Here is a 57,671-nt window from a genome sequence, read left to right as displayed (position 1 = left end):
TCTTTTCTCACCAGCCTTTATACATTAAGGAGGCACCCCTTCGAGTGCCTCCTGTAAAAGTTTATCATTTCCGTTTTGCCTTGTTTCTGCTCATTTCCTTCCTGTCCTTCTCCAGCTTGATCTGTATGGCTGCAATAATAAAAGCCCTCTCTTCTCTTGGAAGGCTCAGAAACTGACCGGGCATCATATGAAATTTATGAAGACAATAGTATGCAATATTGGAGTCGCTATCGCCTTCATTTATCAGTTTTTTGCTTCGTCCACCAGTTCTTCCATTGTAACGTCAAAACCGTTCACTTCCTGGATCTTGGCAAGATACTCGGCATATTCGCCGGGTTTGAGCATGGTTTTAAGCAGGGAATCGGCTCCCATGCAGCCGTAGCTGTTCTGAAGCTCGGCATTATTTAAATTTGGATAAACTGTACACCTGGCGGCAAGCTTGCCGAGATATGCGTTATAATCGGTTTCAGGCGTAAACTGACCTTTTTTTCCCGGGACCTGCACCTTTCGTGTGCATGCCTTTCTTATATCCTCATCCTCTTCGGAGGTAATGCCGCAGATTTCCCACTCAACAGGTTTTCCCGACTCATCGACAAATCTTTTTGACGCAACAAATTTAACATTTTCATTTTCCAAAGCATTCTGTTTTAAAAAAGCACTGAGATTGTTCATTGTTTACTCTCCTTAAGCATTATCTTTTCATTCCCGGAAGCACATCAAAGGATTCCTTTATTTCAAAATCTTCAAAGGTAAAATCCATATCCTCATCCAAATACTCTGCGTCTGCATCAAATTTAGTGAGAATTCCTCCATCCATATTGCAGTCTTTCAATATGACCGTCTGTCTTCCCGCACCTGAACCGGGATCTTCATTGGTTACCTGGATATCAAAATATACATCCTGTCCGGTTTTTTTGTAGTTGGCCAACAACTCTCTGAAAATAGAAGTATTGTAGTGGAAGGTGGCCGAGCCGGTTCCTTTCCAGCCTGTTGCCTTGTTGCCCTTTCCCGTTCTTCCGAGAATAGGCACTTCACTCTTGGTTTTTTCAATACTTGCCTCAAGATTTATTGCCTGCATAAAATTGTATCTTTCATCACCGATAGATATAAAGCATTCTGCCAGCGACGCGCTTATGGCGTCTTTTGCATTCATGGTCTGCATAATTTTAATCCTCCTTTAAAAATTATTGTACAATAGTAGTCATATAGAGCTGTTCCATCGCATTTGTTACTGTTACGGCATCCTGGATCACTACCGCCTTTTTATCGTCTCCCTGGGAGATCACAACATCCTCGGGCTTAAAGCTTTCTATGGCCCTGATCTTCTCAAGCTCCTGATGATGCCTGACGATATCATTCCACAGGGATATTCTTCCGGCCGCATCATTAGGCACATTTCCGCAGTATTTCGTATTGAAAAGGACAGCGATATCGTTTGCAATCTGATCCAGAACTCTGACGGTCTGATTGCGGCTGAAGTCACTATTTTTTTCTTCGGTAAACGACGTATAACTGTTAATATCGGTCAGGACACGTACATTGTCACCAACCCTGTGAAGTATGAATTTACCCCCATTAATAGCAGCCTCAAGCTCACTTTGCTTGAAATCCACATTTACTTTGAACTCTCCGTCATATACCTTGTTGGTATTGCTTCTGTTCACCGTACACCCTGCTGTAACTCCGGTTACCCAGTAAACCAGCGAAGCAGGATTTGCATCCTCCTCCACGTCATTATGCAGGTTGATGACACCTTCGAAATCTCCCGCCGTCCTGTATAGAACAGTCTGGAACTTCACTCCCACATCATTTCTCATCCTCTTTGTAAACTGGACAAACAAACCGGTTATTTCGGCTGAGGTTGACAGGCAGCCAAGAGTATTAAAGGAATAGGCTTCGATTTTGTCCAGGAAGGTCTGGTATTCAGCTCCTGTAACAGCTTCTCCGTTGGTGCCGCCTGTTAAAGGTGTACCGCTGGTCAATGAAATGTCAGCTTCAGAAATAAAATCTACAAAGTCATTGGACTTTAATTCCGTCATAGCCGAAACAGTCTGGGAATCCACTTTTGTTGCTCCCACCAGGGTCTGAACATCGTACATACTGTCATTATCCACATTTTTGGCAATAACTATTTTGATGTCATTTCCTCTTATACCTGAATATTTAGCTGTGGCATATGTACAAGCAGCCTTAACTCCGTTATTCAGTCTGTAGAAATATCCCGTTCTGATATTTTTGAACAAATCTCTCAGACCCTTTAATTTTTCATGTGTGTAGCTGTAGCCAAAGATCTTAAGTGATTCCTTTTGAAAATCTGCGGCTTCAACCTTGAATACGCTGCCCTCAACGCCCCAGTCAAGAATCAGCGGCATGGCTGCGTATCCTCTCTCACTCAATGCTGCCGTGGCTTTGGCAGCACTTACAAAATTAATGTAGCTTCCCGGCAGAACCTTGTTCTGCGTTAAAAATGTTCCTCCTCCAAGTGCCATATTATTTCACCTTTCCTTTCATAAATTTATTTATTAAAATGTCAACCTCTTCAAAGCTGTACAGCCTGTCATCAGCAAGCAGTACCTTGACCAAATCCCTCTGGTGCCGGTATTTTTTGCTTGAAACAAGCTGCTCCTTCGAAAAGGTTGTTGTTTTAACCGTTTCGGTTTTCTTGTTACCTATGCTAAAAGTCATCTTAACCTCCATGTGCCCCTTTTATTCATTCTTAATTCCGCTGCTGATTTCGGCACTTCCCATAGTATCTGCAGCTTCATCCTGCCTGTAGACGTAATAATTGTAATTAACATAAAAGCGCAGAATCCCGTCTGCCGCCTCACAGTTCATTTTAGTTCCCCTGTATAGGTCACCGTCTGCCGTCACATACTCCAGAATTTCATTCAGTCTGTCTATCATGTCATTTATTTCAGCTTTCCTTCTGTCTGTTCCGGGATGATATTCAACAGTAAATTGCTGTTCTCTGAAGCATCTTCTTCCAATCATCTTTTTTTGATTGGAGGTACGCAGAAAAATAAAAAAACAAGGAATATCCAATCCTTGCTCCTGCACTTCCTTGTAGATAGTGAAACCTTCACCCAGTTCTTCACCGAGCTTTGATGCAATTGCATCAATTATTGAATTGACCATAAATAAACCTCCCACTGCTAAATAACTTTCTGCCTTTTCTTCCCCCTTTCCGAATACCTCAATGAACTCACCTCCTTAACAGCCCGCAAGTTTTTATACCGGACATAATTCTTTACGGTACAATCTTACATCATATGGACTGGTATTGTTTGGTATACTTTTGAGAATAATAAAAAATTTGAACAGAAATAATTTCCGCTCAAATCTTAAATATTAATCCGTATAAAATAACATAATCTTTTACGATACTATCTTACATCATATATGCTGGTATTGTCTGGTATACTTTTTATAAACTTATCATGTTTCTTTCTGACTGTTTCCCATGAATAACTCATACACTCGCCGGTCTGTTCCCAGGTCAGTCCGTCTATATACCTGTAAGTCAGGATCTGCCTCACATTACTGTCCTGTATGCCTTCAATGTACTTAAACGCACTGTTTACCTTTTCCATAAGATTCTGTGTCTTCGCCCTTATTTTCTGTGCCATCTGATTTCGTTGTTCCAGGCATTCCTCCGACATTTCTTCACGGCCTATGATGGTAAATGTCCGGGGCAGAAACGGAAATTGTGCCATACTTCCCTTTACTTTATCCGTAACAATGGATTCATTGTCACCATAGCTTAATTCCTGCAGTTTTTGCCTTAATAAATTTATCTCTTTTTTTAAATGGTTTATTTCTGTCAGCTCCTGTTTTATCATAATACTCTCCTTTACTATTCTCAAACGGAGTTGGTTTCTCCATTCAGGAACACAAGACGCATAATACTGTAAATACTTTTTTGTTACCATGGGCCCAGGCATCCCTTTATCATATTTATTATTCATATGCAATCAGCTGCGAAAGATCTATCCTCAAACCGAAAACAATATGCATCCACCGGGTAAGCCTGCATTGCCGCATGTTTTATTTTTGAGCCTGCTGCACATTTAATCAGCAGCTCATTTCATCGGGCCTGATCCAACATATTTAATTGTCGCATTTCGGGAACGTTATAATAATATCATGCCATTTATTGGATGTCAATATGATTTTCTCCAAACGGAAACTTTTTATTTACATTTGGAGACATTATATATATAATAAACTTGTTACGACTTATATAGGAGGTTTTTACAAATGGCAACAACCAACGAACGGATAAAGGAGTTGAGGATTTTATCAGGATATTCAGTTGACGAGTTTGCAAAGCTTCTGGGTGTTCATAGAAGCTCGGTGTACAGGTATGAAGGTGAAAATGAAAAAGAGGCCAGAGATTTACCTATCAGCATCGCAGTTCTCATATCAAACAAATTTAATGTCAGCCTGGATTGGCTGGCTGGAATATCAGGCACCATGTATCTGGAGCAATCTACAAATAAGATGACTGAGATTTATGAATCATTAAATGAGGAAAACAAGAAGGAATTATTCAACTATGCAAAATATTTATTGACAAAACAGGAGCAGCTTGTTTAAACCGTTTATCCAGTAAAAATAAAGCTGCTGCTGCAAAATGAGCCAATTAAAAATCATTGATTTTTCTCATGGTGCACAAGTGGTCTGTAGTATTTAAATATATATTGTCCGGCGGGAAAAATTCTCCCATAACCAGGCGGAGGAGGACGGTATAATCCCTTTATTCCAACTGACGAAAACACAGTCCCGGGGAAAATTAATCTTCGGCAATGTATGAATTCAGATGTTACAGACCAATTGTACTCTTTTCACATGTGTTGTGAAGTCTGTTATTTTGCGGCACTCCATTTATTTTTGCAGTCCTCATGGATAAGTCCTGATGACCCTGTATACTTATTTTTTAATGAATTATTTATGAATTTTATAGACGTTTACAATTAAATCGGTATAATTATAATAACTTTTATTTTTTTACGGAGGCATAACATGATTAAAGGCACTTTTAAGAAACTTATATCAGTGTTAACAATTTGCATTCTTCTTGTGGTTTCATCCGGCTGTTCCGGCAAGGAGGCAAAGGATGTCAGCCGGGAAACCCCGGATTTATCCGGCCATCCTCAAGTGCAGATCGAGATGGAAAGCGGAGACAAGATGGTATTTGAGCTCTATCCCGAATACGCTCCCGAAACAGTAAGTAATTTTGTAAACCTTGTAAATGAGAAGTTTTATGATGGGCTTACCTTTCATCGTATTATTAAAGGTTTTATGATTCAGGGAGGTGATCCCAACGGCAACGGAATGGGAAGTTCAGACAAAAAAATCAAAGGAGAATTCAGTGAAAACGGCTTTACGCAAAATACCCTGAGCCATACCCGGGGAGTTATTTCAATGGCCAGAAGCCAGGATCCGGATTCAGCCTCCTGCCAATTCTTTATAATGCATGATGACCAGGCTGCTCCTCAATTGGACGGAAAATATGCCGCTTTCGGTAAACTGATCAGCGGTGAGGAAACTCTTGATAAGCTGGCAGACACTCCGGTAACTATGGATGAAACAACGGGTGAAGTCTCCCAGCCGGAAGAAAAGGTTGTGATAAAATCCATCACACTTTTAAAATAGTAGAGCTTATATAAATGGTATCGCAAAACAGGCAATTATTACAGTTTGGCGATACCATTCATTTTTTGTCACTATGGCTGCAATTAAAAAATGCTACCAAACATTTGTTTGATAGCACTGGTGCCGAAGACCGGAATCGAACCGGTACGGGGGGTTAACCCCGCAGGATTTTAAGTCCTGTGCGTCTGCCAGTTCCGCCACTTCGGCACGGATTAATTTCGGCGACTAGCTTATTATAATACTATAGGTATGTCAGTGTCAACACCTATTTAATTTATAATTATATTTGGATTTAATATTGGGCAGATTTTCTGTACCCGCTGTTTCCGCGTTTTGAATCCATACTTTTCTTGAGATCATGTAGCTTTTCGTCACTATCTTTCATAAACTTCGCCAGGCGGTCTTCAAAGGATACATTATCGGCAGAATTTTTAGAACTGTTCCATTCAACTTCCATAGGGGCTTTTGACGCGAAAACAGGAGGCTTCTGATCGCAGGCCTTCTTTATTGAGAGACTCACTTTGCCATTTTGATCAATAGTTAAAACCTTTACTTTAACTAACTGATTTTCTTTTAGATGGGAACTTATGTCTTTAACATACTCCTGAGCAACTTCAGATATGTGAACTAAACCTGTTTTGCCTTCGGGTAACTGGATAAATGCTCCGAACGCAGTTATTCCGGTAACTTTACCCTCAATAATCTGACCAACTTCAAGCGGCATAAAATAAGAAATCCTCCTAATTTTGACCCGTTATAATACTCCTTTGGATAACACTAAAACAATTCGATTATATAGTATATGTCGCTTACAGTCAAGCAGTAGTTACTTGTTGGTATCTACGTAAATTTTCTCACCATCTTTTACATAGCCCAGCTTTTCTCTGGCGATTTTTTCTACAAACTCGTCAGAATTTATCTGTGACTTTTGCTTTGTAAGCTGTTGCTTTTTAACGGTTTCGTTATGAATATTTTTTTCCAGCTGTGCATACTGTACTTTTCTATCTTCAATACTGGCCTGCTGATTATAAAAAGTATAACCAAAATAACAAACTGATGCTATTAATATCAATGTCCAGACATTAAATTTATTTCGTTTCTTCATATACTACCTCTCGGATTACCCATCTTTTGTAAATATCTTATAATACGCAGCTATTGTCTATATCTATATTCTATGCAAAATAAAAAAATCCTTCTGCTCCTTCATAATTTTAACTATTTTAGCTATGAGACTTTTGTTTTGTCATTTTTGTCAGCCTTTTTTGATGGTTTCTTTTTCTTTCGGACTCTTTTATGCCTTTTGTTGTCCTCATCAGATTCTTTGATTTTCCCTCTTTTCCCGGAGCTGCCACCTTTGCGGGGTAACTTGCGCAGCTTTTTCCTTGCCAGTCTCCCTGCCTTTACTTTTAAAGCCGACACCTTTTTCCCGACACTGTGTGTTTTTCCCTTTATATCAGCTTTTCTAAAGATTTTTACAAATCCTCTGCCAATAAGTTTGAAAAGCTTCATTATCAATCCGGCAATAAAGATTACAGGAATTGATAATATTTTATACAACAGTTTAAAGGGATAGCTCAAAACCATCCAGATAAACCGGAATACTTTCTTAATAAAATTTATGATCATCATGGATGACTTTATAATAATGTTACTTAACAGAGATTCGTAAAGTATAACGCCGATTACATTGCCAATAAATATAAATCCCCGCATCTGTCCGCTATTGCTGTTATAAACCGTTATAAACAGCAATATGGCTATTATGAGCCAATATAATATGTCCTCCAGACCGACAAAAATAACACCTGTTTTAATGGCCCTTCTTTTTATTCTTAAAATATCATAAAGAAAAGCCGCAATTGCTCCGGCTAAAATTGCATATAGAAATATGTAAACCTGTTCAACTATAAGTATCATCTGGTATACCTGCAAACCCTTACATAATAATAATTTTATGTTAACAGCCTATTTAAACATTTTGCCAAAGAACGACTTTGACTTGGTATTTTCACCATCATTATATTCCAATGAAAAAATATCACCCTCAACAACCAATTCATTGCTGTCAAGATTAAGTTTATTTATATGAAGATCTGCTCCGCGGATCACCAGAACTCCGATATCGGTTACCGCAATTATACTTTCTTCATTAAAGCTCTCCACGTCAACAACTCCTGAAACACTGAGCCTTTCACGGTTTTCAAGTATCAAGGTCTGATTTTTCGGTTTAACGGTTTTCTTCTCTTCCATTTAAATTCCTCCTTATAAATATTAAATAGACTAGCCCCCGCTTACTTAATACATATGCGCCAAGGTGTTAAAAAATGTTTTACAAAACAAAAAAACCGGTTTTAGAAACTAAAACCGGTTTTTGGCTGACTATTTTAAAATGTACATTTCCCTTGCATCATCCTTGGTTACATGTTCTGATACCCGGGTAATTTCAATTGTGGTAATATTGCTGCCAAATTGAATTTCGATTATATCCCCCACCTTGACTTCCGAGCCAGGCTTGGCAACTTTGTCGTTGATCCTGACTCTGCCCTGCTCGCATACTTCGTTGGCAACAGTCCTTCTTTTTATCAGCCTGCTTACCTTCAAATATTTGTCTATTCTCATAATGACCCCCATTCCGCTGTCAGCAGCGGTAGATATATTAACAAAAACACCTGCTCAACTATTTATTGAGCATTTCCTTCAGGTCCTTACCGGCTTTAAAAGCAGGCACATTACTTTCAGGAATATCTATCTCTTCCATTGTCTGCGGATTTCTTCCCTTTCTGGCGGCTCTCTTTTTTACCTCAAAGGCTCCGAAACCCACCAGCTGAACCTTGTCATTGTTTACAAGAGCCTCTTCGACACTTTCGATCAGAGCACTCAATGCCTTCTCAGAATCTTTTTTTGACAGGCCTGATTTTTCGGCCATACTGTCAACCAACTCAGTTTTATTCATAGCAATTCCTCCCATATGGTTATTACACTATGATTTTAACCATTTTCACGGCGTTTATTCATTTTTTGTATCTGCCGGGCTAAAACCACCTATGCCTGTGCCTTTTCCTTGGCTTCCACCCATAGAGCTTCCATTTCCTCCAGGCTCATCTCATTAAGTGTCCTGCCCTGTTCTGCCGCCCGTTTTTCAATATACTCAAACCTTCCTATGAACTTGTCGGTGGACTGGGTCAGGGAAAGTTCCGGATGCACCTTTAAAAACCGTGACAGGTTGACTGCCGAAAAAAGCACATCGCCGAATTCTTCATCAATGCCCGACTTGTTTTGTTTATTATACTCTGCCTCAAGTTCATCTATTTCTTCCCTGAGCTTGGCGAAAACATCTCCCGGGTTTGTCCAGTCAAAGCCAACCTGTGCGGCCTTTTGCTGAACCTTGTAGCTCCTCATGAGTGCCGGCAGGTTTCTTGGTACACCCTGCAATACAGAAGTCTGATTGGTTACGCCCTTTTCCTTCTTTTTGATTTCTTCCCAGTTCTTAAGCACCTGGCTTGAGGTTTCGGCAGTCACGTCGCCGAATACGTGGGGGTGCCTGTGTATCATCTTATCACATACCCCGTTTATAACATCCTCGATATTGAAATCACCGTTTTCCTCTGCTATACGGGCATGGAACACTATCTGCAAAAGCACATCCCCCAGTTCCTCGCACATCCGGGCTTTATCCTCCAGATCCACTACTTCCAGGTATTCATAGGTTTCTTCGATCAGGTACTTTTTAAGACTCTCATGGGTTTGTTCCCTGTCCCAGGGACACCCGTCCCCGCTCCTTAAAAGTTTCATTATATCTATCAATCTCTCCAGTTTTCCGCTGTTCATTTAATCCTTGTATGATATAGTCACAGTCAGCAACTATATCATATGCTCCTTTCCAGAATATCATTTATATACGCTGTTTTTATAAGCCATAATTGATTGTTCCATAACTTTATTCAGTATAATAACCAAATGTTTCTCCGGTTATTATACTACTTCTTTCAAGACACAACAATAATACTGTTTTAAAACCGGAATAATTAAATAGATATTAAAAAGTACTGCAATAGTGTTCGGTATCAACGGATGCTCACAAAATACATGCCTGAAATTGCCGGCTGAAACACTTTTGCTTCACTTGCAATTCAGACATGTACTTTTAATGGAGCTTACATTTATTAAAGTGTACTTCCGCACTATACTCAATAGTAATATTTCATTTATCTCATTTTATGCCTGGTTAAAATTCAGTGAGTACCTCCTGTTCCGACTGTTCCGAAGTATCTTCTGCAACCTCATTCTCTTCGTTTGCAGCGTCATCCTCCTCACAGCCTGGAGTCTCCTGGCAATCATCGGCATCAGCCTCTCTGTACTTTGCATCCGCAAAAAAGACTTTATCCGCTATAACCTCGGTAACGTAGTGCTTGTTTTTTTGTTCATCCTCCCACATCCTGGTATGTATATTCCCCTGGAGAGCTATCCTGTGCCCCTTCGCAAAATATTTGCCGGCAAACTCGGCGGTTTTTCCCCATACGACAATCGGAATAAAATCTGTTGACTTCTCGCTCACTCCCTTTCTGGCATCACGGTCAACAGCCAGCACAAAGGAACCCACTGCCTTCACTTTTTTAGTGGTGTAACGCAGCTCGACATCCCGTGTCAATCTTCCTACCAGACTAACATTATTCATATAATCCTCCTTTGCCCCAAAGTTTGGGGCCTGTTTAATTTATTACAACTCATAAAATCATCTCATAAACTTTAAGAGACAATAAAATGGCTCAGTAACCGAAATATGTGTATCTCTGCTGATATGTAACCGAAAAAACGGCTGAAAAAATACCGGCTCACCCTGATGTGTACCTGGAAAGGCATCTGAAAAATATAGATTATACCGGTATGTAACCGGATAAAAAATGATTAAAAAACCGGATTAAAACCGTAATAAAACTGAATTTAGAATAATTAATTACCTGTGAAATCTATCGGCGGAACTGCCGTGAAAAATAAATAAGTTTATACCATAATTATACATATCAGGTCATTTATTGTCAACACCTTTTATTCTCATATCACAGCAGTCCCGGAATAATAAATGGGAAGACTGCCTTAACAATCTTCCCCATTTGCTTTGAACTTCATATTCACAACTGAATTATAAAATAACCTATCGAATTAATTACTTATTGTTCCATTTGTCTTCCTAAAAAGCCTGCAGCAGATTGAGCAAGCTTTGCTTCAACTTCTCCCATCTTAACATTTGAATCTGTAGAAAGCATGATTACGGCTCCAATCGGATCGCCTTCGGATATTATTGGAGAAACAACCTGTGAGGTATACTTTCTTTCTCCGTTTTCATCTGCCAATATTGTAATTGCCTTTTCCTCCGGAGACTTAATAAGTAACGTTGTTTTTTCCTCAATAGTTTTCTCAACATCACTGCTCAGCTGTTTTTCCAGAAATTCTTTTTTGGATGCACCTGAAACAGCAATGACAGTGTCTCTATCAGTAATACAGGTAATGTGCCCGCTGGTCTTGTGAAGCGATTCGGCATACTGTGTTGCAAAATCACTAAGTTCACCAATAGGGGAGTATTTCTTTAAAATAACCTCTCCCTCTTTATCAGTAAAAATTTCCAGAGGATCACCTTCCCTGATTCTTAAGGTCCTCCTTATTTCTTTTGGTATTACAACTCTTCCTAAATCGTCTATACGTCTAACTATTCCAGTTGCTTTCAAATTATATTACCTCCTTAATAGGTTATTTTAGTCATAGTATTGTAAACTTGATGATTTTTTATACATTATTGGAAAGGGAGGATTAAATATTAAATAGGAATTTATAAAATTTTCATATGCTAAAAATGCACCTCCAAAAGTAAATTAATATCTTTTGGGGTGCATTTCAGATGTTATTTATTTTAATTGTATTATATTCCGTAGAGGCTCTTATCAGTCTTTACAATAGCGCCTTCATTGGTCTTAACCGCATACTTGGAATCTTTTTTGAATTCATCAAGCTTTTTGGAATATTCCTCTGTCTGTCTTTGTTGTAAAAGTGACGGCTTTATACTCTCCTTTAAGTCATCGAAAGAAGTTTCGGTACGCTTGTGGAACTGCATTACATGATATCCGATCTGGGTTTCCACCACATCGGAGTCCCCTTCTTTTCTGGCATCATCAAAAGCCCACTTTTCAAATTCAGAAACCATTTCGCCTCTGCCAAAGGTGTATTCACCCTCATAGCCCGGGCTGTCCTTGGTTGTAACTGCAGGTTTGTCTTCTGAAAATTCAGTTGCCAGTTTCTTTATATCCTCTCCGGCTTTTATCCTGGCAAGGATATCATCGGCTTTCTTTTTGGCTTCAGCCTTTTTACCTTCACTTACAGGCGCATTGTTATCGTCCACGGTTTTGAAAAGGATATGTGTTACGGTAACTTTGTCAAAATTCTTTTTATTTTCATCATAATATTTTTTGACATCTTCATCTGATACTTTTACGTCTTTTAACAAATCAGCCCGGTATTTTTGTGTCAGGGTAAGGTTTCTGTATATTTCCTTCAGCTCCGACAAAGTGATACCGTAATCAGCCTTTACGCCCGCTTCAGCAGCATTTCTGCTTCCGTACTGGGTGATTTGCTGATTTATTGCATCATCAACATTTTTCAGATCGGTGGCATCAAGCTTTATGCCGGCATCTTTTGCCTTAATAAGCTGGATCTTGAACTCCTGGATATTTTCCAGTGTGCTCTTCTTTACCTGATCTTTTGCAGTCTCTGTTCCGACCTTCGTATTCCACTTATACTGCTCGGGGGTTGAATTGATACTATTGCTTGATAAAAATTGAGACATATTAAACTTTGTAAAAAAAGTATACTCATATTTCGTTATTTTCAAATTATCAACAGATGCTACATTTACCGCCCAAGGCTGGAGTACAAAGAGAATCACTGCGGCTATTATAACTACCGCTGCCACCGCCAAGCCTATTATAAGGCCTTTCGATTGCTTTTTTACACTTGCATTTTCATTTTCCAAAGGTAATCGCTCCCCGTTTTATATTAATAATTATGCTTGTACAACCCGTACTTGTTAAAATGCCCTTGTAATCAATTATATTCAATTATTCAGTATACTGCAATTTAATAATGTCATGTAACAAAATCTTAATATTTGCCAGAATTTCTCTCCCGGCCACATTGCTAAGTCTGAAGGTTATATATGGATTGCTGCTTGCATTGAACATAATCCTTCTGGGGTATTTATCCATGAGCTTTCCAAGATACATGGGCAATGCGGTTGCAGACTTGCTCAATTGAAAAATGACCGTTTCGTCCTTCTGAGAGATATTTGTAAAACCGCACTGTCTGGCCAAAACTTTTATAAATGCGATATCCATCAGACTTTCCACTTCTTCGGGAATGTCTCCGTATCTGTCGATCAGCTCATCTTTTATATCTATTACATCATTTTCATTCTGTATATTTGCGATCTTTTTATACATGTCAATTTTTAGTTCTTCCGAACTAATGTAATCATCATCTATATAAGCGCTTACATTGAGGTCGATTGCCATTTCCTCATCAACGGGGCCCACTGAGTCCCCGCTTATCTCATGAACGGCTTCCTCCAGCAGTTTGCAGTACATCTCATAACCCACCGTTTCCATGTGCCCATGCTGCTCCGGCCCCAGAAGATTACCCGCTCCCCTGATTTCCAGATCGCGCATGGCTATTCTGAAGCCCGAACCGAATTCGGTGAATTCCTTAATTGCCTGCAGCCTCTTTTCGGCCACTTCCGACAGGGCCTTATCCTTCCTGTAGGTTATATAGGCATAGGCCAGCCTGTTTGACCGTCCCACTCTCCCCCTGATCTGATAGAGCTGTGAAAGCCCCATTCTATCCGCATCCTCCACAACAATGGTGTTTACATTGGGCATGTCAAGTCCGGATTCTATTATGGTAGTACAAACCAGTACGTCATATTCACCGTTTATAAAGTTGTACATCACATCTTCAAGCTCTTTTTCATTCATCTGTCCGTGTGCCGTTGCAATCCTTGCATCAGGCACCAGTCTCTTCAGCTCATCCGCCTTTAACTCAATTCCCCTGACCCTGTTATAGAGGTAAAATACCTGCCCGTTTCTGGCAAGCTCTCTCACAATGCCGTCCCTTATGAGCTCTGTATTATGCTCCATAACATAGGTCTGAACAGGGTATCTTTCCTCCGGCGGATCTTCAAGTACGCTGATATCCCGAATTCCCACCAGGGACATGTGAAGGGTCCTGGGAATGGGTGTTGCGGTAAGTGTGAGAACATCCACATTGGGTTTGATGGTCTTTAGTTTTTCCTTGTGGGTTACGCCGAAACGCTGCTCCTCATCCACCACCAGCAGTCCAAGGTCCTTAAATTCGATATCCTTCTGCAAAAGCCTGTGGGTTCCCACCAGGATATCCACATTTCCGGTTTTGACCGACTTTACGATCTTCTTTTGTTCGGCTGCCGTCCTGAAACGGCTCATAACATCCACCGTAACGGGGAAATCACTCATCCTCTTTTTAAAGTTTTCATATATCTGCTGGGCCAGTATTGTCGTTGGAACAAGGTATGCCACCTGCTTGCCGTCCATTACTGTCTTGAATACCGCTCTTATTGCTACTTCGGTCTTGCCGTAGCCCACGTCGCCGCATAACAGTCTGTCCATCAGGCGGGGGGACTCCATATCCTTTTTTATCTCTTCAATACACTTCAGCTGGTCATCTGTCTCATCATAGGGGAATAATTCCTCAAACTGCCGCTGCCATACCGTGTCTGTAGAAAAAGAATGTCCCACTGCCGCCTGACGCTTTGCATACAGCTTTATAAGCTCCCCTGCCAGCTCCCGCAAGGACTCCTTGACCCGGCTTTTGGTCTTTGCCCATTCCGAACCCCCAAGCTTATTCACTTTGGGAGCCTTTCCCTCAGTTCCGATATACTTCTGAATGAGATCCAGCTGATTTGTGGGAATATATAAAAATGCCCCCTCCTGATAGCGTATTTTCAGATAGTCACGTTTTATCTCTCCCACAACAAGCTTTTCAATACCTATATACTGTCCTATTCCATGAGCTTGATGCACCACAAAATCTCCCACATTCAGGTCGGAAAATGCCTTTATTTTTTTACCGTCGTGTTTTGAGCGGGCCTTTTTGATCCTCCGGTCCTGTCCGAAAACCTCTTTGTCACTGATAACCACAAAGCCTGCGGTAGGGTATTCGAAGCCCTTCTGCAAACTGCCCCGGGTTACCACAATTTCCCCCTCCTGGATATCCTTTTCATAACTGTCGGAGTAGTTTGAGATTATGTCATTTGTGGCCAGCGTTTCCACAAGCCGGTGTCCGCGTCCGCTGGGGCCTGAAAGTACAACGATCTTATAGTTTTTGCCCTTTAGCATATCTATATCGTTTACAAGCAGTTCCATGTGATTTTGATAGGAATTTCCCGATCTGCAGGGTATGGAAATCTGGCTTGCAGGCCTCAGCATTGAGTTGTTCGAGGTTATTGCCGCCATGGTGACCGCTCTGAATGTCTTGATAATATCCAGGATACCGTCAAAACTGTGAGTCCACTTTACCCCTACAGGCAGCATCGAACCTTTCTCAAGCATGCTTTTAGCCAATTCGTCCTGCTCAAGTACGATATTTTCTATTCTCTGTGAAATTCTCTGGGTTTCATCAAGAATTACCATTGAGTCCCTGCTTACATAGTTTAAAATAGACTGCGGATTCTCAAGTATATACGGGAGATACCGGTCAATACCGGCAAAATAATGGTGTTCAACAATATTATCAATATCTTCGTTTACCCGCGCTGTAATATTGGCGGCAATCTGATTATTGCCCTTTTTGTTCAATTTATTTGCATAGTCTTTTAAATCCTTTTTTATCCTTGCTATGATGCCATCCTTGGAACCCTCCTGGTATACAACATCTCTGGCAGGTGTGATGACACATGCATCGGCCGCATCGGTCGACCTCTGTGTCGCTTCATCAAAATATCTTATGGAGTCCACTTCGGTGTCAAAAAGTTCGATACGAAGAGGGTGTTCATTGTTTATTGCAAATATATCAATAATTCCGCCCCGGATGGCAAACTGAGCCTTGCCTTCCACAATATCAACTCTTTCATAGCCATACAGCACAAGCTTTGATATGAGCTCCTCCAGGTTCACTTCCTTACCAAGTTCAATGTTGACAACTCCGCTCCTGAACAGTTCCACAGGGGATATCATCTGTATCAGGGCTTCAGCAGACAGAACAAGTACTTTATAATCGGCCGTCATACATCTGAGCAGGGTTTTTACACGTTGATAAACAAGGTCATTGCTCCTGGCCTCGACATTATACAACATGGTTTCCTTTGCCGGGAAGAACACAACCTCCTCCCCCAGGAAGAGCTGAAAGTCCTCAAATGCCCTCCTGGCCTGCATTTCATTATAGGTAATGAACAGACCCCTGGCCTGCATATGTGTCAGCAGGGAGAAAATTATATGAACTTTTTGAGAGTCTGACGGTCCTATTACCGAAACAGGGCCGGTTTCTTCCCTTATGGCCGAAAGCAGAGTATTATATTCACTAAGTTTTAAAAGAGGGTCCGCAAATAAATTCATTTTTTCCTCCATTACTTGTTAAAGCTGTTCATTGCCTTTTCCACACCGGTCCGCACAACGGTTAATGCGGCTTCTGCCGCTTTCTCAATGCTTCCGTTAATTACTTCCCTGTCTTCCTTTGAGAATTTGCTGAGAACATAGTCGGCAAGATCCCACTTCTCGGGTGCACGGCCTATTCCAATGCGGATTCTCGGGAAAGCATCCGACTGAAGCTGATAAATTATTGATTTCATTCCGTTATGAGTACCCGAGCTGCCCTTGGGCCTTACCCTGATTTTTCCGGGTTCAAGGTCGATATCGTCATAAATCACCAGCAATCTTTCCATGGGCAGCTTGTACCAGGCGGCAATGTCCCGGATGCTTTCGCCGCTGAGATTCATAAAGGTCTGGGGCTTGAGCAGAATGACCCTGACACCGTCAACATCACCCTCACCGTAAACTCCCTTAAAACCTATTTTTGATAATCTTATATTTAATTTACCCGAAAGGTAATCAATTGTATCAAAACCTACATTATGTCTTGTATTATCGTATTTTGATCCCGGATTTCCCAAACCCGCGATTAAAAATATTTCTCCCAATGCTGCCTCCTGTCCGAGTGCGCCGTGCCGTCAAGCACACATCCTATTTTTATTTATTAACCCTCTATTGACAATATACAACACGCCTCGCGCCGGCTATTTTGTCACTTTTCTCTGTTGTCGTCCTTGGCTTGCGACAAGGCAAAGACACGCCGAAAGGCTTTATGCCTTGCAAGCGGCTTCAACGCAGCCGCAGGGCAAATTCACCACTCAAAAACGTATTGTACATTGTTAATATAGGGCATGCATCCATGTTTAAAAGGGCGGTTCCAAAAACCGAACCGCCCTGAAAAATTATTCCATCAATAATTATTTTAGTAGTATAAACTCAATTTGTAAAATATTTTTTTAGCTTCTAATTTTAACTTCTAAAATTCACTGTCAAAATATTACGGTAAATAAATATGACTGAAAAATTATATTTGAGTAAAAAGAGTGCTTATGGATATGTCCCCATAAATTCTCTCAATAGCTTCGGCAAATACACCTGCAACCGACAAGGCTGTTATCTTGCCTATTTTCTTCTCCTCATTAAGGGTAATTGTATTGAGCACAACCATTTCCTTAATATCAGAATCTTGAATCTTCTGTATGGCAGGACCCGACAAAACCGCATGTGTACAGCTGGCGTATACTTCCTTTGCGCCCGCATCCATCAATGCATTCGCACCGTTCACTATGGTTCCTCCGGTATCAATGAGGTCATCTACCAGCACACATCTCTTGTTTCTGATATCACCGATTATGTTCATTACTTCGGACACATTGGCCTTGGGACGGCGCTTGTCGATAATGGCCAGCGGGCAGTCAAGTCTCTCCGCTATTTTTCTTGACCTTGTAACGCTTCCCACGTCCGGGGAAACCACAACCACATCATCCTGCCCGGCAAACTTCTCCTTGAAGTATTCCGCCAATATGGGAAATCCAAGTAAATGGTCAACCGGAATATCAAAAAATCCTTGAATCTGCGGAGCGTGTAAATCCATGGTCAATATTCTGTCGGCTCCCGCAATAGTTAAAAGATTTGCAACCAGCTTTGCCGATATTGGATCCCTTGCTCTGGACTTTCTGTCCTGCCTTGCATAACCGAAATATGGTATAACGGCGGTTATTCTTCCGGCCGAAGCCCTCTTCACGGCATCAATCATTACCAGAAGCTCCATCAGGTTATCATTTACAGGCTGGCAGGTGGATTGAATAATAAATACGTCGGAACCTCTTACTACCTCCCCGATGTTTACTGCCGTTTCCCCATCACTGAAACATCCAACACTGGCAACACCTACAGGTATTCCTATTTTCTCGGCAATTTCGTTTACCAACTGCCTGTTGGAGCTACCTGTAAATATCTTTATGTCCTTACCATGCAAATTCATTTCAACTCTCCTTTTATCACTCTGTTTATATTTATTTTTTTTATTTGCGCTTCATATCTTTCCTTATTACCCAGTCTTCCTTTATTACCTGGCGTTCTCTTGCGATTGCAAGGGAATTTTCAGGCACTTCCTCAGTAATAGTAGAACCTGCTGCTATATATGCATCTTTATGCACAACTACTGGTGATACGAGATTTGTATTGCATCCGATGAAGGAATTATCTCCTATTATGGTTTTGTTCTTGTTTTTACCGTCATAATTGACAAACACAACACCACAGCCTATGTTGACATTTGAGCCTACCTCTGCATCTCCTACATAAGTCAGGTGTGATATTTTAGTTTTGTCCCCGATTACAGACTTCTTGATTTCAACGAAATCTCCAATTTTGACCTTGCTGCCCACCATACTTCCGGGTCTCAGGTATGCAAACGGCCCAACATGGGTATCATCGCCGATGGAACTGTCAAATGCAACCGAATTGGCTACTTCAACCTTGTTTCCAATTTTGCAGTTTGAAATTCTTGAGTTGGGTCCGATTATACAATCCTCTCCAATGGCGGTATTACCTTCAAGTATGGTATTGGGAAGGATTGTTGTATCCTCTCCGATGCACACGTCCGCATCTATGTGGGTTGATGCCGGATCAACAATGGTAACTCCCGAAAGCATTATTTCGGTGAGAATCCTTGCTTTTAATTCCGAAGCGGCATCCGCAAGGGCTATCCGGTCAGTTACAACCAGAAACTGGTAATGGTCTTCTGTTAAAATTTCATTGGTATTTTTTGTAGATAGAAAGCTATGCTTTAATACTTCCCTAGAAAGGTTGGAAACACCCGGTTCATTGAGTTTATTGAATAATTCTTTTCCGTTGAAGATGTAAATGGCTGCTTCACTTAAAGAATCCGACCCGCTGTCGGTAAAAACCGCTGTGGCGTTACTGCCTTCCTCTTTATGCCTGTTCAGGAGTTCTCTGAAGGTATCGGCCGTTATCAGCGGCTGGTCGGCCCAGTTTATGATAACCAATTCGGCGTCGCTTACCAGATGCCTGCATTTTTCCAGTTCCTCAAATGTAATGGATTGTATGTCCGCCGTTATCTCGGTCATGCCAGAGGCCGACCACTGCTGAACACTTCGTCCCAATACATTATGGCTTTCCTTCAGACTTTTGGATTTAAAAGCACTATTATTGTTGTCGGAAATAGTTAATCCCAAAATTTTTTTCATTGTCAAAGCCCCCACTGTATTTTACAGGTTATATTCTCTCATTTTTAATGAATAATTTCAACCATTAAGAATAATAAAATACCTCTCATATTATTTATTTATCTTGTATATTATTTTTATAACTTTTAAGATAAAATTTATGCTTTCCCGGACAATAAAAAAAGATACTCCTGAAAGTATCCTTTTATTACTTCTTGGATTATTCCTGTAATGAACTCTCAAAGCTGGCTAGGATTGCAGTTTGGAGTTTTTCTCTGGCTGTCGCATTTATTGGATGAGCTATATCTCTGAATTCACCATCCGGTGTTTTTCTGCTGGGCATTGCAATAAACAGCCCATTCTGGCTTTCAATTATTTTGATATCGTGTACCACAAACTCATTGTCAAAGGTAACCGATACCACTGCCTTCATCTTTCCCTCAGTATCAATCTTTCTGATCCTTATGTCTGTAATTTCCATAATGACGAACCCTCCAAGAAATTAATTTAAGTTATTATAACTATTCGCCATTATGGTAAATATTCCTTCTTTTTCGCGTATATTTTTACATTTTTTTTGGTTATTTTACGAGTGTATTCGACTTTTTGTCATAAAGAAATTATTTTACACTAAATATCCCATAAAATGCATGAAAAAAGTTAATAATAAAACCCCATTATTCATATAATGAGGTTTTTCAATCGGAAAAATTAAATTTTATATGTTTGGCTTTATATCAATAATGGTGTTTTCTATCAGATCAGCGTTTAAGGTTACCAATGAATAATAATTTTCCACCAGTTTCTTGTTGGGCTGGTTGGTCTCAATCATAACACCGATGCCTACCACTTCGCTGTCAAATTGATTGGCCATCTCGATTATACCCTTTGAAGTTCCTCCGCCCTTCATAAAGTCATCGATAAACAAGAGTCTTGAGTTTCTCTTTAATGACTTCATCGGCAGAACCATCGTCTGGATTTTTTTTGCCGAAGCCGAAACATAATTAATATTGACTGAGGCCCCGTCAGTTGCTTCATTGTAATGACGAACGATTACCAGGGGAACATCCAGATATTGCGCGGTGGCAAAAGCCAGAGGAATACCTTTGGTTTCAACAGTTATAACGCAATCCAGCTCCAGTTTTGAAAACTTGCCGGCAAACATCATGGCAATCTTGTTCACCCACTCCGGATTATATATGATATCCAGCATATACAGGTATCCGCCCGGCAGGACTCTTTCAGGATTTGATAACTCCTTTGACAACTCTTCAAGGGTTACCTGGATTTCGGCTTCACTCATATAGGGCACATACTTTACTCCACCTGAAGCGCCTGGAATAGTGCATATATTTCCCATATTATTTTTTTCGAATGTTTTTTGTAATAGGTCAAGATCTTCACTGATAGTGGATTTAGCTGAACCGAACATTTCAGAAAAAAATCCCAGAGTAAAAACCTTATTCGGGTGATCGCACAAGGTTTTAATAATTACGGCAAGTCTTTCATTTCTTTGGATTTTATCCATGTTATCTCCCCACATTATTGTTTGCATTAATAATCATTATACAATAAATAATTGAATAATAAAACTCAATTTGCTATTATAATTCGGAAAAATAATATTGTAAAGGATTATGAAAAATAATTGTACCAAAGGTATCATATAATAATTAGTGTATTTAAATATTTTTCCTATATCGTATTTTTTTATTCCTTTTACATTTGTGTGAAAATAATGTATTATTTTTATGTTCGGAAATTCAACCTGTACTAATTTTTTGAAGCGGTGAACTCTCTTGGATTGAGTTTAATAATATATAGTATTATCACAGAGGAGTGTTTTCTTTTGATTAATAATTCAAACCTTTTAGATTCTGAAAAAATCAAATATGTTCATTTTATAGGCATTGGCGGCTCCAGCATGAGCGGTCTGGCCGAAATACTCTTAAGCCAGGGCTACAAAGTGTCGGGCTCTGATATAAAATCCTCAAAAGCAACGCAGAAGCTGGAAAACCTGGGTGCCGGAGTTTCTATCGGACACAGCGCCGAGAACGTCACAGACCCCGATCTGGTGGTTTACACCGTTGCCGTAAAGGAAGATAATCCGGAAATGATCCGTTCAAGGCAATTAAATGTGCCGGTTATTGACAGGGCGGAACTGCTTGGGCTGATTATGAAAAGATATTCCTTCGGCATAGCAGTCTCGGGGACCCATGGTAAAACCACCACAACTTCAATGATCACCACCATTATGCTTGAGGCCGGTACCGACCCTACCGCACATATCGGAGGGGAGCTGGACTCAATTGGCGGCAATACAAGAATCGGGAATTCCGAATATTTCATTACAGAAGCCTGCGAATATTACGGCAGCTTCCTTAAGTTTTTCCCGTTCATGGCTGTCATCCTCAACGTTGAAGTCGACCATGTGGATTACTTCAGAGATCTGCAGCATATAAAGGATACATTCCGGCAATTTATTTCCCTTGTTCCGCCAGACGGTTTTATAATTGCCTGTGCAGATGATGAAAATGTTCTTTCTGTAATCAACGGTAAAAACTGTAACATAATAACTTATGGCTTAAAAAATCCGGAAGCTGTGTGGACCGCAAAAAATATATCCTATAATGATCTGGGCTGTGCCTCGTTCGACGTATACAAGCATGGGGAGAAGCTGGGCTCGGTCGCTCTCTCGGTACCCGGACCCCATAATGTCAGCAACGCTCTTTCGGCCGTTGCAGCCTGCTATACCTGTGGCTGCAGCATGGAAAGCATAGTGACCGGACTGATGAGGTTCGGCGGCAGCCATAAAAGATTTGAATTGAAGGGTCTTGTTGACGGCATAAAGGTTATCGACGACTATGCGCATCACCCCTCGGAGGTAAAGGCAACTCTGAATGCTGCGGCCAATACCGTACACAAGAAAATCTGGTGTGTTTTCCAGCCCCACACCTATACAAGGACAAAAGCCTTTATAGATCAATTTTCACAGGCCTTTACAAACGCCGACAACATCATTGTTACCGATATTTACGCCGCCCGTGAAAAAGACCCGGGTGACATCCACGCCAGCATGCTGGCCGAAAAAATTTCCCAACAGGGCGGCAACGCAGTCTATATGTGCGATTTTCAGGAAATCGCACAGTATCTTGATAAAAATGCGCAGCCCGGCGATCTGATACTGACAATGGGCGCAGGTGATATTGTAAGGTGCGGAGAAATGTTCCTTAACATCAGGGCCAATAAGTAAGTTTAATGTTACATGTCTTAATACTCGGTACAGGATGCAGTTTAAAATTGTTATGAAATGCTCAAAAATAAATATAAAAAATAATAGCTTTCAAGCATTCGAATACAAAATAATAATAGTGTGCGAGGCCTGTATCCATCAATTTGAAGCCCGGTTAGAAGCGCTTGCTTGAAATTTGTAGGCTTGCTTCAGATACATCGTGCCGGCAAATTGACAGGAGGTCAATTTGAGCGGCACGCGAGACCCGGATGGTCGAGTCGCTGCGACGGCTAAGAGGTGTCTGAAGTAAGCCATACTATTTCAGGCAAGAACTTCGGGGGCAAACAATTGATGGATACGGGCCGGGAACACTATTGCTTTAAGTTTGTTCTTATTTTTCAGAATTCACATCAAATTTTACTCAAGCCCTGGTCATGGCAAGCTTGATCTCACCCTCGGCAGCAACCTTGCCCTCCACTGTTGCCTTTACCTTTGCCTTTGTCACACCCAGCTTTGTCATCAGTATTTCAGTCTCCAGTCTCAGCACATCCCCCGGCTGCACCTGATGCTTGAATTTCATGGCTTCTATGCTTGCAAATACTCCAAGCTTGCCCTTGTTTTCCTCCAGTACGGCAACAGCTATCCCGGCTGTCTGTGCGAGTGCCTCCACGATAAGCACTCCCGGCATTATGGGGTACTCCGGAAAGTGTCCCTGGAAAAAAGGTTCGTTAACCGTCACATTTTTTATTCCTACTGCTTTTTTTCCGGGTTCCAGTTCAATGATTTTATCTACCAGCAAAAATGGATATCTGTGCGGAAGAATTTCTTTTATTTCTTTGATAGTAAGCATTTCAACACCTCTTAAAAAATTTATTCAAACTACCTGTAACCTCTGTCCAATTGATTAACTGATTAGCACTACCAGTTAATTATGACCAGGTAATATATTCTACAGCACTAAAGGGAATTCCTTTTTTGCCGTAAATATTTTATGTATCTTTGAGCTTTACTATGAATGCGCCGGCAACCGGACGCTCCAGTCCCCTGTCGGAGGGTCTGTTTTTCAGACTGCCCTCGACAAGCATCTGCGAGGTTGCCCCTCCGTCCAGCATGGCAGCTTCCTCTACACCCAGCTGTATGAGATATTCCGCAAGCTCTTTTCCCGTCATGCCCGTACTGTACCCTGTCTGCCGTCCGTCAACTACAATAAGTACCATTTTCCCGTCGGCCTTTATCCCTATTGCGGTTCTGGGATCACGGTTCAGCAGCGTACCAACCCACCTGTCCCGGTCGGGAGCAACAGCTTTCCCGCCGCTGACCAGCATGCTGCCGCAGCTGTAAGCCTGATATGAGTCACCGAATTGCGGCCTGACTTCAATATTTACGGTATCCCCCTCCTTTATTCCCAATTCATCCGGGAGAGAAGCTTTTTTCCCGTAAAAGCTGATTAGCCGGCTGTCTTTTTTAATTGGTACCTGAGTGACATTTTTATACACTGCCGTTACAATATTGTTTTCTATCCTGATTGATGTATTCTTGGCTTCGGACCTGTTGGAGGAGCCGTATTCATTGGTGTACAGTATAATGTTTCCGGTTTTTCCGGTACGGTTGAGACTGTTTATATCTATTCTTTTATCTTTATATGTAAAATATATCTCAGATATGATTTTTTCAAAGCGGGGACCCTTTTCATCCATTATAAAGACAGGGTCGTAACCGGTGGCAGCCATATAAAGCTTTCCGTCTATGGCAGCCATTCCCACGGGATCGCCGTATTCATAGAAAAAACCCCCGTTTACGGCCGCATACGCACCTGTCCTTGCCGCTATTTCTGAAAGCTTTTCAAAGCCGAATACATTATCGAAGGATAAAACCGGTTTGAATTCCACACGCTCATCCATGGGGTCAAATTCCAGGGTGAATATTTCCTGCTTATAGCCGTTTATTTCAGCGGATATGTGTTTGTACTCTATGGGTAAGGGTCCGGCGGCGGCAGGGACTTTTCCTGTCTGTGAAGCTTCCTGTGAGCCTGTATTTGCCGCTGCCTCCGGCATATCTTTTTTAAAAAATAAAAAATGCCCTACATAAAAGATAATGCAGGACAATGTTAACAAGGTTATTGTAAATATAATCATTTTCAGATTATTTTTTATCATCTATAACTCCTCCGGCAGCTGTTTCAGAACTGCCAGTCTTCAAATACTGTTTTGATAACTGCCTGTACATGTAATCCCCCAGGCCGATTCCCTTCTGGGACATTGTTTCAACCAGGGCCTCATCCATCATGGAATTATACATTTCAGTACCATAATCACTCTCCAGATAGCCTGATTTCGGTACTGTAGCTTTCATCTGCTTGTACATCATATTAAGAAAGATACCTTCAAATTCCTTGCAAACCTGTTTAAGCTGTGCATCATCGCCTTTTTCGGCTGCGGCTTTCAATCTTTTCTCAAAGTCACCGTCATTGGATGCCGCTCTGTAGGTTTGAGCACTTTCAACAGAACTTTTGGTATTGGAATTGATACTGTCAATGCCCATAAGTTAACCTCCACGAGTCAATTACCATTATAACATAGTGTATGTCAAATAGCTTCTACTTTTGTAAATTATCTCTTCAGGTTATTTGCTATCTGAAGCATGTCATCAGACTGCTGTATAGCTTTGGAATTAATTTCATAAGCTCTCTGTGCGACAATGAGCTTTACCATCTCGTCAACTATGGAAACATTTGAAGATTCAAGATAGAATTGAGAGATAGTGCTCTTACCCGAGGTATCTTCAATTGCCTGTACCGGTTCGCCGGTTGCCGAGTTTCTTTCAAACAGGTTTTTGCCCACTGCCTCCAGGGCATATTTATTAGGGAAATGAACAACCCCCAGAGTCTGATCCAGTGCAACAGTTTCGCCGTCGGCGTTTTTATAGCTTATTGCCCCCTGCGGAGTGACGGTCAGAGTTGATATGTCCACATCGGTGTCAAAGACTATTTCCTGCTCGGCATCATCCAGAACCGAATAACCGTCCGAGGTTGTCAGCTTTCTCATGCCATCCTCTGTAACACTGATTTTAAAAGAGCCGTCCCTGGTATATCTTACTTCCTCATCAGGACAAAGAATTGTAAAGAAGCCTTCACCCTCAATTGCAAAATCCAATGAAGAATCGGTTTTGTCGACATTGCCGGACTCAAAGCTGCGGACAGTTGAACTTACCGCCGTACCATGCCCCACCTGCAGATTGACGGGCTTTCCGCTGTCTTCAAGTACATAGGCCCTGTTCATTGTTTCATATAAAAGATCCTTAAATTCGGCTCTTTCTTTTTTGTAACCGGTTGTATTGACATTTGCCAGATTATTTGAAATAACATCCACATTGAACTGCTGGGCCTTCATTCCGGAACCTGCCGTCCATAAAGCTCTCATCATAGTTTTAATCCTCCTAAAGGAATGTAAGTGTAAAACTTTTAAAAAATATATATGATATTGTTGAATTTTTTATCTGACTACTCCAACTTCATTAACTGCTTTTTCAAGCAGGGAATCATGGGACTGAAGTACTTTCTGATTGGCTTCATATGCTCTCATTACAGTAATCATGTCAACCATTTCACTTATGACATTTACATTTGAGCCTTCGCTGAAGCCCTGCAAAACGCTGCCGGTGAAATCAGAGGTTTCGCTTCCGGTGTTTTCCAGCATATTGTCACCGAATTTCCGGAGCATGGCGGGATCACTGAACTGGGTTATCCTGAGGGTGTCCACTACCGTGCCGTCCTGAACGATATTTCCCATGTCGTCAATGGAGAATTGACCTGGCTCCAGGGTTATAGGACCACTTTGTCCCAGAACATAGTTTCCGTCTTTAGTCACAAGTTGATTATCTGAATTTAATACAAAAGAACCATCTTTTGTATAATACTCTTTTAAGTTGCTGTTGTCGGAAGGATCTACAACCCCGACAGTGAAAAACGCGGGGCTTGACGTATTGGCTCCGCCGTTGTCATCTATTGCCAGATCCAGCATGTTATTTGTTTGATTTAACTGGCCTTGAGTAAAATATGTAAATATTTCGCCTACATCACTGCTTAACTCCATTGAACCTATATTGGATGAGTTCTTTGTATCATTTATCCTCTTGGTCAACAGATCGGGAAAACTTTCAAATACCACCGTATCCTTTTTATAACCTGCAGTATTGACATTTGCCAGGTTGTTGGTGATAACGTCCATTTTTCTGTCATTTGCAAGCATGCTCCAGGCTGAAGTATATAACCCTCTAATCATGAGAATTCTCCTCGTTTAAAAGTCATCAATTGTATATCGGTATTATTTTTAGTTTACTTAATACAAAATTAACTAAAAAGAGTCAGCTTTTATTTATCAAAGCCAACTCTTAATATCAATACCTTCTGTAGTTTCCCCTGCTCTCGGACTGCGCTGTTGCCTCAATTGCTTCAATATTATCCAGGGCCTTGCCTGTACCCAATGCTACGCAGGATATGGAATCATCCGCAATGATGACATTAATTCCGGTCTTTTCCTGAAGCAGTTTATCCAGTCCGTATATGAGACTTCCACCGCCGGTCATTACTATTCCCCTGTCACTTATATCGGCGGCCAATTCGGGCGGTGTGCGCTCCAATACTGAATGAACGGCCTCTATAATGCTTGAGATGGGCTCCTCAAGAGCTTCCATCATTTCAGTGGAAGATATGGTTATAGTTTTTGGAAGTCCCGAAATAAGATTCCTTCCTCTTATATCCATGGTAACTTCCTGAACTCTCGGGAAAACCGTACCAATATTAATTTTCAATTCTTCCGAAGTTCTTTCTCCAATCATGATGTTATGCTTTTTCCGCATATACCTGATAATTGCCTCGTCAAATTTGTCGCCTGCAACCTTTATGGATGTGCTGACAACAGTACCTCCCAGCGATATGACTGCTATGTCGGTGGTACCTCCGCCCATGTCTACAACCATGCTTCCGCAAGCCTTGGCTATGTCTATCCCCGCACCTATGGCAGCTGCAATAGGCTCTTCAATCAAATATGTCTTTCTGGCGCCGGCCTGCATTGAAGCATCTATAACCGCACGCTTTTCCACTTCAGTAACACCGCTGGGTACACAAACCATAATTCTCGGCTTAAAAAACTTTCTGCCGCCCGTTACCTTGTTTATAAAATATTTGAGCATACGCTCGGTAATGTCATAATCTGAAATAACGCCTTCTCTCAACGGTCTGATGGCAACTATATTGCCCGGCGTCCTTCCCAGCATCCTTCTGGCTTCTTCCCCCACCGCTAATAATTTATTGGTATTTTTATCTATGGCAACAACGGAAGGCTCTCTTAATACAATCCCCTTCCCCTTAATATAAACCAGTACTGAAGCAGTTCCCAAATCAATTCCTATGTCCTGTCCAAAACCCAAATATAACAACTCCCTTGAAACAATTTGATAATCTAACAAAATATACATTAACTATATAGATATTATATTCTGCATAAAATATTACAAATATTGAAGTTAAAATTATCTATTATTTATATTATCATATTAATTTAATTATGCAATATTTTTGTAAGCTTTTGATAAGTATTGATAATTTATTTAAAATTCTGTCATATTTTTCCCTTGAGAATTGTTTTCTCATATTGATGGGGTGTCATACCTGTAAACTCCTTGAATACTGTAAAAAAATATGTATAATTATTGAAACCTGCCTTTGGAGCAAGATCCTTGAAATTTATCCCCTCAGCCAGCATTTGTTTTGCCTGTTCTATCCTTATGCTGTTCAGATAGTAGGTAAACCCCTCATTACATTCCTCCTTGAAGAGCTTGCTCAGGTATTGGGGCGTTACATTCACCTTTTCAGCCACACTGGAAAGTGAAATATCGCTGTGATAGTTATTTATTATATAATCAATGGATTTCTTTATTATCGGGGAATATCCGCTGTTTAATTTATTCTGTTCCAGGACATCCAAAAGTGCCGTATAGAGAAATTTAAAATAATTCAGGAGCTCTTCCAGATTTTCAAATTTTTTAAAGTCGTCATACGGACTGCTTGTACTGGTGAAAACTTTGCCGGAGGATATGTTAAACTCTTTTATTACACGGCTGAGCAGGTTTATAAGATCTATGCAGGTCATTTTAACAGTATCAAACGGGCATTTGTTCTCCTTCATGCTTCTGAAAATATCCACAAGAGTTTTTATTACTCCGTCTTTTTTGGAGTTCCTTATGCCACCCAGCAGATTTTTTTCCTCGGCTGCCGACAGTCCGGTATTCCTCCTGGGAGTTTCATTGCATGCCAGTTCCCTTTTCTGTACAATATAATTACTTCCTTTAAAATACCCGTCATCCAGTACTTTTCTGGCTTCCCTGTAATATTCGTCAATTTTTGCAGCCACAGGACATATTCCGCTGAGTCCAAAGCTCAGTGTAACATTGAGGAACCTTTTCACAGTTCCTTCTATTGTGCCGATATTGGTAATAGCTCTGGAATAGATTGCCGCCTCACTTAAGATATCTCCGAAGGACATAAGAAAAATATACTTTCCCTCATCCATGCCCACATATACGGTTTTGCCGATATCTTCGCAGATGCCGGTCAGAATATTATCCACCGTCTGTATGAAAACAGCTCTCTCCTGGGTGTTGAATTTTTCTTTTATACTGTAAAAATCATCAATACGGGATGCGGCAATAATAAGATTTTTATCGTCCAGATCTATTTCATATTCCTTGATTATGGCTGCAAAATTATCCTTCAGATACCCGTTTAAGGAGTTCATTATAACATTCTTTTGAACCAGAGCCTTTCCCGAGGTGGCCATTTCCCTGATCCTGTCATTCTTCTGTCTCTCAATACTTTCAGTCCTGATGCTGTTCTTTATGGACTCCAGCATTGAAAGCAGGGATCCGGCATCCATCCTGTATTTTATCAGATAATCCACAGCTCCCTCTTTAAGACTTTGACGGACAAATTCAAAATCGTCAAAAGCACTGAAGGCGATGATTTTTGCTGACGGCACTATTCTTTTTACCTGATTGATAAATTCAACACCGTTCATACCGGCCATATTCATATCGGTAAAAATAATATCCGGCTGCAGTTCCTCGGCTTTTTTAAGCGCATCTGCACCGTTATCGGCCTCTCCGCAGATTACATAGCCTTCCTTTTCCCAATTGATCAAATGCCTCAGATTTATACGTGCTATTGTCTCATCATCAAGAATAAATACTTTAATCATATTGACCTCTTTAAAGAAATTAAATTATAATAGGAATTCTGATTTCCACAGAAGTAAAAACATCCTTTTGGCTCTTTATATGCAAGCCATATTTTTCACCATATGCAAGCCTGATCCTTTCATTTACGTTTCTCAGGCCTATACTGCTGAACCTTTCCCTGGAACCGTTCTCCTCCCCTTTAAGCAGCAAGTCCATCTCGTTCTGTGTCATCCCTACACCGTTGTCCTCAACTATGATGGAAATATCACCGTCGTCGGCATAGCCCTTTATTGTTATAAAGCCCTGTCCCTGTTTGGGACCGAGTCCATGGATCATGGAATTTTCCACTATGGGCTGGAGAATGAACTTAAGAATTTTATATTTTAATATTTCGGCATCGAAGTCGATATCGACACCGATTTTTTTAATATACTTGTATTCCTGGATGTTAATATAGCTTTTAATGTTTTCTATTTCCTCTTCAATGGTTATAATATCAGGGCCTCTTCCCATACTGGAATTCAGCAGCTTTATCATTGATGTGACCACCGATTCTATATTATCCGCCTTTTGCATTTTTGCCATCCAGGCCACATTGTTAAGTGTATTTGCAATGAAGTGGGGGTTGATTTGAGCCTGGAGAGCCTTGAATTCTGCAAGTGTTCTCTGCTGCTCCTTTGCCTTTATGTTTTCAATCTGCTGGTTAAGCTCATCAATCATGAGATTATAGCTGGCTGTGACCTCGGCCACCTCATCCCTGGAATCGTCCAGGAGCTTCCCCGACTTGAGGCTGCCCTTTTTCAAATCTCTCATGGATCTGATAAGTTCCCACAGGGGAAAGGTTATGCTCCGGTATACAACCATGAATATGAGTATCGATATGAGAATACATATTAATACCACCTGAATAACTATATGTTTTATATCATTTGACAGGCTGTTCATATATTCATTTGGAATCAGTGCAACCACGGTCCAGCCTGATTCGGGTACTACAGAAAATGCGGCCAGATATCCGCCCTCCACATTCTTGATAGTTCCCGATGTGGACCCGGTCCCATATATTTTATCGATACTCCTGCTGGTGGAATCTGTAAACCGGCTTCCAACTTCATTTTTATCTCCGCTCAATACGACCATATATTTGGAATCCAGCAAATATACCTTGCTTCCCGTTCCCAGATTTGCATTGTTGTAAAGGCTGTATAAATAATTGCTGTCAACCCGGAGAAACAGAGAGCCGATGGTATCGTTAAATGTACCCAGATCCTTTATTCCCCTTGAAAGTACTATAAGACCCTTGTACTCCTTTTTGGCCACGTCATCTGTAAACCAGACGTACCTTCCGTCGGCGTCTTTTGTATTCTTCTTGATTTCATCGGCACCGGCGATATTATTGATAAAGGAGCTGGAATCCGACATGGATATTACGCCTCCGCCATTTGACATGAGCACTGGTTCCTGAATATCAAGCGTTACCTTCAGAGCTTCCTTCATAATCCTGACCAGCTTTTTGCTGGATAAATACTTATTGGCATCATCCATCCCATCATAATTTTTCAGTATGCTCTGAGCATCTTCCGATACTGCTATAATATCCCCGTACTGTTTCCAGCTGGAGAGCTTGGCATTTATGGTCAGACTCATCTGCCTGACTATCTGCAGAGAGGACAGGCTTGTCTTGTTCACAATATCCGCATCAGCCTTTTTATATGCGGTAACGCCTATCAGGCCGATTGGAGCTATGGACATTATAAATACCAGAAGGATCAACCTTAATTTTAAGCTCAGTGCTCTAGTTGCCTTGATTATTGTTTTATCTGCAACAGCTACTGCTCCTCGCAAAAATTTCAGCATAAATCACGTCTCCGCCAAAAAGTAAATTTGGTTTTATTATACATACCTATTTTATAATATTAATTACTGTAAAATCAAACATTGTCCGAAAACACCAAATCACCTCCCCAAACCATCTTTTCTGACCCGCGGGGAGGTGAAATATTTTGCTGTCAAGACTTTAATCCTGTAAGTACTATTCCTTCAATAAAATACTTCTGGCCGAACAGATATAAAATTACCGCCGGAACCGAGGCCAGGCAGGAAGCCGCCATAAGCGATTTCCAATTGGTTCCGAAGCCGCCTTTAAAGGTTGCCAGTCCCTGTGAAATGGTTTGCTTATCCTGGTCGTTCACGTATATGACAGGACCCAGCAAATCATTCCAGTAGAGTATAAAGGTAAACAATCCCACCGATATGAGCACCGGCTTCAGCAGCGGCAGCAATATCCCGAATATTATCTGAAGATGCCCGGCTCCATCTATGGTTGCCGCCTCATCAAGCTCCTTTGGTATGGTCATCATAAACTGCCTTATCAAAAATATGTTGAAGGCGCCTCCGCCCAGAAAGGCGGGTACGATCAGCGGCACATAGGAGTTGGTAAAACCCAGCTTGCTCCACATTATAAATATGGGAATAATGGTTATGGCTCCCGGCATGAGCATACTGCCTATTACAAGTGAAAACCAGAAACTTTTGAATTTGAAATCCAGCCGTGCAAAAGCATAGGCCGCAAAGCATGAAGTGACTATTACCCCCGCTATGGCGGGTATTACAATGGACAGCGTATTTTTCAGATAAAGTAAAAACTTAAAGGTTTTCATGGCCTCGGGATAATTTGAAAACAGCCATTTTTTAGGGAACAGCGCAGGCGGATATGTGTTTATCTCCAGATTTGTCATGAAAGAAGTCCTTATCATCCAGAAAATGGGGAAGAGCACCAGCATGGCCCCCAATATAACCAGAACGGTTATAAAAATATTAATCCTGTCTTCCTTGTTTTTTTTGTATTTGATCCCATTTGCATTTGCAGCTGCTTCGTTTTTTAGTTCCATATTAGCCACTTTTCATCACTTCCCTTCATAAAATAGCCATTTATCCGAGGTTTTGAATATAAAGCCGGTAAGTGCCGCAATGAACACAAAGAATACCAAAGAAATGGCACAGGCATAACCAAAATTATTCTTCATAAAACCTTCACGGTATATAAGATAGACCAGGAAGAGGGAGGAATCGTTGGGCCCTCCTTTTGTCAGTGCCTGGGCAGGTACAAATACCTGAAGATTATTTATCATGCTCATAAGGAAATTAAAAAATATAATGGGCGTCATCATGGGAACCGTTACGTGCCTGAATTTATGCCAGGTGTTGCCTCCGTCAATCTCAACCGCCTCAAGGTACGCCCTGGGTACGTTTTGTATTCCGGCAAGGAATATGACAATGAGATTTCCCGTTGACCAGACAGCTATGAGAATAAGGGATGGAACCACTGTTTTTTCACCCTGTAAAAATAAAGACTTATCAAAGCCCAATGAGTTTATAACAAAGTTAAAGGCCCCGAAATTACAGTCGTAGAGCCATGACCAGACTACATTTGTAGCAACTACGGGAATTATATAGGGTATGAAGTAGATGGAACGTATAATTCCTCTGGCCGGAATTCTCTGATTCAACATTATGGATATAAAAAAAGCATATATTATACTTGTTATTACAGCACCAAAAGCAAAGTAAACTGTGACCAGTGCCGATTTATAAAAGAAGAAATCTTCGGTAAATATATTTACATAATTATCAAAACGGACAAAAGTCGGTTCTGCGAGCCCGCTCCAATTAGTAAAGCTTATCCCTATAACACCTATTATCGGTATGATTGTTAAAAACAGAAGTCCGAGTATTGCCGGCGAAAGACACAAATATGCTACAATATTGTCTTTATGTGATTTTGTTATCCGCATAAGCTTTTCACAATCCTTCCTGAAATTATGAGTTCCCTGACCAATTCAGGCTAATGCCCCGGGTTTCCTAAACGAAGGGCATTAGCCCAATATGGTCATGTATATTAAAAGTTTCACATGTATTTAAATTGTGTCAGTTTTGCGATATGCCCCTGCTATTTGTTTGCACTGAATATTTTCTCAACCTTTGGCATAATGTCATTTTTGATGGCATCCTCCGCTGTCTTGGTACCTGCCCAAACAGGGTCCATACCGGGAGTCAGGACTTCTTCTATTTCCGAATAACCAGGGAGATAGTACCAGGGGACCTGCTTTGCATTGTTCATTGCATAGTCGATAACTGCTGTTTTGTACTGGTCAAACGGAGGATGGACTTCGTTATCGGCCCACTTCTTCATAAGGGTCTCATCCTTGTACCACTTCTGTGATACCGGCATCCAGACACCGCTCTGGATCAGGGAGATATTGTTATCTTCCTGGGTATACCATTTTAAGAATTTCTTCGCGTTATCTATGTTCTTTCCGGTATTGAATATTACATTAGGTCCCCCCGTATTAAGGGTAACAGGTGTCTTGAATTTGGGCAGGACGCCTACTCCGTATTTCAAACCGTCTTTAAGAGAATTCTTTAAGGATACGCCAATTTCCCATTGTCCGCCTGTTGCCATTGCAACCTTGCCTGAAAGCAGGGTGACGTCAAGGGTCGGGAAGGTTGCCGATGTGGTCGGTGTAGGTGCGACAAACTCCTTCAGGCTCAAATCGGCAATTTTCTGAGCAGCTTCTATTGTCTCAGGTTTCCCCAGCAGCAGCTCACTGCCGTCTTCGGTGCACACACCTCCGCCATTTGAGATTGCAAATACCGGCCACATCCAGGCCAGAGTGTTGACCTGCGCACCGTATGTAGTTATGTTTTTAGGATCAAAGCCCGCATCGCCGGGACCTTTGCCATTCTTGTCCTTCGTCAGCTTTTTGGCGGCCGAGACAAATTCGTCCCAGGTCCAGGCCTTGTCGGCTGATGCCGGCGGATAAGGTATGCCGGCCTTGTCCAGGAGATCCTTGTTGTAGTACAGAAGCAAAACTTCATTTGCACAGCTGTATGCAACCGGCTTTCCTTTATATGTAAATGCAAGTGAATCCAATGGCTTTTCGTCTGTGCCATACATATCACTCACGTCTGCCAGTTTTCCGTTAACAGCCCATTTTATACACTGTGACTCGGACATCATTGCCGAATCGGGAAGGGTATTGGAAGATGCCATTGTATTTAACTTGGTAATGTAATCATTATAGGCGACAGATATCAGCTTTGCGGTTATATTGTCCTTGTTTTCCGCATTGAACTTGTCTATTACTTTCTGAGTTTCAGCCGGTTCGGTTTCATTGTTGTACCAGGCCATATAGGTTACTTCCACTTTTTCTGCGGGAGCTTTTGAGGTCTCTGCTGCAGAGGATTCTGCACCGGCTGACCCGCTTGCCGGGGATGAACTGCCGGAAGAGGATGAATTGCCGCATCCGGCAAATACGGATGCTGTTAATGCCAAGCTTAAAGCCAAAGCTGCAAACCTGAATTTCTTTGACATAATTTGATTTCCTCCTATATTATCTTTTTGATTTTCCAGGAGCGGAACGTCTTCCCACCTGATACGTCCAACCAAAATCTATTTGATCAAATAGAAAGTGTAGAGATTTATTAGCTTCTTTTCCACACTTATATGTTATCACGCAATTCATATTTAAAAATTTTAATATTTTAATCAGTTACTTAAAATTTTAGCTCTGAATGGTAGAAAAAATAAAGACATTTGAAATACATGTGAAAAATATTGTAACAGTGCTTCCGTACCAACTTCAATAAATGGATTGCTCACAAAGTACAGGCCTGAAATTTGTAGGGCTCATCACAAGTGTTTTCGCTGTCGCAGAACACTCAACATCCTGTTTCGGGGTGCTGCTCAAATCGGCTTCCTGCCGATTTGCCACCTAAAACACTTGTGTTTCACCTACAATTTCAAGCGTGTACTTTTAATGGAGCTTCCCATTTATTGAAGTTGTACTCTCGCACTGTTATTCAATATTAATTCATGTATTACATCTGTCTTTATTTTTCTAAACCAAATTCTCTTATAAATACATCACTGACCACTATACACTCAACTTACAGCGCAATCTTATCCAGTATGTCATTTATCTTTGCTATTGCAATGCCGTAATTGCATATCGGCACATTTTGCTCCTGCGCCATTGCTATGCGCGTCAGGACGTATTTTCTGTTGAACATGCAGCAGCCGCACTGTATGACAAGGGAATACTTTGACAGGTCCCTGGGGAAATCGGTGCCGCTGACAATATCCACAGTAAGTCCCTCTCCGGCTTTTTTCCTCAGCAGCCTGGGCAGCTGGATACGTCCTATATCCTCACTTAACGGCGCATGGGTACAGGCTTCGGCAATCAGAACCGCTGAAGCTTCTGTGAGCCCATCTATGGCCTTTGCTCCTTCAACATAGCTCGAAACATCTCCCTTATACTCCGCAAAGAGTACCGAGAAGGAAGTGAGCAAACTCTCGGCAGGCTTAAGAGGGTACACTTTTCCGAACACCTGCGAATCGGTTATTATCAGCTTTGGAGGCTGAGCCAGAGTTTTCAGTGCCTGCTCCAGTTTGTCGGTAGTTACACTCATCACAAGACATTTTATATCCAACAGGTCACGGATGGTCTGAACCTGGGGCAAAATGAGCCTACCTTTCGGGGCCTGGATATCCTGGGGCATGACCAGCAGCACCAGGTCTCCTTCCTTGACAAGGTGTGCTGTAATGCTCTTGGCCTCAAAATCTTCAGGCACTGCCCTTACCAGCTCTTCTCTCACTCTGTCCAGACCTGTCTTTTCCTTTGCGCTTATAATTATCGGGGAAAGTCCGAGAGCTTCTCTGGCGGCATCGGCAATTCCGGCTGAGTTGACAATGACATCGGCTTTGTTGATAACCGGTATTATGGGAATCTTTCTTTTCCTTAACTCGGCAACCCATTCTTTTTCATAGGAAAATTCGGTGCCGCAGAAAAATACTATTGCAACATCGGTCTTATCAACTGCTTTCCTTGTTTTCCCGATCCGCATTTCTCCCAGAGTTCCCTCGTCGTCAAATCCGGCCGTATCAATAAACATGACCGGACCGACGGGGTGCAGCTCCATAGCCTTGTAAACCGGATCGGTAGTGGTTCCGGCTATTTCTGATACCAAAGCAATATCCTGTCCGGTTATTGCATTTATTAATGAAGATTTACCGCTGTTTCTTCTTCCAAACAGGGCAATGTGGAGCCTGTTTGCTCCCGGCGTGCTGGTAAGACTCATATTAACCTCCTAAGCCATTTATGGCTTTGAGCCGCATAGCGGCCACAAAACTGTAATGAAATTTGTTCACTGCAATACTTAAAATCTGAAATCTCTCTTGCCTTCTTTAAGCTCGCTCAAATGCTCCCTGACTATCCTTTTCACATCAGGATTCCTCAAAGTTTCAACCTCGTCCATTATCATCCTCTCGCCGTGGTTTTTGGTATCTTCGGAGGCGTAATCCTCAAGGTATTCCTTTAGAGTCATCAAGGCGTTAGGCTGACAGACATTTGCTATGGCACCGCTTTTTACAAGTCTCATAAACCTGTCTCCGGTCCTCCCCTCACGGTAGCAGGCAGTGCAGAAGCTTGGAAGATACCCCAGCTTTATGAGCCAGTTGACGATTTCATCCAGTGTCCTGGTGTCGTTGACTTCAAATTGGGCGGTATTTTCCTCTTCCTTTTCCACATAGCCTCCCACACTGGTGGATGAGCCTCCGCTGATTTGGGAAACACCCAGTTTGAGACATTCCGCACGGGTCTTTTCCGATTCCCTGGTAGACATGATAATTCCTGTGTATGGTACGGCAATACGGAGTATTGCTACGATTTTTTCAAATATCTCATCAGGAATGGCGTTGGAGTATTCATTGAGGTCCACGTCATCGGCAGGCCGTATTCTCGGAACACTTATGGTATGAGGACCAACGCCCCTTGCATCCTCAAGATGCCTGGCATGCATCAGCAAGCCGACAAAATCATACTTGTAAAGATTTAACCCGAACAATACGCCCAGCCCAACGTCATCAATCCCTGCTTCCATGGCTCTGTCCATGGCCTCGGTATGATATGCGTAATTGTGCTTGGGTCCTTTTGGATGAAGGTACTCATAGGTCGGCTTGTGGTAGGTTTCCTGGAACAGGATATAAGTGCCTATTCCCGCCTCCTTAAGCTTTTTGTAGTTCTCGGCTGTCGTGGCGGCAATATTCACATTGACCCTTCTGATGGCTCCATTTTTATGCTTGATGCTGTAAATGGTTTTTATGCTCTCAAGAACATATTCGATAGGACAGTTTTCGGGATCTTCACCTGTTTCCAGAGCCAGGCGCTTATGCCCCATATCCTGGAGAGCTATAACTTCCTTTACTATATCCTCCTGGGATAACTGCCTTCGTGCAATATGCCTGTTGGAACCGTGGTAGGGACAGTAGCGGCACTCATTTATACAGTAATTTGAAAGATAAAGCGGAGCAAACATTACTATACGGTTTCCGTAGAATTTTTTCTTTATATGTTCTGCCAGCGAAAACACCCTGTTTTTTATATCCTCCAGCTCACATTCAAGAAGCACGGCGGCATCCCTGTAACTAAGTCCTTTAAACTGTCCCGCCTTTTCCAGAATTTCCTCCAGCAAAACTCTGTTTTCCCTGTTCCGGCTTGCAAATTCAAGCGTTGCCAGAATTTCTTCATCATCAATAAATTCTGTTGCCATATTTGATTTACTGTTATACATACAAACTCCAATCCGCTGCATGCAGCGACAATTAATAATAAAATAAAGACTAAACCTTGGAATATACGGTTTTTATATTGACACCGGGAACCATTCCCAGTTTACCTGAAAGCGAGCTGATTACATCATTGGGTGCATCTACAACAATGCTTATTATACATACAGCCTTTTCCCGGTATGGAATTCCCATTCTGCCTATTATGTATTTGCCGAAATCGTGCAGTATGCTGTTGAGCTTGTCGGTGGATGAAACATCATCTACAATAATACCTATTAATGCAATTCTGGTTTCCATAAACATGCCTCCTTTTTGTTCAAATACCAAAAATATGACAGTATTAACCTTTCGTACCGATTGACGCCATTTGCCTGCGGACAACAAAAAAACCTGTGTCCGGAATGGCACAGGGCTGCTTTCAATTCCTGCTTCCAGGCATGCAACGTTGAGAATTTCACATGATCCTTATATGAAATCACACACTGAAAAACGCCTCAAGAAGCTGTCTAATAGCACCGTCTTACCATTCGGGACTAACCCTCATGCAAATCAGAACGATTGATTATAATTATTCTTCGCTCTCAGCCTGTTGGCTTTGAACTTGGAATGGGCGGAATGGCTTGTGTATCAGTCAATCCGTTATATTGATAATATTTTAACATACTTCGGTATAAAATTCAAGAATTTAAACCTTATTAAAGTTATTATACTTGATATCAATATCTATGAATTTATTATGAATTTTTTAAAGTAGTCTTGAAATTTTGTTGCAGCAAAACTAAAATTAAATAAAATGTATTAATAGCTGGTTTGAATGAGTATAATTACACCGGGTTCAATAATTTTTTTAAATACTTTAAATACTATACTTAAGTTTCGGAGGGCGGTTTATGAATTGGTTCAGAAGGTTTATGCTGGGTAGGTACGGAGTTGATCAGCTGTCGGTGGGACTGCTGTTTCTTTCTTTTTTACTCTCCATAATATTTTATATTTTTCCGGTCGGCATATTGAATTATTTAGTTTATGTTCCCTTCCTTGTGTTTCTGTTCAGAGCGCTTTCTAAAAATCATATTATGAGGAGAAAGGAAAACACTGCTTTTTTAAAGCTGTGGAATCCGGTCGCAGGCTGGTTTTACAAGAAACGCAGCAGAATAAGCGCCCATAAAACCCACAGCTACTTTAAATGCCCCGGCTGCAAGCAGGAAGTCCGGGTTCCCAAAGGAAAAGGCAAGATACGCATTACCTGCCCCAAATGCAAGCTGGAATTTATTAAAAAGACTTAGAGCAAAGGCACTGCCGGACTCCGGCAATGCCTTTATTGTTTGCTCCTATTTTCCTCTATCGTATAAAATTGGTCCAAACACGCTTTTCTATCTGGGGCAGTGCTACATGCTCCCTGCTGTATTCAAGGGATTTCATCAGCCAGGCCATTTTCTGACCCAGTGTCTGCATGATTTGCACGCCTTCCCGGTCCTGCATTACCTCCTCGGCATTTGAACCGTGGATCACATTCCAGTAATGTGAAGGTGTTGTTATAACATTGGCAAGGTTAAAGTAGTTGTTCATCTGATGGAAGGTATCCACACCGCCGGAACGCCTTAATGAAACCAGGGCCGTTCCCACCTTGTACTGCAGATGTGCTCCCGAATAGAACAATCTGTCCAGGAAGGATTTCATCGTTCCTGCAATGCCCGAATAATAAACGGGTGAACCTATGATTATCCCATCTATCTCTTTTGTTTTTTCGATAACTTCATTTACTATGTCATCATTGAAAATACACTTTTTGTCGGCAGACCTTGAACAGGAATTACAGGCTGTACAGCCTCTGATGATCTGATTTCCCACATGAAGTATCTCGACTTCAATGCCTTCCTTTTCAAGCTGTTCGGCCATCAGCCTTATAGCTGTATATGTACATCCGTTCTTATGCGGACTTCCGTTGATAGCCAATACTTTCATACATAATTTCCCCTTCCTGAATTGAGTACATATAATTAATACTAGCTTTTGAACAATTTTATGAGACCCGTCTTTTCCCGTTTGCAATAAGGCAGGTATTTGGGATTGACCGTATGATACTCCACACACTCTTTACATTTGCCATGGCGGGGACAGGCTTTCTTTTTGCAGTTGCAATTTTCCAAACCATTCTCAAGCAGCATGAATTATATTCCTCCATATAAATATAAGATAATTATATCAGGAAAAGATAAAAAAATCACTTGTACCTGGTAGTCTGTAACATCTAAATTCATATATTGCCGTCGGTTAAATTTTCTCAGGATTTGATTCCCGTCATCACTATACCTTCAAGTATGTATTTCTGCCCAAACATAAATACCACCAGGCAGGGCAGGACCACTATTGTAGAAGCGGCCATTATTATATGCCAGGCCGACACATATTGCCCCTGCAGCTGCTGCAGGCCGATTGCAAGTGTGTACTTTGTATCGTCGCTCAAATATATCAGAGGATTAAAAAAATCATTCCAATGAAACATGAATGAGAATATAGCAACCACTACTATAGCCGATTTACTCAGGGGAAGGATTATCCGGGAATAAATACTTGCATATGAAGCACCGTCCATCACAGCCGCTTCATCAAGTTCGGCTGGTATTGACATAAAGAATTGCCTGAACAGGAATATGTTAAAAGCCCCTCCTCCCAGAAAACTTGGAACAATCAGCGGAACAAACGTGTTATAGAACCCCAGTGTCTTCCAGCCAATAAATTGGGGTATCAGTGTAACCACGCCCGGCAGCATCATTCCGCTGAGTATAACACTGAAAACCAAATCCCGCCCCTTCCATTTCAGTCTTGAGAATCCAAAGGCGGCCATTGTAGCTGTGAGTATTGTGCCAAATGTGCCAAACACCAAAATTATTACGGTATTGAGCGCATATAATCCAAACGGAGCCATTGTTGCAGCTTCAATATAATTATTCAGTGTGAAGGGATTTGGAATCCATTCGGGAGGCAGGATAAAAATCTGAGCAATGTCCATAAATGAACTTCTGATCATCCACACCAGCGGCAGTATGAAGGTTATCCCCAAACCGCATAAAATAATGTATACTGAAATATTTCCAACAGTCTTTTTCATATTCAGGCTTTCTCCCCCTCATAATATACCCACTTGTTTTGTGTTTTTAAAATAATGGCTGAAAATACAACAATTATAATAAACAGAATCCATGCAAGGGCAGATGCATATCCCATATTGGATCTTTGAAACGCCTCACGGTACAAGTAAAATACAAAGAATAAACTTGCATCATTTGGTCCGCCGTTAGTCATTATGTATGCCTGCGTAAAAATCTGGAATGAGCCTATAATGGCCATAATGGCATTAAAAAAAATTGTTGGGGTCATTAACGGTATGGTAATGTTGAATAACTTATGAAATGAATTTCCCCCATCGACATCAATAGCTTCGTAATAATGCTTCGGTATGTCCTGGAGCCCTGCAAGAAATATCACCATAGTTCCTCCGGTACCCCAGAGTCCGATAAGTACTATTGTGGGAATTACACTTTTTTCATCAAAGAGCCATGAGCTTACCGGAAGCCCCAATTTCATTAAAAGGGTGTTGACCAGTCCGAAATCGGGATTTAATATCCACAGCCATATTACTGCCGTTGCTACCGCCGGTACGATAGTCGGTATGTAAAATACCGTTCTGAAGAATGCTCTGAACTTTATATCGCTATTCAATAACAGCGCAATAGCGAATGAGAATATGATGGATGCAGGTACACTGAGCAATGTATAATATGCCGTCGCCTTTAAGGATTTATAGAAAAACAGATCCTCTCCCGAAAACATCTTTTGATAATTTGCCAGGCCTGTAAATTTGGGCATGTTGAAGCCGCTGTAATCGGTGAAGCTGAGAAACAGGCTTACGATCATAGGTATCAAGGTTAAGGCAATAAATCCTGTTATTGCAGGAGCGGTAAACAATATTCCATGTATAGCGTCACTTTTTATCCTTCTTCCGGATTTAATATGGGTTTCATAGTCTGTCGTCATTGTAATATTCTCCTAAATTAGTTGAGCAATGACCGATAGACATGCTAACCGGCCATTTGCTCAATAAATCTCACTATTTATATCACCTTATATCAGCGTTCTCTCTTACCCTGCACCAGCGGCTGGGCTTTGGTCTCTGCGGCCTTCATTGCCTCTTGGGCAGTCTGCTGTCCAAGCCATACCTTGTCAAGAGCGGGATTTACAATATCTATTATTTTATTGAAATTTTTGACCGTACCTGTAGGAGTTGGAACACTGTAATTCAGAAGCATGCCTACAATTCCCTGGACATATCCGTCGGGGCGTGCGGTAGTATTGGTGGTCCACTGGTCCAGCTTATCCTTTTCGGTAAGCCATGGTTTTGTAACAGGCATCAGATTGCCGTTTTTGTAAAGTGTAATATCCTGTCCCGGGTCAACCAGATAGGTTGCCAGCTTCCAGCTTGCTTCCGGATTTTTGGTATTGGCATAAATGGAGAGCATCCCTGTAACAGCTTGAGTTTTCAGTTCCTTCATTTTCGGCAATACTCCGCTGCCAAAGTTAAATTTTGCGGAATCTATAGGCAGATGCACCCACTGGCCATCTATTGCCATTGCCACTTTTTTTGTCTGAAGGGCAATTTCAGTCCCCGGCAGTCCCTTCTCGGCAGTAGGAGTCGGAGCCACATGGTGAACATTGATCAAATCCGCCAGTTTTTGAAGTGCTTCCACGGCCTCCGGCTGGCTCAGCCCGAACTTGCCGTCCTGCGTTACGTAATCCCCTCCATTTGAATAGATAAAGTTACCCCACAGCCCCCACCATTTAGGAAAGGATATACCGTACTGGACGATCTTTTTGGGGTCAAAGGACGGATCCAGAGCGTTTTTACCATTTTTGTCCACTGTAAGCTTTTTAGCGGTTTCCACAAACCGGTCCCAGGTCCAGGCCTTTCCGGGATCGGTTGGAGGAGTCTCTACGCCCGCAGCCTGTATCATGTCCTTGTTATAGAAAAGATTAAAAACCTCAAGCCCGTTTCCCACTCCAATTATTGTGTCTTTATCGAGATAGAATAAATCCTCGGGTACGAAATCGGACAACGGTGTTTCAGAATTTTCGGCTATTGTTTTCAAATTCATCAGTTTCCCCTGCTCGGCAAGAGGATATGCTATGGTGGCCGATTCCAGCTGTGAGATATCAAGGGGTTCATTAGCCGCAACCATTGTGGTTATTTTGGTGTCATAGTTGGCATTGGGTATAACCATTGTTTTTACTTTGATCCAGCTGTTTTCCTGCTCAAATTTTGCAATGGTGGCTTCGGTGGCTTTCTTTTCGGTAGCCGAACCCCAGCAGGTATAGACAATTTCCACAGGTTCCTTGGGTTCTTTCTTCTGAGCCTGCTGAGTACCCGAAGACACCTCTGATGCGGTGCCGCCCGACGTGGTGTCACTGCTAACGGTATCCGAACTGTTTCCGCAGCCAAACAGAGCAGTCGCTAACATCAGGCTTGTTAAAATGACTGCTGTTATTTTAGAATAATTTTTCATTGAATGTCCCTCCAAATTATTAATAATCTGATCATCGATGACATTTTTATTATAGCTGCAAAAAATCCACCATAGAATTCTAACATTTACCGAATGGTGGATTCTATCTCAAAGATTTAATTTAATCAGCACATTTCGTTAAATTAACGGCAGTGTGATCTCAACCTGTGTTCCGCTCCCTATGACAGATGTGATATTCACCCCGTACTCACTTCCAAACAGCAGCTTTATCCTCTGATCAACATTTGAAATACCTATTGAATCGGAAGTTCTTTGGCCGGCATAACTCACAGTATCGGTACTCATACCTTTTCCGTTGTCAATTACCCTGAAGCAGCTTATGCCGTCTTTCGACAATCCCTCTATTTTAATTCTTCCACCCTGCACAATATCTTCAAATCCATGTATGATTGCATTCTCCACAAAGGGCTGCAGAAACAGCTTGGGAACCTTTGTAAGGTTCAACTCCTCAGCAATATTGTATTCCACCGAAAATTTGTCGGTATACCTGGCTGACATTATAAAAACATAGCATTGCAGCCAGTGCAGATCATCCTTGAAACTTACCATGTCCTGTTTGTTTTTAACGGTGTAGACCAGCATATGGCATAAATTCATTATGATATCGCTTATTTTATCGTTCCCTTCCTTAATGGCCATCCAATTGATTATATTCAGCGTATTATAGAGGAAGTGCGGGTTCAGCTGCAGGTTAAGAGCCATTATCTGAGTTTCCTTCTCTCTGATTTTCACAGCGTAGTTCTCTTCAATCAAATTCTCTATCTGTTCCCTCATTTCATTGAATTTGAGAACCAGATAACCAAATTCGTCTGCCGAGTCAATTGGTACTATACCTCTGAAATCACCTTTGGCCATATTTTTCATAGCCTTTGTCAGCCTGTTGATGGGTCTTGTTATCATGGCGGAAATTACCAGAGAGAGAACTATGGCCGTAATGATAAAAATAGTTGACAACGTAATTATGGAGTAGACAATCGACGGTACAAAAGTACTTGCTATTTCGGCCGTAGGTATTTCCGCAACAGTCATCCAGTCGGTCACTGTCGATTGATCGAAACATATAAGGGTATTATTGATATTCATGGTCCCGGTTTTCTTCGCAAATACCTCATCCAGCCACTCCGGTTCATATGTGCTTCCGATCAGTTCCTTATCGTTATCCGACACTATGTTTCCCCTGCTGTCAATGATATAGTATTTAGCTCCCTTTATGGGTATGGAGTCCCGGAAGATTTCGTCTATAAAATCCTCTTTAAAATAAATGGTAAGGATGGGTTTTTCAACGCTGTCATCAAGTACCTTCAACAGGCTCTCATCTATATAAAAACTATTTATGACTCTGGACGCGGAGAAAACATTTTGAACCTCAAAGTCAAATTCCTTCAGCTCATCATGTCCAAACATTGACAAATAGTTATATGTGGGTTCCCAGTTCATCTTACCGTTTAAATTCACGGTATCCCTGTACAATTTTGACTTTACATAACTTTCCCCATCCAGCATTGTAAAATTATTTCCGAAAATAAAATAGGAGGTAGCTATTTGAGCGCCGTATACATAGTTAATAAGAGAAAAATTATCATTGATTATCCGGGTTACCTTTCTGTCCATGGACAGTACATTGCTTTTATTCGTGTTTATGTCATTGAATATCTCAAAAAGTTCACTGTTTCTTATTAAAGCCAGGCTGTTCTCCTCTATTTTTGATAACTTGATATCCAATATGTTGTTTTTGCTTTTAATGATTTCATATGTATTTTTTGTCGTAAGCTCCGAGGTGAAATTAAGACTTGAGGTATAGTAGTGTACCTCAAAAACAAGTACGCTGATAGTCAAAAGCAGTATATATGAAATAATCAATTTCGTTTTGAATTTAATACTTTTGATTCTGAATATTATATTTTTCATAAGCTTGCTTCTCCAAGGTTAGATATCAAAGTTCACCTGTATCTACAGCAATTTGTTTGCAACGAATTTTCTGAACTCATCCGGAGACATTCCATATGTTTTCTTAAAGACCCTTATAAAGTATTTCACATCCTTGTATCCTATCTTTTCTGATATTTCATATATCTTCAGCCTGTTATTTTTCAGATACTCCTTTGCTTTTTTCATACGGACGCTGAAAATATATTCCGACAGATTCATATTGGAATAATTTTTAAACAAGGTGCTGAAATAATTTGAATTGAAATTAAATTTATCAGCCAGATCATCCAATTTCAAATCCTCCATGTAATGCTTATTAATATATTCCTTACAGTCAACAAATATTTTTTCGTACCTCAAAGCTTTGTTGGAACCCATTATGTCAACAATTTTTTTCAAATAATCATCGGCCAGTGCCTGCAGCCCGGTAAAGCTCTGTACTCTATGTATGTCTTCCTTTATTGAATTGATTAATAAACTATATTCATCCTCTCTTATAAAACTTTGACATAATCTGGAGGAATTATATAAAATAAAAACTACTATTTCCTTGAGACTTTCGGGATCGGCAAACTGCTCCCGGGTAAATCTTTTCAGAATATTCCCAAGGGCGGCCGACGCCGTCATGTAATCGATTTTCTTTATTGCATCGTACATTTCGTTCTCTTCAACATATTTGCCAAAGGCGTTTGAGAACCGCACAGGCTCAATCTGCCCCGAAGCCAGTATTGTGGAATTTTCAAAGAAAAAAGCGTAATTTACCGTCTTTACGGAATCCATATATGAGTTTATTATGCTCTGTGAATCAATATTGAACCTGCTGCCTATTCCTATTGTTATGTCTAAACTGAATTGTTCTTTCAGCTGTCGGGCAAAAGGCTCCAATAGGTCCAATAGGTTGGAAATCAACATATCCTCAATTCTATTTGAGACGGTTCTGTCTTCCTTTGTCAAAATAGTAACCATAATATTCTCATTGTCCTGGTCAAAAAACGATATGGAATGGAAAACCGGGTCCAAAGCGGTCTTTAAGAGATATTTAATGTCGGCTCTGCAGGAATCTGTTTCGTCACTGTTGAAACGGCTGTAGTTTTTTATTTTTGTCGTTATGACAAAGCCAGTTTTATATTGCTCGAATAATTCCAGAAGCTCCTGGCATTCGGCTTTTTTCAAACGGCCCTTTACATATTTATTCAACTGGTATTCCAGATAAACCGGAAATGAAATGCTATAGAGCTTGCTCTCCTCTTCAGCTCTTTTGGCTTCATCAATTTTCTTTTCGGCCCTGGTTAACAATTCATCAACCTTTGCTTCATTAACAGGCTTGAGTATATAGTCAAAAGCTCCAAGGCTGATGGCCCTGTGCGCATATTCAAAGTCCGCATATCCGCTCAGCATGATCACTTGCATTTTGGATAATATATTGCCGTGAATCTCCTCAAGGAAGGACAACCCATCCTTGACCGGCATTCTTATATCTGTAATGGTTATATCTATATCCCTGCCGTTTACAATATCCAATGCCTCCCTGCCGTTGTTTGCCGGAATTATTTCGGCAGCAGGCCTGAGTTTTCCAATCATTGCTATAAGTCCGTCCCTGTGAATCGGTTCATCATCTACAACCAGGATTCTATTTGACACTGTATTCAACCTCCAAAGAAATCAAGCATAGATTTTAACAAATAAATTATTTATGACAATGTGGAGTTGCCGGAACACGAAGTGTGCAATCATAAATCATACCGGATTTATAATATCATAAATCAAATGTCACATATATTCCACTCTTTTATAAATGGTGGAATATATTCGGAGGTTTTATTTCATTTGCCTGAATTTTTTAGGGGACATACCCGTCTTTGCCTTAAACCTGTTTGAAAAATAGTGTTCATCGGTAAAATTCAACTTAAATGCAATTTCCTTTACCATTAAATTTGTATTCTTCAGCAGCAGTTTAGCAGTTTGAATCCTCTTTTCCAGCAGATATTCATAGGGGGTCTTGCCGAATTCTCGTTTAAACAGGCGTATTACCTGGGCCGGGGATCTGAATATTTGCCTGCCCAGATCCTGAAGGCTGATATCGTCCTCCAGATGCAAATCCAAAAAATGTTTTATTTTGGAGGCCTCGCTGTTTTTTACAGCTTTATTCTGGTTTACCCACAGGTGTATTTGCTGGATTATTTCATGGAACAGGACGGCAGCTCTGGACAGCAGCTCTTCACTGCCGCCCTTTTTTGATTGTATGACCCGGTACATTTCATTGAACAGCAGCTCCAGATTGAGCCCTTCAATGTGATTGACACTGCCCAGTTCATAGGCATCGATCAAATGTTTTATCAGGCGTCCCCTGGCATTGAACCAGATCTTGACCCATGGATCCTCCCTGTCTGAATAATAGACATGATTGCTCCCCCGATGCAGTATGTATATATCACCAGCCGCGGGGTGAAATATTTCTGAATTGTACACTACCGTCCCCTGACCGCTTAGAATAAATTCAAATACATAAACACTTGAATTTGTCCTCTTGATTTTGTAGGTTCCGTCACAATATGATATACCGGCCATTTCTATATGGAACAGGCAGTTGTCGTTATCATTTAACGGCAAACTTACTATTTCTTCTTTAATGTTAATATACCTCACTTATTTGATCATTTTATGCATTTATAGCTCTATTTATTATCATTATAATACAATTAATAAACTTTGTGTATGTGGAGGTATTTGCTATGAAAAATAATTTCAGACCGGCTGCTGTTCCTCTTGTGACAGTTGATCCATATTTCAGCGTATGGTCCATGTCGGACAATCTTATGTACGACCACACCAGACATTGGACTACAGCGCCCAACGGAATGGTAGGAATGATCAATATTGACGGAAAAGTGTGGAAGTTCATGGGTAGACTGGAGCCCGGCGCCAAACTCTATGAAACCAAAGCAGACCCCGACGGTATGGAGCAAAAATCCCTGTCGGTCAGTCCCCTTACGACAACATATGTTTTTGAAGCGGCAGGTGTCGGTCTGACGGTTAAATTTACCACTCCCCTGCTGCCCGATGATCTGCAGCTCCTTTCCAGGCCTGCGTCCTATATAAATTTTTCAGTTTATTCAACCGATAACCGCACTCACCAGGTAAAAATTTATTTTGATGTCACAGGAGAATGGTGTGTGAATACCGCCGATCAAAAAGTAGTATGGTCGGGTGAAAGGCATGCTGATATTGAAATATTAAGGATGGGCACTGAAGAACAAAAAGTCCTGAACCGCTCGGGAGACGATCTCAGAATCGACTGGGGCCACTTATATCTGGCTGTTCCCGGCAGCAGCACCTCCTCCTTTATGAAACCGTATACCGTAAGAAAAGAATTTGCCGGAACAGGCACAGTGAAGAGGGACAGCGAAAGCTGCATCCCGGGGAAAGTCAGCGACAGCATGCCGGTAATAGGCACCGTTCTGGATTTTGGAACAGTCGGCGAACACCCTGGAAACCGGTTTGTCCTTCTGGCATATGATGATGTATTTTCAATCGAATATTTTAACAGACCTTTAAAAGCATACTGGAAAAAGGATGGACTTACGGTACAGGATATAATTGCCCAGGCAGTATCAGGTTTTGATAAAATCATTGCCAGGTGTGCCCAATTCGATGAAAAGGTCATTATGGCCGCCACACGGGCCGGCGGAGAAAAGTATGCACAGCTCCTTGCCCTCTCCTACAGACAGGTAATTGCGGCACACAAGCTGGTCCTGGATGAAAAAGGTGAAATTCTGTTTATATCCAAGGAGTGCTTCAGCAACGGATGTATGGCTACAGTCGATGTGAGCTACCCCTCAATTCCCATGTTTCTGCTGTACAATCCCGAGTTGGTTGAAGGAATGCTGAGGCCCATTTTTGAGTATTCCCGCAAAGAGGAGTGGATTTTTGACTTTGCGCCCCATGACATAGGCACATATCCGCTGGCAAACGGTCAGAAGTACAGTCATGACGGTAAAAAACTCATAGATACCTATCAGATGCCTTTGGAGGAATGCGGCAATATGCTCATAATGACGGCTGCCGTTTCCCTTGTCCGGGATGATTTCCAGCTGGCACGGGAAAATATGGACCTCCTTGAGAAATGGGCCAATTACCTTCTGGAATACGGGATGGATCCGGGTGAACAGCTCTGTACCGATGACTTTGCAGGCAAGCTTGCACACAACACCAACCTGTCCATTAAGGCAATAATCGGCATAGGGTGTTACGCTTTGCTGCTCAGTCAAATGGGGAGGAAGGCTGAAAGTTCGGAATACATGCAAAAAGCCGGAGAAATGGCTATAAAATGGGAGGTAATGGCCTCCGAAGAGGATCATTACAAGCTTGCCTTTGATACTGCCGGCTCATGGAGTTTAAAATACAACCTGGTCTGGGATAAATTGCTGGGATTGAATCTGTTTGATGATAAAATCAGAGAAAAAGAAGTTGCGTATTACCTGAAAAAGCAAAACAAATACGGAACTCCGCTGGATTCAAGACGGGCTTTTACAAAATCGGACTGGCTGGTCTGGGCGGCATCACTTGCTTCATCAAAAGAAGATTTTGTCAATATGATCAGTCCCTTATGGGATTTCGTAAATGAAACCTCCATACGGACACCTTTTACCGACTTTTACGGCACTCTTGACGGATTGCAGAGGGAGTTCCAGCACCGCTCGGTTTTAGGAGGAATTTTTATAGGTTTGCTCAATCCTGCATTATTTAATCCCATTCGCTGATTTTAAAGCAAATCTTTACGGCAGCGGCACCTGAGAGTCAATTGCAAGTACGCTAAAAAGCCGGGCAGCGCTGCGCTCCCGGCTTTTACATTTTATGGCTTGTTTCCTTATTCCAAACTTCACAGTATTTTGCAGGCTCCTGTAAATCTATCTTTCTATAAGACTATCCAGCGCATTATCGGCATGATAGGAGCTTCTGACAAGTGGTCCCGACGTAACATGGCTGAAGCCCAGCCTGTAAGCCGAAGCCTTATACTTTTCAAACATTTCGGGTGTAACAAATTCCACAACCGGATGATGCTTCAGGGATGGTGCAATATATTGCCCTATTGTGAGAATATCACAGCCATATTCCCTCAGATCCCTGAAAACCCCGGTCACTTCTTCCGGCTTTTCTCCCAGCCCCACCATGATCCCCGACTTGGTGTATATCCGGCTGTCTCTTTCCTTCACATTTCTCAAAAGCCGGAGGGATCTGCTGTAATCTGCCTGAGGCCTGACTTCCGGGTAAAGTCTATGGACAGTCTCAATATTGTGGTTAATAATATCGGGCGCTGCCGAAACAACTTTGTCCAGGGCTGCCTCATCCCCTTTAAAGTCAGGAATGAGAACCTCTATTGTTATCCCTTTACAGCTGCTTCTCACCTTTTCAATAACAGAGGCAAAATGCCCTGCTCCTCCATCAGGAAGATCATCCCTTGTAACAGATGTGATGACCACATGCTTTAATCCCAGTGTCCCCGCAGCCTCTGCAATTTTTTCAGGTTCCTTCCTGTCTATTTCCATGGCCGTGCCCTTTTCCACATTGCAGAACGTACAATTCCTTGTACAGTGATTCCCCAGAATCATAAAGGTTGCGGTTTTTCTGCTGAAGCATTCCATGATATTTGGACAGGCGGCCTCTTTGCACACCGTGTTAAGTGAGAGATTTTCCAGTAACTTTTCCACCTGGGTTCTGTTTTTCCCGCCTATGGTCTTTATCTTAAGCCATTCTGGCTTCCTCTGATACATGGGGCGCACCCTCCTTCTTCATCAGTTCCTCCGGTTTTGGTCTTTCAAGGGTTCCATATCCAAAAGTACGGCAGAAATACTTTATTACAAGTTCATACATGCTTTCCATATCCAACTCATGTCCCACAAGCTTTTGAAGGGAGGTAACACCCCTGTCGGTTATTCCGCAGGGATTTATCCAGCTGAAATGCTCCAGGCTTGTATTTACATTAAAAGCAAAACCGTGCATTGTAACCCACTTCTTCACTGCCACACCTATTGCAGTTATCTTTGAATTTCCAACCCATACCCCGGTATATTCCCTTTCGTCCCGGCGGGCTTCAATACCGTATTCCTCCTTCAGCAGAGAAATAAATACATCCTCAATTTTATAAACATAATCCTTAATGCTTTTATTCCGGTCTTTAAGGTCTACAACGGGATAACCCACAAGCTGTCCCGGACCGTGATAGGTAACATCTCCGCCCCGGTTTACTTCAAAAACCTTCACTCCTCTTTGCAGCAGTTCCTCCCGGGAGAGGAGAATATTCCGGTATTCCCCTCTTTTGCCCAGGGTGAGCACAGGAGGATGTTCCAGGAGCAGCAGGGTATCCTCTATCTCGTTCCTCTGACGCATTGCCAGTGTGCTCTCCTGTATTTCCAATGCAGATGAATATTCAATTTTCCCAAGCTTGACTATGTTTAATTTACCCATACCAACCTCCAGCCAACTTTTGGCGCAAATAGTAATGAAATTATCGTGGAGCTGCGCGTCAAATTATTACTGTATTTTAATTTTTTTAAGCTATATACCCTTCCCCGGCGACTTTTTGGGAGCGGCATGCACAGCTCTGCCGGTACTTGCCAGCACTGCCTCATAAAAGGCTTCGGACAGTGACGGATGCGGGTGAACGGTAGCAGCAATGCTGTTTACGGTAAGCCTGTTCCTTATTGCCAGCACCCCTTCTTCAATGAGCTCCCCGGCATGAGGCCCTAAAATATGCACTCCTATTACCTCCTCGGAGTCTGCGGCCGTCAGGACTTTTATAAAGCCCTCCTCCTCGCCCAGTGTCATTGCCTTTCCATTTGCCCCAAACATGAACTTGCCGGTATTGTACGGTATTCCCCTGCTTTTTGCCTCTTCCTCGGTAAGTCCTGCCGAAGCCGTCTCGGGAAATGAAAAAACACAGGCCGGCACCGGTTCAATTGAAGCCTGATCAGAGCATCCCAGCAGCTTTTCAACGGCCCTTTTCCCCTCTTCTGCCGCAACATGCGCAAGCATGATACCTCCGGTAACATCTCCGGCCGCATATATGCCGGGCAGATTTGTGACCCCTGCCTCTCCGGTTCTGATTCCTCCGTCATCGAACTCTATTCCGACTTTTTCAAGGCCTATATTCTTCACATTAGGCCTTCTACCGGTTGAAATCAATACATTCTCAGCCTCGGCAGAAACTGCTCCGTTTTTGCTCTCATAATTAACCCTGATTCGGTCTCCCGTTTTCTCAAATCCGGTCACCTTTGCTCCTGTTTCCAGGGCTATACCGGATTTTTTAAGGAACATGGCAAGCCTTTTGCTTATTTCTCCGTCAAACCCGTTCAGAATGCCGGGCAAATACTCTAATACGGTAACCCTTGACCCCATCTGGTTGAGAATTCCGGCAAACTCAATGCCTATAACTCCGCCCCCCACTATTACTACAGATTCAGGCACCCTCTCCAGGTTAAGGAGCTGGTCACTGGCCATGACACCCGGCAGCCCGGCACCTTCTATGGGAAGCATTGCAGGGCTGGACCCTGTGGCAATGAGGATACCTGTACCCCTTATCAGTATTTTTTCATCCTTGCAGGTGACCTCCACCGTATTTCTGTCAACTAGCCTGCCCCAGCCGTTTACAACTTCTACCCCATTGGCTTTAAGCAGCTGTCTTATTCCGTCGGTCAGCCTGCCAACCATATCCTGCTTTTTCTCAAGCATTTTTTTAATGTTTACGGAAAATCCGTCAACGTCAATTCCAAATCCGGAGGAAGCCTTAATGTCCCGTATGAGCTGAGCACTCCGGTATAGTGCTTTTGTGGGGATACAGCCTTTATTCAGACAGGTGCCCCCCAGCTTCTCCATCTCAACAAGTGCTGCCTTTGCTCCCAGCTGGGCGGCCCTTATAGCGGCATTATATCCTCCCGGGCCCCCTCCCAAAATAACTATGTCTTTTTCCATATTGGCCTCCATTTCACCCATATTACCGGAAAACAGGTTTAAAAGTACACCTGTACCCGTAAATACATTTTTCGCCATACCCCAATTTATATATCACAGCCGCAAAGCGGTACATAACTTAAGACAGGATTTCTTGCGGCCTTTGCTTCATCCAGCCTGGCCACCGCCGTAGAATACGGGGCTCCCCGGACCAGTCCGGGATCATTTTCAGCCTCCCCGGCGATCTGTACCATTGCGGCAATAAATTCATCCAGGGTTTCCTTGCTTTCGGTCTCTGTGGGCTCTATCATCATACATTCCTTAACTATGAGCGGAAAGTATATCGTCGGGGGGTGATAGCCGAAATCAAGCAGTCTCTTTGCAATATCAAGGGTCGACACACCAAGCTCCTTCTGTCTCTGTCCCGAGAATACCACCTCGTGCATGCAGGCAGTATCATAGGGCAGGTTGTAATAAGCTTTGAGTTTGGCCATAATATAGTTCGCATTTAAAACAGCAGTTTCCGAAACTTCCCTAAGTCCTTTTGCCCCCATGGTCAATATATAGGCATATGCCCTGACCACAATTCCGAAATTGCCGTAAAAACTCTTCATTCTCCCGATGGATAACGGCCTTTCATGGTCAAGGCAAAACCCATCCTTCCCTTTTTCCACAAGGGGTCCCGGCAAAAAATCAATCAGCTGCTTCTTGACTCCCACGGGTCCCGAACCCGGGCCCCCTCCCCCGTGAGGCGTACTGAAGGTCTTATGGAGGTTGAGATGCACCACATCAAAACCCATATCTCCGGGTCTTGATATTCCGAGGATGGCGTTGGCATTGGCCCCGTCGTAATACAGCAAGCCCCCGGCCTGATGAACAATGTCGGCTATCAGTCCGATATTCCTGTCAAAAAGCCCAAGTGTATTGGGATTGGTGAGCATTAAGCCTGCAACCTCATCACTCATGGCATTCTTCAGGCTCTCCAGATCAACTCCGCCGTCAGCCGCAGACTTTACCTCCAGCACATCAAACCCGGCTACTGCTGCAGAGGCAGGATTTGTCCCATGGGCCGTATCGGGTATGACGATTTTTTTTCTTTTTAAATCCTGTCTGTGTTCATGATAAGCCTTGATTATCATAAGGCCTGCCAGCTCTCCGTGGGCTCCGGCAGCGGGCTGCAGTACTACTCTGTCCATCCCCGTTATCTCAGAAAGCATCACATCCATATTGTACATCAGCTCCAATGCCCCCTGGACGCTTTTGGGGTCCTGGTAGGGATGGATTTTTTCAAAGCCCGGTAAAGCTGCCGCATCCTCATTTATCTTGGGGTTGTATTTCATTGTGCACGAACCCAGGGGATAAAAGCCTGAATCAACGCCGTGATTTCTCTTTGAAAGAGCCGTAAAATGTCTTATTACATCTACCTCACTGACCTCAGGCAGATTTGCAGGCTTTTCCCTCAGCAGTTCGGCCGGGTAAAGCTCATTTATATCCTTCAGGGGAACATCACATTCGGGGAGTGAGAAGGCCTCTCTGCCCGGAATGCTTTTCTCGAAAATCAGGGATATGTCTTGATGCATACTATAAACCCACCTTTCCTGCCAGAATGTCTATTTCTTTCCTGGACCTCTTCTCGGTTACAGCCACAAGCCAGGTGTTTTCAAGTTCCTTATAGAATAAGCCGGCTTCCAGGCCGCCTATTATTTTCTCCTTCATGAGCTTTTCATTGAGCCCGCCTACATTTCCCTTGTACTCCAGAATAAACTCCTTAAAAACCGGAGCGTTGAAAACAGGCTTAAAGCAGCCCGTCTTCATGAGCTTTTCACGGGCATAGGCCGCTTTTCCGGCACAGAGCAGTGCCACCTTTTTAAGACCTTCCTTCCCCATTACCGACAGGTATATTGTTGCATTAAGAGCATTCAAGGCCTGATTTGAGCAGATATTTGATGTGGCCTTTTCCCTTCTGATATGCTGCTCTCTGGTCTGGAGCGTCAGTACAAATCCCCTTTTGCCGTTTTTATCGGTGGTTTCTCCCACTATTCTGCCTGGCATTTTTCTCATCAGCTGTGCCGTAGTTGCAAAAAAGCCAAGGGAAGGTCCTCCGAAATTCATTGCATTCCCAAGACATTGCCCGTCCCCAACGGCAATATCCGCTCCCAATTCTCCGGGAGCTTTGAAGAGGGCCAGTGATATAGGATCACATATGACTATGAGAAGTGTTCCTCTTTTATGCAGCAGCTCGGCCAGGCCGGCATAATCCTCCACTATGCCGAAAAAATTGGGCGTTTGAATTATCACTGCCGCAGTATCCCCGGTAAGTTTGGCCTCCAGGTCATCTCTGTCGATCCTGCCGTCCTTGTACCCAAAGATATTCAGGGTTGTTCCTCTAAACCTTGAATATGTTTTCAAAACCTCTCTGGTTTCAGGCTGCACCGAATATGCCGTCAGGATGCCATTCCTTTTTGTGGCTCCGCAAGCCATTGCCGCTGCCTCCGCGGCAGCTGTGGCCCCGTCGTACATGGAGGCATTGGCCACCTCCATTCCCGTGAGTTCCTTTATCATTGTCTGATACTCAAATATTGCCTGCAGGGTGCCCTGACTGATTTCAGGCTGATATGGGGTATAGGCGGTGTAAAATTCCTGCCTTGAAGTCAGGTGCCTGACCACGCTGGGTATATAATGATCATAGGCTCCTGCTCCCAGAAAGCAGGTATATCCGTCGGCATCTGCATTTTTCCCCGCCAGCTCCCTCATATGGGCCATAAGTTCAATTTCCGAAAGAGCATCGGGCAGCCCGAGGCTTCTGTTCAGTCTCAGACTGTGGGGAATGCCCGAAAAAAGCTCTTCTACCGAACCAATACCCATATCCTCCAGCATTTCCGCTCTTTGCCCCGCAGTATTGGGTATATAACGCATCAGCCTTCCTCCTCTTCACAGAATTTTTCATATTCTCCTGCCCCCATCAAAGTGTCAAGCTCATTTAAATTCCCGAGTTCTATAACAGCAATCCAGCTTTCGTAGGGATTTGTATTTACATTACCCGGACTGTCCAGAAGTTCTTCATTGATATCGGCCACCGTTCCTGAAACGGGCGTGTAGATATCGGAGGCTGCCTTTACCGACTCTACAACTCCCAGAGTATCCCCCTCTGCCAGCACCGTACCTTTTTCAGGCAGCTCTACATATACTATTTCTCCAAGGGATTTCTGGGCATAGTCGGTAATTCCCATATATGCCCTGTCTCCTTCAACCTTCACCCATTCGTGCTCCTTTGAATACTTTAACCCTTCAATGACCTTAAACATGTAAAATACCTCCGTTAAATTATTTTAATACTCTCGAAAACTCCAATAGCTTTCGAGCTCTATGTTTTAAGATGCAATTTTCTTCTCGCACCTCTAACATTCTCCAGTTTTTTACTTTAAATTTTCCAACAACATTTACCAGTAGTAACCATATATGGTTACTGTACACCTTGACATTAGCTTCCAAAAATTTGAAAACCACAGCGTATGGTATTAATTGCCATAACACTGGTTTTGGAGGCTATATTAATGTTGTGTAATTGGAACTCTCATGTAGACTATCAAAAGAAACTTCTGCTGGATTTGATTCTGTTTTCTGAAATTGAAAAAAGCAGGGTGGTCTCTTTGGAAAAGTCTCTATCCA

Annotated in this window: 55 protein-coding genes and 1 tRNA gene; 5 read left to right on the top strand and 51 right to left on the bottom strand. The window is 42.1% G+C overall.

The window, feature by feature from the left end:
• Positions 1 to 243: 243 nt before the first annotated feature.
• The 6 genes from T344_RS0115470 to T344_RS0115445 all read right to left on the bottom strand — a co-directional run bounded on the left by T344_RS0115470 (position 244) and on the right by T344_RS0115445 (position 3,839).
• A complete protein-coding gene (locus T344_RS0115470; RefSeq protein WP_004628889.1) occupies positions 244 to 672 on the bottom strand; it encodes a phage tail assembly chaperone in 429 nt (142 codons plus the stop codon).
• A gap of 19 nt (positions 673 to 691) precedes the next feature.
• Complete coding sequence (locus T344_RS0115465; RefSeq protein WP_004628893.1) at positions 692 to 1,162, bottom strand: phage tail tube protein; 471 nt, start codon at positions 1,160 to 1,162, stop codon at positions 692 to 694.
• A gap of 22 nt (positions 1,163 to 1,184) precedes the next feature.
• The gene (locus T344_RS0115460; RefSeq protein ID WP_027629466.1) at positions 1,185 to 2,489 is read right to left on the bottom strand and encodes a phage tail sheath family protein; all 1,305 of its coding nucleotides are present in this window, start codon (positions 2,487 to 2,489) and stop codon (positions 1,185 to 1,187) included.
• 1 nt (position 2,490) lies between these two features.
• On the bottom strand, positions 2,491 to 2,685 hold the full coding sequence (locus tag T344_RS0115455; RefSeq protein WP_027629465.1) for a hypothetical protein: 195 nt from the start codon (positions 2,683 to 2,685) through the stop codon (positions 2,491 to 2,493).
• 21 nt (positions 2,686 to 2,706) lie between these two features.
• Complete coding sequence (locus T344_RS0115450) at positions 2,707 to 3,135, bottom strand: phage tail terminator family protein (protein WP_027629464.1); 429 nt, start codon at positions 3,133 to 3,135, stop codon at positions 2,707 to 2,709.
• Positions 3,136 to 3,383: 248 nt separating this feature from the next.
• Positions 3,384 to 3,839 (bottom strand): hypothetical protein, encoded by a 456-nt coding sequence (locus T344_RS0115445; protein WP_027629463.1) that lies wholly within the window; start codon positions 3,837 to 3,839, stop codon positions 3,384 to 3,386.
• A 418-nt stretch (positions 3,840 to 4,257) separates the two neighbouring features.
• On the opposite strand from T344_RS0115445, the gene T344_RS0115440 reads away from it, so the two are divergent.
• Both T344_RS0115440 and T344_RS0115435 read left to right on the top strand, forming a co-directional pair.
• Entirely contained in the window at positions 4,258 to 4,596 is a 339-nt protein-coding gene (locus tag T344_RS0115440) for a helix-turn-helix domain-containing protein (RefSeq protein ID WP_027629462.1), read from the top strand.
• A gap of 426 nt (positions 4,597 to 5,022) precedes the next feature.
• Complete coding sequence (locus T344_RS0115435; RefSeq protein ID WP_027629461.1) at positions 5,023 to 5,655, top strand: peptidylprolyl isomerase; 633 nt, start codon at positions 5,023 to 5,025, stop codon at positions 5,653 to 5,655.
• 118 nt (positions 5,656 to 5,773) lie between these two features.
• Here T344_RS0115435 and T344_RS0115430 read toward each other — a convergent pair.
• The 17 genes from T344_RS0115430 to purR all read right to left on the bottom strand — a co-directional run bounded on the left by T344_RS0115430 (position 5,774) and on the right by purR (position 20,981).
• Positions 5,774 to 5,862 (bottom strand) — tRNA-Leu (locus T344_RS0115430).
• A gap of 85 nt (positions 5,863 to 5,947) precedes the next feature.
• Entirely contained in the window at positions 5,948 to 6,379 is a 432-nt protein-coding gene (locus tag T344_RS0115425; RefSeq protein ID WP_027629460.1) for a S1 domain-containing RNA-binding protein, read from the bottom strand.
• Positions 6,380 to 6,481: 102 nt separating this feature from the next.
• Positions 6,482 to 6,760 (bottom strand): FtsB family cell division protein, encoded by a 279-nt coding sequence (locus tag T344_RS0115420; protein WP_004628932.1) that lies wholly within the window; start codon positions 6,758 to 6,760, stop codon positions 6,482 to 6,484.
• Between the two features lie 122 nt (positions 6,761 to 6,882).
• The gene (gene yabQ / locus T344_RS0115415; protein ID WP_027629459.1) at positions 6,883 to 7,575 is read right to left on the bottom strand and encodes a spore cortex biosynthesis protein YabQ; all 693 of its coding nucleotides are present in this window, start codon (positions 7,573 to 7,575) and stop codon (positions 6,883 to 6,885) included.
• Positions 7,576 to 7,623: 48 nt separating this feature from the next.
• Positions 7,624 to 7,908, bottom strand: a complete 285-nt coding sequence (yabP, locus tag T344_RS0115410; protein WP_004628754.1) for a sporulation protein YabP — start codon at positions 7,906 to 7,908, stop codon at positions 7,624 to 7,626.
• 129 nt (positions 7,909 to 8,037) lie between these two features.
• A complete protein-coding gene (locus T344_RS0115405; RefSeq protein WP_004628873.1) occupies positions 8,038 to 8,277 on the bottom strand; it encodes an RNA-binding S4 domain-containing protein in 240 nt (79 codons plus the stop codon).
• Between the two features lie 58 nt (positions 8,278 to 8,335).
• Positions 8,336 to 8,611 carry an HU family DNA-binding protein gene (locus T344_RS0115400; protein WP_027629458.1) on the bottom strand — a complete coding sequence of 92 codons (276 nt, stop codon included), beginning with the start codon at positions 8,609 to 8,611 and terminating at the stop codon, positions 8,336 to 8,338.
• 89 nt (positions 8,612 to 8,700) lie between these two features.
• Positions 8,701 to 9,486, bottom strand: coding sequence for a nucleoside triphosphate pyrophosphohydrolase (gene mazG / locus T344_RS0115395; RefSeq protein ID WP_027629457.1), 786 nt, complete (start codon positions 9,484 to 9,486; stop codon positions 8,701 to 8,703).
• A 397-nt stretch (positions 9,487 to 9,883) separates the two neighbouring features.
• On the bottom strand, positions 9,884 to 10,333 hold the full coding sequence (locus T344_RS0115390) for a single-stranded DNA-binding protein (RefSeq protein WP_004628752.1): 450 nt from the start codon (positions 10,331 to 10,333) through the stop codon (positions 9,884 to 9,886).
• A gap of 493 nt (positions 10,334 to 10,826) precedes the next feature.
• Positions 10,827 to 11,381, bottom strand: coding sequence for a stage V sporulation protein T (spoVT, locus tag T344_RS0115385; protein ID WP_027629456.1), 555 nt, complete (start codon positions 11,379 to 11,381; stop codon positions 10,827 to 10,829).
• 191 nt (positions 11,382 to 11,572) lie between these two features.
• Positions 11,573 to 12,679, bottom strand: a complete 1,107-nt coding sequence (locus T344_RS0115380) for a peptidylprolyl isomerase (RefSeq protein ID WP_027629455.1) — start codon at positions 12,677 to 12,679, stop codon at positions 11,573 to 11,575.
• A gap of 85 nt (positions 12,680 to 12,764) precedes the next feature.
• Positions 12,765 to 16,289 (bottom strand): transcription-repair coupling factor, encoded by a 3,525-nt coding sequence (mfd, locus tag T344_RS0115375; protein ID WP_027629454.1) that lies wholly within the window; start codon positions 16,287 to 16,289, stop codon positions 12,765 to 12,767.
• A gap of 11 nt (positions 16,290 to 16,300) precedes the next feature.
• Positions 16,301 to 16,861: an aminoacyl-tRNA hydrolase gene (pth, locus tag T344_RS0115370; protein WP_207641845.1), complete on the bottom strand. Its 561-nt coding sequence runs from the start codon at positions 16,859 to 16,861 to the stop codon at positions 16,301 to 16,303.
• A gap of 425 nt (positions 16,862 to 17,286) precedes the next feature.
• On the bottom strand, positions 17,287 to 18,246 hold the full coding sequence (locus tag T344_RS0115365; protein ID WP_004628821.1) for a ribose-phosphate diphosphokinase: 960 nt from the start codon (positions 18,244 to 18,246) through the stop codon (positions 17,287 to 17,289).
• A 40-nt stretch (positions 18,247 to 18,286) separates the two neighbouring features.
• Positions 18,287 to 19,474: a DapH/DapD/GlmU-related protein gene (locus tag T344_RS0115360; RefSeq protein ID WP_027629452.1), complete on the bottom strand. Its 1,188-nt coding sequence runs from the start codon at positions 19,472 to 19,474 to the stop codon at positions 18,287 to 18,289.
• A 199-nt stretch (positions 19,475 to 19,673) separates the two neighbouring features.
• Positions 19,674 to 19,934 (bottom strand): septation regulator SpoVG, encoded by a 261-nt coding sequence (spoVG, locus tag T344_RS0115355; RefSeq protein ID WP_004628899.1) that lies wholly within the window; start codon positions 19,932 to 19,934, stop codon positions 19,674 to 19,676.
• Between the two features lie 237 nt (positions 19,935 to 20,171).
• Positions 20,172 to 20,981, bottom strand: a complete 810-nt coding sequence (purR, locus tag T344_RS0115350) for a pur operon repressor (RefSeq protein WP_027629451.1) — start codon at positions 20,979 to 20,981, stop codon at positions 20,172 to 20,174.
• Between the two features lie 321 nt (positions 20,982 to 21,302).
• On the opposite strand from purR, the gene murC reads away from it, so the two are divergent.
• A complete protein-coding gene (gene murC, locus T344_RS0115345) occupies positions 21,303 to 22,706 on the top strand; it encodes a UDP-N-acetylmuramate--L-alanine ligase (RefSeq protein ID WP_027629450.1) in 1,404 nt (467 codons plus the stop codon).
• A 400-nt stretch (positions 22,707 to 23,106) separates the two neighbouring features.
• On the opposite strand, the gene fabZ is transcribed toward murC, so the two are convergent.
• The 14 genes from fabZ to T344_RS0115275 form a co-directional block, all read right to left on the bottom strand.
• Entirely contained in the window at positions 23,107 to 23,535 is a 429-nt protein-coding gene (fabZ, locus tag T344_RS0115340) for a 3-hydroxyacyl-ACP dehydratase FabZ (RefSeq protein WP_004628768.1), read from the bottom strand.
• Positions 23,536 to 23,674: 139 nt separating this feature from the next.
• A complete protein-coding gene (locus tag T344_RS0115335) occupies positions 23,675 to 24,841 on the bottom strand; it encodes a phosphodiester glycosidase family protein (RefSeq protein WP_027629449.1) in 1,167 nt (388 codons plus the stop codon).
• Positions 24,828 to 25,226, bottom strand: coding sequence for a rod-binding protein (locus T344_RS0115330; RefSeq protein ID WP_027629448.1), 399 nt, complete (start codon positions 25,224 to 25,226; stop codon positions 24,828 to 24,830). The genes T344_RS0115335 and T344_RS0115330 overlap by 14 nt, the downstream gene beginning before the upstream one ends.
• Before the next feature lie 68 nt (positions 25,227 to 25,294).
• A complete protein-coding gene (gene flgG / locus T344_RS0115325; RefSeq protein WP_004628830.1) occupies positions 25,295 to 26,107 on the bottom strand; it encodes a flagellar basal-body rod protein FlgG in 813 nt (270 codons plus the stop codon).
• Between the two features lie 69 nt (positions 26,108 to 26,176).
• Positions 26,177 to 26,965, bottom strand: coding sequence for a flagellar hook-basal body protein (locus T344_RS0115320; RefSeq protein ID WP_027629447.1), 789 nt, complete (start codon positions 26,963 to 26,965; stop codon positions 26,177 to 26,179).
• A gap of 115 nt (positions 26,966 to 27,080) precedes the next feature.
• On the bottom strand, positions 27,081 to 28,112 hold the full coding sequence (gene mreB, locus T344_RS0115315; RefSeq protein ID WP_004628820.1) for a rod shape-determining protein: 1,032 nt from the start codon (positions 28,110 to 28,112) through the stop codon (positions 27,081 to 27,083).
• Between the two features lie 191 nt (positions 28,113 to 28,303).
• Positions 28,304 to 29,938, bottom strand: coding sequence for a response regulator (locus T344_RS0115310; protein WP_027629446.1), 1,635 nt, complete (start codon positions 29,936 to 29,938; stop codon positions 28,304 to 28,306).
• Positions 29,939 to 29,957: 19 nt separating this feature from the next.
• Positions 29,958 to 31,775 (bottom strand): sensor histidine kinase, encoded by a 1,818-nt coding sequence (locus T344_RS28410; protein WP_027629445.1) that lies wholly within the window; start codon positions 31,773 to 31,775, stop codon positions 29,958 to 29,960.
• A 152-nt stretch (positions 31,776 to 31,927) separates the two neighbouring features.
• The gene (locus T344_RS0115300) at positions 31,928 to 32,809 is read right to left on the bottom strand and encodes a carbohydrate ABC transporter permease (protein WP_051571927.1); all 882 of its coding nucleotides are present in this window, start codon (positions 32,807 to 32,809) and stop codon (positions 31,928 to 31,930) included.
• 15 nt (positions 32,810 to 32,824) lie between these two features.
• Positions 32,825 to 33,712, bottom strand: coding sequence for a carbohydrate ABC transporter permease (locus T344_RS0115295; protein ID WP_004628907.1), 888 nt, complete (start codon positions 33,710 to 33,712; stop codon positions 32,825 to 32,827).
• Between the two features lie 155 nt (positions 33,713 to 33,867).
• Positions 33,868 to 35,292, bottom strand: a complete 1,425-nt coding sequence (locus tag T344_RS0115290) for an ABC transporter substrate-binding protein (protein WP_027629443.1) — start codon at positions 35,290 to 35,292, stop codon at positions 33,868 to 33,870.
• Between the two features lie 575 nt (positions 35,293 to 35,867).
• Positions 35,868 to 37,058 carry a [FeFe] hydrogenase H-cluster maturation GTPase HydF gene (gene hydF, locus T344_RS0115285; RefSeq protein WP_027629442.1) on the bottom strand — a complete coding sequence of 397 codons (1,191 nt, stop codon included), beginning with the start codon at positions 37,056 to 37,058 and terminating at the stop codon, positions 35,868 to 35,870.
• Between the two features lie 78 nt (positions 37,059 to 37,136).
• On the bottom strand, positions 37,137 to 38,549 hold the full coding sequence (gene hydG / locus T344_RS0115280; protein WP_027629441.1) for a [FeFe] hydrogenase H-cluster radical SAM maturase HydG: 1,413 nt from the start codon (positions 38,547 to 38,549) through the stop codon (positions 37,137 to 37,139).
• Positions 38,550 to 38,598: 49 nt separating this feature from the next.
• Positions 38,599 to 38,844 carry a TM1266 family iron-only hydrogenase system putative regulator gene (locus T344_RS0115275; RefSeq protein ID WP_004628883.1) on the bottom strand — a complete coding sequence of 82 codons (246 nt, stop codon included), beginning with the start codon at positions 38,842 to 38,844 and terminating at the stop codon, positions 38,599 to 38,601.
• 593 nt (positions 38,845 to 39,437) lie between these two features.
• Here T344_RS0115275 and T344_RS0115265 point away from each other — a divergent pair.
• Positions 39,438 to 39,830, top strand: a complete 393-nt coding sequence (locus T344_RS0115265; RefSeq protein WP_004628793.1) for a hypothetical protein — start codon at positions 39,438 to 39,440, stop codon at positions 39,828 to 39,830.
• A gap of 55 nt (positions 39,831 to 39,885) precedes the next feature.
• On the opposite strand, the gene T344_RS0115260 is transcribed toward T344_RS0115265, so the two are convergent.
• From T344_RS0115260 to T344_RS0115225, 8 genes are all read right to left on the bottom strand, one after another.
• The gene (locus T344_RS0115260) at positions 39,886 to 40,509 is read right to left on the bottom strand and encodes a flavodoxin family protein (protein ID WP_004628748.1); all 624 of its coding nucleotides are present in this window, start codon (positions 40,507 to 40,509) and stop codon (positions 39,886 to 39,888) included.
• A gap of 41 nt (positions 40,510 to 40,550) precedes the next feature.
• Positions 40,551 to 40,712, bottom strand: a complete 162-nt coding sequence (locus T344_RS31250) for a hypothetical protein (protein WP_169738703.1) — start codon at positions 40,710 to 40,712, stop codon at positions 40,551 to 40,553.
• Positions 40,713 to 40,828: 116 nt separating this feature from the next.
• Entirely contained in the window at positions 40,829 to 41,656 is an 828-nt protein-coding gene (locus T344_RS0115250; RefSeq protein WP_027629440.1) for a carbohydrate ABC transporter permease, read from the bottom strand.
• 2 nt (positions 41,657 to 41,658) lie between these two features.
• Positions 41,659 to 42,582: a carbohydrate ABC transporter permease gene (locus tag T344_RS0115245; protein WP_051571924.1), complete on the bottom strand. Its 924-nt coding sequence runs from the start codon at positions 42,580 to 42,582 to the stop codon at positions 41,659 to 41,661.
• A gap of 92 nt (positions 42,583 to 42,674) precedes the next feature.
• Entirely contained in the window at positions 42,675 to 44,105 is a 1,431-nt protein-coding gene (locus T344_RS0115240; RefSeq protein WP_027629438.1) for an ABC transporter substrate-binding protein, read from the bottom strand.
• 138 nt (positions 44,106 to 44,243) lie between these two features.
• Positions 44,244 to 46,034, bottom strand: a complete 1,791-nt coding sequence (locus tag T344_RS0115235; RefSeq protein WP_027629437.1) for a cache domain-containing sensor histidine kinase — start codon at positions 46,032 to 46,034, stop codon at positions 44,244 to 44,246.
• Positions 46,035 to 46,076: 42 nt separating this feature from the next.
• Positions 46,077 to 47,696: a response regulator transcription factor gene (locus T344_RS0115230; RefSeq protein ID WP_027629436.1), complete on the bottom strand. Its 1,620-nt coding sequence runs from the start codon at positions 47,694 to 47,696 to the stop codon at positions 46,077 to 46,079.
• Between the two features lie 177 nt (positions 47,697 to 47,873).
• Positions 47,874 to 48,665, bottom strand: coding sequence for an AraC family transcriptional regulator (locus T344_RS0115225; RefSeq protein WP_027629435.1), 792 nt, complete (start codon positions 48,663 to 48,665; stop codon positions 47,874 to 47,876).
• A 122-nt stretch (positions 48,666 to 48,787) separates the two neighbouring features.
• Between T344_RS0115225 and T344_RS0115220 the strand changes: the two genes are divergently transcribed.
• A complete protein-coding gene (locus T344_RS0115220) occupies positions 48,788 to 50,815 on the top strand; it encodes a glutaminase family protein (RefSeq protein ID WP_027629434.1) in 2,028 nt (675 codons plus the stop codon).
• Between the two features lie 147 nt (positions 50,816 to 50,962).
• Here T344_RS0115220 and lipA read toward each other — a convergent pair whose 3' ends face one another.
• From lipA to gcvH, 6 genes are all read right to left on the bottom strand, one after another.
• The gene (gene lipA / locus T344_RS0115215) at positions 50,963 to 51,826 is read right to left on the bottom strand and encodes a lipoyl synthase (RefSeq protein ID WP_027629433.1); all 864 of its coding nucleotides are present in this window, start codon (positions 51,824 to 51,826) and stop codon (positions 50,963 to 50,965) included.
• Positions 51,798 to 52,520, bottom strand: a complete 723-nt coding sequence (gene lipB, locus T344_RS0115210; protein WP_027629432.1) for a lipoyl(octanoyl) transferase LipB — start codon at positions 52,518 to 52,520, stop codon at positions 51,798 to 51,800. Before lipB ends, lipA begins: the two co-directional genes overlap by 29 nt.
• 90 nt (positions 52,521 to 52,610) lie before the next feature.
• Positions 52,611 to 54,023 carry a dihydrolipoyl dehydrogenase gene (gene lpdA, locus T344_RS0115205; RefSeq protein ID WP_027629431.1) on the bottom strand — a complete coding sequence of 471 codons (1,413 nt, stop codon included), beginning with the start codon at positions 54,021 to 54,023 and terminating at the stop codon, positions 52,611 to 52,613.
• 86 nt (positions 54,024 to 54,109) lie between these two features.
• Positions 54,110 to 55,582, bottom strand: coding sequence for an aminomethyl-transferring glycine dehydrogenase subunit GcvPB (gcvPB, locus tag T344_RS0115200; protein ID WP_027629430.1), 1,473 nt, complete (start codon positions 55,580 to 55,582; stop codon positions 54,110 to 54,112).
• Between the two features lies 1 nt (position 55,583).
• On the bottom strand, positions 55,584 to 56,921 hold the full coding sequence (gene gcvPA / locus T344_RS0115195; protein WP_117407513.1) for an aminomethyl-transferring glycine dehydrogenase subunit GcvPA: 1,338 nt from the start codon (positions 56,919 to 56,921) through the stop codon (positions 55,584 to 55,586).
• The gene (gene gcvH, locus T344_RS0115190; protein WP_027629428.1) at positions 56,918 to 57,307 is read right to left on the bottom strand and encodes a glycine cleavage system protein GcvH; all 390 of its coding nucleotides are present in this window, start codon (positions 57,305 to 57,307) and stop codon (positions 56,918 to 56,920) included. The genes gcvPA and gcvH overlap by 4 nt, the downstream gene beginning before the upstream one ends.
• Positions 57,308 to 57,671: the final 364 nt, after the last annotated feature.

The organism is Ruminiclostridium cellobioparum DSM 1351 = ATCC 15832 (assembly GCF_000621505.1).
Taxonomy (GTDB): domain Bacteria; phylum Bacillota; class Clostridia; order Acetivibrionales; family DSM-1351; genus Ruminiclostridium; species Ruminiclostridium cellobioparum.
The sequence above is the reverse complement of the archived record's forward strand: the minus strand, read 5'-3'. Positions and strand labels throughout refer to the sequence as shown.

Bases quoted from the DNA above. Each gene is read 5' to 3' on its own strand.
- T344_RS0115470 (WP_004628889.1), bottom strand. From the start codon at position 672: ATGAACAATCTCAGTGCTTTTTTAAAACAGAATGCTTTGGAAAATGAA.
- T344_RS0115465 (WP_004628893.1), bottom strand. From the start codon at position 1,162: ATGCAGACCATGAATGCAAAAGACGCCATAAGCGCGTCGCTGGCAGAA.
- T344_RS0115460 (WP_027629466.1), bottom strand. From the start codon at position 2,489: ATGGCACTTGGAGGAGGAACATTTTTAACGCAGAACAAGGTTCTGCCG.
- T344_RS0115455 (WP_027629465.1), bottom strand. From the start codon at position 2,685: ATGACTTTTAGCATAGGTAACAAGAAAACCGAAACGGTTAAAACAACA.
- T344_RS0115450 (WP_027629464.1), bottom strand. From the start codon at position 3,135: ATGGTCAATTCAATAATTGATGCAATTGCATCAAAGCTCGGTGAAGAA.
- T344_RS0115445 (WP_027629463.1), bottom strand. From the start codon at position 3,839: ATGATAAAACAGGAGCTGACAGAAATAAACCATTTAAAAAAAGAGATA.
- T344_RS0115440 (WP_027629462.1), top strand. From the start codon at position 4,258: ATGGCAACAACCAACGAACGGATAAAGGAGTTGAGGATTTTATCAGGA.
- T344_RS0115435 (WP_027629461.1), top strand. From the start codon at position 5,023: ATGATTAAAGGCACTTTTAAGAAACTTATATCAGTGTTAACAATTTGC.
- T344_RS0115425 (WP_027629460.1), bottom strand. From the start codon at position 6,379: ATGCCGCTTGAAGTTGGTCAGATTATTGAGGGTAAAGTTACCGGAATA.
- T344_RS0115420 (WP_004628932.1), bottom strand. From the start codon at position 6,760: ATGAAGAAACGAAATAAATTTAATGTCTGGACATTGATATTAATAGCA.
- yabQ (WP_027629459.1), bottom strand. From the start codon at position 7,575: ATGATACTTATAGTTGAACAGGTTTACATATTTCTATATGCAATTTTA.
- yabP (WP_004628754.1), bottom strand. From the start codon at position 7,908: ATGGAAGAGAAGAAAACCGTTAAACCGAAAAATCAGACCTTGATACTT.
- T344_RS0115405 (WP_004628873.1), bottom strand. From the start codon at position 8,277: ATGAGAATAGACAAATATTTGAAGGTAAGCAGGCTGATAAAAAGAAGG.
- T344_RS0115400 (WP_027629458.1), bottom strand. From the start codon at position 8,611: ATGAATAAAACTGAGTTGGTTGACAGTATGGCCGAAAAATCAGGCCTG.
- mazG (WP_027629457.1), bottom strand. From the start codon at position 9,486: ATGAACAGCGGAAAACTGGAGAGATTGATAGATATAATGAAACTTTTA.
- T344_RS0115390 (WP_004628752.1), bottom strand. From the start codon at position 10,333: ATGAATAATGTTAGTCTGGTAGGAAGATTGACACGGGATGTCGAGCTG.
- mfd (WP_027629454.1), bottom strand. From the start codon at position 16,289: ATGAATTTATTTGCGGACCCTCTTTTAAAACTTAGTGAATATAATACT.
- T344_RS0115365 (WP_004628821.1), bottom strand. From the start codon at position 18,246: ATGAATTTGCATGGTAAGGACATAAAGATATTTACAGGTAGCTCCAAC.
- T344_RS0115360 (WP_027629452.1), bottom strand. From the start codon at position 19,474: ATGAAAAAAATTTTGGGATTAACTATTTCCGACAACAATAATAGTGCT.
- spoVG (WP_004628899.1), bottom strand. From the start codon at position 19,934: ATGGAAATTACAGACATAAGGATCAGAAAGATTGATACTGAGGGAAAG.
- purR (WP_027629451.1), bottom strand. From the start codon at position 20,981: ATGGATAAAATCCAAAGAAATGAAAGACTTGCCGTAATTATTAAAACC.
- fabZ (WP_004628768.1), bottom strand. From the start codon at position 23,535: ATGCTTACTATCAAAGAAATAAAAGAAATTCTTCCGCACAGATATCCA.
- T344_RS0115335 (WP_027629449.1), bottom strand. From the start codon at position 24,841: ATGATAAAAAATAATCTGAAAATGATTATATTTACAATAACCTTGTTA.
- T344_RS0115330 (WP_027629448.1), bottom strand. From the start codon at position 25,226: ATGGGCATTGACAGTATCAATTCCAATACCAAAAGTTCTGTTGAAAGT.
- flgG (WP_004628830.1), bottom strand. From the start codon at position 26,107: ATGATGAGAGCTTTATGGACGGCAGGTTCCGGAATGAAGGCCCAGCAG.
- T344_RS0115320 (WP_027629447.1), bottom strand. From the start codon at position 26,965: ATGATTAGAGGGTTATATACTTCAGCCTGGAGCATGCTTGCAAATGAC.
- T344_RS0115310 (WP_027629446.1), bottom strand. From the start codon at position 29,938: ATGATTAAAGTATTTATTCTTGATGATGAGACAATAGCACGTATAAAT.
- T344_RS28410 (WP_027629445.1), bottom strand. From the start codon at position 31,775: ATGCTGAAATTTTTGCGAGGAGCAGTAGCTGTTGCAGATAAAACAATA.
- T344_RS0115300 (WP_051571927.1), bottom strand. From the start codon at position 32,809: ATGGAACTAAAAAACGAAGCAGCTGCAAATGCAAATGGGATCAAATAC.
- T344_RS0115295 (WP_004628907.1), bottom strand. From the start codon at position 33,712: ATGCGGATAACAAAATCACATAAAGACAATATTGTAGCATATTTGTGT.
- T344_RS0115290 (WP_027629443.1), bottom strand. From the start codon at position 35,292: ATGTCAAAGAAATTCAGGTTTGCAGCTTTGGCTTTAAGCTTGGCATTA.
- hydF (WP_027629442.1), bottom strand. From the start codon at position 37,058: ATGAGTCTTACCAGCACGCCGGGAGCAAACAGGCTCCACATTGCCCTG.
- hydG (WP_027629441.1), bottom strand. From the start codon at position 38,549: ATGTATAACAGTAAATCAAATATGGCAACAGAATTTATTGATGATGAA.
- T344_RS0115275 (WP_004628883.1), bottom strand. From the start codon at position 38,844: ATGGAAACCAGAATTGCATTAATAGGTATTATTGTAGATGATGTTTCA.
- T344_RS0115265 (WP_004628793.1), top strand. From the start codon at position 39,438: ATGAATTGGTTCAGAAGGTTTATGCTGGGTAGGTACGGAGTTGATCAG.
- T344_RS0115260 (WP_004628748.1), bottom strand. From the start codon at position 40,509: ATGAAAGTATTGGCTATCAACGGAAGTCCGCATAAGAACGGATGTACA.
- T344_RS31250 (WP_169738703.1), bottom strand. From the start codon at position 40,712: ATGCTGCTTGAGAATGGTTTGGAAAATTGCAACTGCAAAAAGAAAGCC.
- T344_RS0115250 (WP_027629440.1), bottom strand. From the start codon at position 41,656: ATGAAAAAGACTGTTGGAAATATTTCAGTATACATTATTTTATGCGGT.
- T344_RS0115245 (WP_051571924.1), bottom strand. From the start codon at position 42,582: ATGACGACAGACTATGAAACCCATATTAAATCCGGAAGAAGGATAAAA.
- T344_RS0115240 (WP_027629438.1), bottom strand. From the start codon at position 44,105: ATGAAAAATTATTCTAAAATAACAGCAGTCATTTTAACAAGCCTGATG.
- T344_RS0115235 (WP_027629437.1), bottom strand. From the start codon at position 46,034: ATGAAAAATATAATATTCAGAATCAAAAGTATTAAATTCAAAACGAAA.
- T344_RS0115220 (WP_027629434.1), top strand. From the start codon at position 48,788: ATGAAAAATAATTTCAGACCGGCTGCTGTTCCTCTTGTGACAGTTGAT.
- lipA (WP_027629433.1), bottom strand. From the start codon at position 51,826: ATGTATCAGAGGAAGCCAGAATGGCTTAAGATAAAGACCATAGGCGGG.
- lipB (WP_027629432.1), bottom strand. From the start codon at position 52,520: ATGGGTAAATTAAACATAGTCAAGCTTGGGAAAATTGAATATTCATCT.
- lpdA (WP_027629431.1), bottom strand. From the start codon at position 54,023: ATGGAAAAAGACATAGTTATTTTGGGAGGGGGCCCGGGAGGATATAAT.
- gcvPB (WP_027629430.1), bottom strand. From the start codon at position 55,582: ATGCATCAAGACATATCCCTGATTTTCGAGAAAAGCATTCCGGGCAGA.
- gcvH (WP_027629428.1), bottom strand. From the start codon at position 57,307: ATGTTTAAGGTCATTGAAGGGTTAAAGTATTCAAAGGAGCACGAATGG.